The following is a 57,671-nucleotide window of genomic DNA, read 5'->3' as shown; positions in this document are numbered from 1 at the left end:
TTACCTGACTGCCATTGGCCATGTTTATCAATCCAAACAGGAAAAACTTCAAACATTTCCGGGTCCATCGCCTGAATAACGGACGCCGCAGAGTGGAGAGAAACTTCATGTTCCCCTGATTTCCCTCCATACAGAACTGCAACCCGAATTTTTTTATCCATTCTCTCACGTCTCCCCCGATTCTCTCTATGAATGAATATGGATAATCATATTAGTGTATCTGTATCAGTGCCTTGTGTATCATCTTCTTGCAACTGATTCATTTGCGGCTGGGTTAGTCGGCCAATCTCTGACCATAGTTCATCTTTCCCTTGCCCTGTTTGGGAAGAGAAGAGAACCATTCGATCCGTCGGAACAATTCCTAATCCTTCTTTTACTTGCTTCAAATGTTTTGGCCATTGACCGCGCTTTACTTTATCTGCCTTTGTCGCTGCGATCAAAACCTCAAGTCCATGCTCTTTGAACCATTGATATATCGCTATATCATCTTTACTAGGTGGATGCCTCAAGTCGATTACCTGAATAATTCCCTTGAGAGTTTCACGCTTTGTAAAGTATGTCTCTGCCATACGACCCCATTCTGCACGAATGGCTTTGGATACTTTAGCAAATCCGTATCCCGGCATATCGGCAAACATCAACACATTATTAATGCGATAAAAGTTAATCGTCTGGGTTTTTCCGGGCTTTGAACTTGTGCGCGCCAGGTTTTTTCGATGGATCATCCGATTGATCAACGAAGATTTGCCGACATTGGAACGCCCAGCCAGAGCGATTTCTGGCAGGGCGTCCGCAGGGTATTGGCGGGGTTGTACAGCACTAATGACGATTTCAGACTGAGTGACTTTCATTAGGTATCTCTCTCCGCTTCAGGGACTAGGGCTAACTCCAACACCTGATCCATATGTCGTACCGGGGTAACCTTTAACTCCTTACGTACACTTTCAGGAATCTCCTCGAGGTCTTTCTCATTCTCATAAGGGATGAGGATGTGTGTGAGACCTGCGCGATGAGCAGCCAAAGATTTCTCCTTCAACCCACCAATTGGCAATACCCGTCCACGTAATGTAACCTCACCAGTCATCCCTACTTCCCGGGAAACCGCTCTACCAGTCAGAGCCGAGACAAGGGAGGTCGCCATCGCGATCCCCGCTGAGGGGCCATCTTTTGGTATGGCCCCTTCTGGCACATGGATATGGATATCTTGTTTCTCATGGAACTCAGGATCAATATCAAGCTCCTTGGCTCGGGAACGAATGTAGCTGAAAGCCGCTTGCGCGGATTCTTTCATCACATCCCCTAGCTTCCCAGTTAAGGTCAACTTCCCTTTGCCAGGTAAGATGGTAACCTCTATGGTCAAGGTATCTCCACCTGCTGCTGTCCAAGCAAGCCCAGTGACAGCCCCTACTTGGTCCGTTTCCTCAGCACGACCATAACGGAACTTTTCTGCCCCTAGGAATTGCGGGAGATTTTTCGTTGTCACAATCACTTTTTTCTTTTCACTGGAAACTAGTTGCTTTACGGCTTTACGACAGAGTGTACCAATCGTGCGCTCTAGGTTACGCACTCCGGCTTCTCTTGTATAGCGACGAATCAATTTTACGATGGCATCACCGTGAATTTGGAGCTTCTCTTTAGTTAACCCGTGCTCTTTCAATTGACGAGGAATCAGGTACTCACGGGTGATACTCTCCTTCTCAATCTCCGTGTAGCCAGCAATATTTAGCATCTCCATCCGGTCCAGCAAAGGTCTTGGGATACTATGAACAGCGTTAGCCGTAGTGATAAACATCACTTTGGATAAATCATAGGGTGTTTCAATATAGTGGTCACTAAAGTTGGAGTTTTGTTCTGGATCAAGTACTTCAAGGAGGGCCGCTGATGGGTCTCCGCGGAAATCCATTGCCATCTTATCAATCTCATCTAACAAAAAGACAGGGTTAGCAGTGGATGCCGTTTTCATCCCTTGGATAATTCGTCCGGGCATTGCTCCTACATAGGTGCGGCGATGACCACGAATCTCTGCTTCATCCCGTACACCACCCAAGGAGACTCGGACAAATTTGCGTCCAAGCGCTCGCGCAATAGATCGAGCCATGGAGGTTTTCCCCACGCCAGGTGGTCCTACAAGACAGAGTATAGGGCCTTTGAGTTTCTTGACCATCTGTTGGACAGCCAGATACTCGAGCACCCGCTCCTTTGCTTTTTCCAAGCCATAGTGATCTTGATTAAGGATTTTTTCCGCTTTACTAATATCCAAATCATCCTCGGTCTCTTTATGCCAAGGAAGATCGAGTAACCACTCTACATATGTGCGGATGACTCCACCCTCTGCAGAGGAGGTAGGGGTCTTCTCCATTCTATGGATCTCTTTCTCGATCTTTTCTCTAACTACATCTGGTGCGGATAATTTTTCCAGACGATTGCGCAGCTCTTCTACTTCGCCCATGCGCCCTTCTTTTTCCCCTAGTTCACGTTGAATCGCTTTCATCTGCTCCCTGAGGTAGTACTCTTTTTGCGTCTTTTCCATCTGCTTTTTCACACGTTGCGAGATGGTCTTTTCAAGCTCAAGCACTTCCCGTTCATCATTTAAGATAGTAAGAAGCGTTTCCAATCGTTCATGAATATCGATGGTCTCCAGGATTTTTTGCTTATCCTCCACCTTCAATGGAAGATGAGAGGCGATCACATCCGCTAAGCGGCCTGGTTCCCCAATATCGGACACAGAGGATAACGTCTCTGGGGAAACCTTCTTCGATAGTCGCAGGTATTGCTCAAAGTGATCCAGTACTGAGCGCATCAATGCCTCCACATTGATATCTTGCACCTCATCCTGAATAAGTTCATTTACGCGCACTGTATAAAAAGGTTCATCCTCTATAAATTCGATTAGCTTTGCCCGGTGAAGACCCTCTACCAACACCCGAATCGTGCCATTAGGCAACTTTAACATCTGCCGAACACGAGCAACGGTACCCATATGATAAATATCTTCTGGATCAGGCTCTTCGATCTGAACTTCATGCTGCGAAGCAAGAAGGATAAGGTCATTGTCCACCATTGCCTGTTCCAATGCTTTGACGGAACGTTCGCGGCCAACATCCAGGTGCAAAACCATGTTAGGGTAAACCAACAATCCGCGAAGGGGTAGCAACGGGATTACGCGCTCCTCCTCTTTAACAGCCATGTATGCACCTCCGATAACAACTCGTGCCATGCTTTTTTAGGATGATTCACTTGATATACATTTGATGACTGCGTACGATTTTATCCTATTCAATGCCTTTTGTCCATGACAGTCCCACCCACACTAAAGGTACGAGGGGGTGGGAACAAATCGATTAGGCAATGGGTGCAGATGTAGCTGTTATTACTGTCGTAGGAGGTAACGCGGTTTCTGTTTCCACCTTTTCTTCTGTAGGACAAGCCAACCGAAGAACTTCCTCGATATGGGCCACTGGAACAACCGTGATACCCTCCATTTCATGAAATATCGCCTGCATATTATCCTTGGGAATAAGGACTTGATTAGCCCCTGCTTGTTTTGCAGCCGCCACCTTCGCTACAACACCACCTACCGGCATCACCCGGCCATGAATGGACAATTCCCCAGTCATAGCTAGTTTGTTGTCCACTTTGATCCCTTTGATTGCTGAGTATACAGCAGTTGCCATTGTCACCCCCGCAGAAGGCCCATCCATGGGGACACCACCCGGAAAATTGACATGAACATGCCATGCATAAGGGTTAATATCGGTTTTCTGCAATACAGTCAGGACGTTTTCTAAAGAACTACGCGCCATACTTTTCCGCCGAAGCGTACGACTTCTCCCGCCCAATTCTTCTTCATCCACCATTCCCGTGATACGGATCGAGCCATCTACACCCGGTTCAGCAGGGAGCGCTGTCACCTCTAGTTCGAGTAGCATCCCTAAGTTCGGGCCATACACGGCGAGTCCATTGACTAGACCAGCTTGCGGTTTTTCTGGAACTTTTTTATCTGGGCGAGGAGTAAGCTGGCTACTATGAACCACCCACTCCACATCCTCTGAGCGAATCCTTTGTCGATCCTCTGTCAATGCGAGTCCTCCTGCAGTTTGGACAATATTCACCGCTTCCCGGCCATTAGAAGCGTACTTTTGGATTACACGAATCGCCTCTTCTTCATATTGAAAATCCATCCGCTCAATTGCTTGCCGAGCAATTTGACTAATCTCTTCGGAAAGTAGTGGACGAAAGAAAATCTCCATACACCGAGAACGAATAGCAGCAGGAATCTCCTCCGGTGTACGGGTAGTAGCCCCCACCATCCGAAAGTCAGCAGGCATCCCATTTTGAAAGATATCGTGGATATGAGTCGGGGTATTATTATCCTCGGCACTATAATAAGCCGATTCAAAAATAACCTTGCGATCCTCGAGCACTTTCAAAAGCTTATTCATTTGGATCGGATGAAGCTCACCGATCTCATCGATAAAAAGAAGACCTCCATGAGCCTTAGAAACTGCTCCTGGTTTGGGCTGGGGAATACCTGCCATCCCCATCGCCCCTGCTCCTTGATAAATGGGATCATGAACAGAACCGATCAACGGGTCCGCAATTCCACGTTCGTCAAACCTAGCTGTTGTTGCATCAATTTCTACAAAACGGGACTGTCGTTTAAAGGGTGAACTAACATTCTTCTTCGCCTCTTCTAGGACAACCCTCGCCGCCGCTGTTTTTCCCACCCCAGGCGGCCCATAAATTAATACATGTTGCGGATTAGGGCCACATAGAGCGGCTTTCAATGCCCGAAGCCCTTCTGTCTGACCCACGATCTCTTCAAAGGAAGATGGACGTGTCTTTTCAGATAGTGGCTCCGTCAAAGAGATACTTCTCATCTTACGAAGTTTATCCATTTCCTTCTTTGACTCGCGATCCACTGCTGTACGGCTTGTCTGTTGATTCCGTAACAAGTTCCAAAAATAAAGGCCGATCACAACCGAGAAAAATACCTGTAATAACATGATTAACACATTCCAATTCATAAAAAGAACTCCTCCCCTTCATCAGATCCAAAAACTCACTGGCCTCTTCTCGGCCTTAGTATGACCTTCGTCTGAAAGGGATAATCAGTAGTCACAAAAAACCCGCCAGATCCCTTACTGACGGGTTTTTTATCCATTATCTTAATTCAACGCTCGGACTCCCTCATTCGTTCCTTCCACAGCAGGGGAGACTTGTTCTGCCCCATCCACTGTCTCTTGCACAACACAGCGATCAAAATGAGCCGTTGTCATCCGAACCTTAACAGCTAATTCATCCCCTACCTCAGGGTAATTTTCCCCACTTGGAAAAAAGAGCACACTTGTCTGCATATGGGGGGGTTCAGCAAACCACGTCCGTCGGCCCTGAAATGTAAAAGGGCTTAAGTGACGATTGGCCAAGGATAAGAGCCAAAAAGCAGTTAACTTGAACCGATCCCGCCAGCTTTGTGCAATCGTAGGTGCTTCCAACCCAACCCCATTTGCGGTCCCACCCGCTAAAAATACAAGCGTACCATTCCTGCGCGCTTTTTCTTGTTTATATCCGTACCCCTCACCTTTTTGTACAGGTTTAACATCGAGTACTGTACTTTTCGTTGAGATAAAGGATTTATCTGCTAACCATAAATCTGTACCCAGTCGCATAACAAAGCGATAATCGGGATACTGACTGGTTAATTTTTGATACAGGGGTGAGTCAACGTGGCTAATATAAAATTGCTTGGGTACCGAATCCCACCCTTGAATCGCTTTCATCCACTCTGCTATCCAGCGCTCTTTTTGTTCATCAGTCATCCCTAGTTGAGGAAAATGGACAGATAACCCAACGATTTTGATTTGGATCTTCGCCGACTCATTCCATTTGTTTAGAGTTCGGCGAAGTTCATCTAGTTGGGCCATGGTAAAGCCATATCGCTTCATCGGTGATTGGCATTTAATCACGATGGAAAGCGGAGTAGGTACATGATGACCGTCGGTCGAAGTAGCTATTTCTTGTTGAAGAGCTTCAAAGGAGCTTGCCAGATAATCTAAATGAGCAAAGCTACCGACGGTATATATCCTACCCTCTACTCGATCCGCATCCGTCAGCGGAGTGAGAACAGGAGTTAACACCATCATCTCTGATACAGCATCCAATTTCTCCAATGCACGAGCCTCTTCTACTGTTCCTGTGCAGATAGTGGTCTTATTTATCCGTAGAGCTGTTTGGGTCAACATGTCATTACCAAAGCCATACCCATTCCCTTTAATCACAGGAAGGTATCCTGGATATCGTTCTTCCATTTCGTCAAAATGACGCAACCAACTTCGCTCGTCCAAATAAAGAGTGAGACTCATCTGTTACCACCTCATCGCTTCTTCATATACATTTCAAAAGCCCAATGCAGAAGCGGTTGAAGCGGATAATCCCATTCACCGATCAACTGACAGGCTTCACCGCCAAATCCAAGCTTAAAACGCAGTAGTCCATATAGATGGTCCTCTTCATCCAGGGTATCACTAATTCCTCGGAAATCGTAAGTATGCGCTCCCATTGCATGGGCATCTTGAATCATCTTCCATTGAATCGCATGGTTTGGCATCTTCTCACGCATCTCATTATCGCTTGCTCCATAAAGATACCAAACATGACCATTCGTTTGTATAGCGATCGTAGAAGCTAACAGACGATCTTCATATTTGGCTAAGTATAGACGAACACGGTTCGGATCTTCCTTTTTCATGGTACGATACATCGTCTCAAAATAACTATAAGAACGAATGCCAAACTTGTCCCGAGTAGCGGTTACTTTAAGAAGATCATAAAACTCTCGCAAATCTTCCTCGCCACCCTCAGTGACAACAACTCCTTGCTTTTCAGATTTGCGGACATTACGACGCCAGTTGGTATGCAAATCCGCAAAAATTTCATCAAGGGAACGGTTTTCTAGGGGAAGCCGAAAAACATATTCAGGTTGAATCGCCGAGAATCCACCTTCACTCTCGCCCTTCTTCCAACCCATCGCGGTCAATTCCTGCTGAACAAATTCTGTCTTACCATCTACATAATCAGGACCCAAATCTTTCAAACGCTTCCCCTTCAGGCCAAAATTTCGTATTTCACTCAGGTAGTTTTTAATCTTCGGGGTATTCCACTTAGCACGTACCAAAGGCGGCTCCATTTTAATGGAAAACACATTTTTACGACGCAGAAACTCAAAAAGTGGTTCAAACCAATCACTTAACCGCTTTGAGCCCCAATCGATCACAGGGCCACGCGGAATGTACGCTAAATATTTGTTTAAACCAGGGAGTTTACGATATAGAACCAGGCCACAGCCCACCATACTCTGATCCTGATCAAACCATCCTAAAAGATCATGTTGCCATTCTGTTTTTACCTGACCCCAGGAAGGGTATTGCATAAAATTTCCTAGCTGCTGACCTTCAATAAACGAATAATAATCCTTCGGGCTAACCACTTCCACGTGCATCATGAAAACACAACTCCAGTTCTGCAGTGTTTGATTCTTGGTTGGATATCACATTCATTTGAACCTTTTACCCCCTGTATTCTACCACAAATCACTGGTCATGCGAGTAATAACTCCCTACAGTTCTATAACACATCCATTTTCCTTATACAAAAAATGAAACGAACCACATCCGATAAGGATGCGGTTCGTTTATCTGTAGACTATTATCTGATCAAGCACTCTCTTCTTTTTTATCAACAGATCGGCCATCGTGTGTGGTGAGACGAGGAGCTACTTTCTCCTTCACTGTTTCTTTCGTAACAATGCATTCAGTCACATCTTCTCGGGAGGGTAGATCGAACATTACATCCAGCATGATGGATTCGATAATCGCCCTCAATCCACGAGCACCGGTATTCCGTTTGATCGCTTCATCTGCGATAGCTTCGAGGGAATCCGTTTCAAAGGTTAGCTCCACATTATCCATCTCTAAGAGCTTCTGATACTGCTTCGCCAGCGCGTTCTTTGGTTCTGTGAGGATCCGTACCAACGCTTCCCGATCCAGCGGCTCCAATGTAGAGATCACCGGGAGCCGACCGACGAATTCTGGGATCAACCCAAAACGCAAGAGATCCTCAGGCAATACCATTTTCAGATACTCTCCAGGGTTCAAATCGGTTCTGCTACTGTCTGAACCAAATCCGATTACTTTTTTACCTAGACGGCGTTTGATAATCGGCTCTAGCCCATCAAAAGCACCTCCGCAGATAAAGAGAACATTACTCGTATCGATTTGAATGAATTCCTGATGGGGGTGCTTGCGCCCACCTTGAGGTGGAACGGAGGCAACGGTTCCCTCAAGGATTTTCAAGAGCGCTTGCTGCACCCCTTCACCGGATACATCCCGTGTAATCGATGGATTTTCCGACTTACGGGCTACTTTATCAATCTCATCGATATAGATAATGCCACGTTCTGCCTTCTCTACATCATAGTCTGCTGCTTGAATCAATTTGAGGAGAATGTTCTCCACATCTTCTCCTACATAACCCGCCTCAGTAAGGCTCGTCGCGTCAGCAATGGCAAAGGGCACGTTCAAAATCTTCGCCATCGTTTGCGCTAGAAGGGTTTTCCCACTCCCTGTCGGTCCAACCATGACGATATTCGATTTTTGCAATTCAACATCGTCCATCTTCTGGGAAGAATTAATCCGTTTGTAGTGGTTATATACCGCTACAGCCAATGATTTCTTCGCCTGTTCCTGTCCAATGACGTAGGAATCAAGAGTCTCGTTGATTTCTTGAGGCTTAGGAAGGTTCTGAAGATCGATATCCTCTTCTCCACCTAGTTCTTCCTCAACGATTTCATTACAGAGATCGATACACTCATCACAAATATATACCCCAGGTCCAGCTACCAGTTTCCTCACCTGATCCTGGGACTTCCCGCAAAACGAGCATTTCAACTGTCCTTTTTCCTCGTTGAACTTAAACATGCGATTCACCCCTCTCAAAGGTTTATCAGGTGATCACTTCGTCCACCAAACCATACTCTTTGGCTTCCTGAGCACCCATGAAATGATCGCGATCAGAATCGCGCTCGATCTTCTTTTGTGTTTGTCCTGTACGTTTTGCCAGGATCTGATAAATCTTCTTACGGGTACGAAGTATCCATTCTGCGTGAATTTGTATGTCCGCAGCCTGGCCTCGTACACCACCCAATGGTTGGTGAATCATCACCTCACTGTTGGGTAAAGCATAACGCTTCCCTTTTGCTCCGGCCGCCAGTAGGAATGCACCCATACTCGCAGCCATCCCAACACAAATCGTGGAAACGTCTGGTTTTATGTATTGCATGGTATCAAAAATCGCCATCCCAGATGTAATTGAACCACCTGGTGAGTTTATGTACAAAGATATATCTTTGTTTTGATCTTCTGCTGCTAAAAACAATAGCTGTGCTGTAACGACGTTCGCAACTTGATCATCAATCGCACTTCCAATAAAGATGATGCGGTCCTTGAGCAAACGAGAGAATAAATCATAGGATCTCTCTCCACGATGCGTCTGCTCGACGACCATTGGGACTAGATTCAAAGTTTCGCCTCCCTTCCGAGTGATTGTTTAAAAACAAGGCACGTTTTTTCACGTGCCCTGTTTTCCGTCCTATTCTCATTATGCCGCATTTTTACTATTGGATACAAGTAGATCCACTGTTTTTCGGATCTTCAAATCGCCTTCAATTTGAGCACGTCCGCCTTGAAGATCAACCAATCGCTTGATTTCATCCAATTCGCGGTTCATTTGCTCTGCCAATTTTTTCAGTTCTTCTTCAATATCTTCTGTGCTAACTTCCACTTTTTCAGTGTTAGCGATTGCTTCCAATACTAAGTCATTACGAGTTTTCTTCCCAGCGTCTTCCTTGAACTGCGCACGGATATCTTCTTTTGTTTGACCAGTGAACTGGCTGTACTGCTCCAAGTTGACTCCCTGCATAGAAAGTTGCTGTTCGAAGTGGCTTACCATATGATCAATCTCACGCTCGATCATTACATCCGGGATTTCCACCTCAGCGTTTTCCGCTGCTTTTTCAACCAGCTGATTCCGCTTATAACTCTCTTCTTCATTTTTCTTTTGTTCTTCCAACTTATTCTCAACATCGCTTTTCAGTTCCGCGAGTGTATCGAATTCACTTACATCCTGTGCAAATTCATCATCTAGTTCAGGAAGCTCTGTCCGCTTTATTTCATGAATTTTCACTTTGAACACAGCTTCTTTTCCCTTGAGGTTTTCTTCCTGGTACTCTTCAGGGAAAGTAACGGTAATATCTTTTTCTTCTCCTGGAGCCATACCAATGAGTTGCTCTTCAAAACCAGGGATAAATTGTCCAGAACCGATTTCCAAAGTGAATTGCTCGCCTTTTCCACCTTCAAATGCTTCACCATCTACGAAACCTTCAAAGTCAAGAATTGCACGGTCACCTTCTTCAATGGCACCCTCTTCAATCGCGATCAACTGACCTTGACGCTCTTGCATTTGCTTTAAATCAGCCTCTACATCTTCCTGGCTGACGGAAAAGTCTTTCTCCTCGATTTCAAGGCCTTTGTATTCACCGAGCTTCACTTCTGGCTTCACTGTAACGGTTGCTTTAAAGGTGAAGGGTTTCCCTTTTTCCAATTGATCGATATCAATCTCAGGTTGGTCTACTGGCTCAATCGCTGCTTCCTCGATTGCTTGTGGATAAACTTCAGGCAACAGGATATCCAGTGCATCTTGATAAAGGCTTTCTACTCCAAAGCGCTTTTCAAAAATCGGACGTGGAATTTTACCTTTACGGAACCCTGGCAAGTTTACATCTTTAGCAACTTTTTTAAAGGCGCGATCCAAAGCACCAGCTAGTTGTTTTTCATCTACTTCAACCGTAAGTACCCCACGGTTCGTTTCAGTTTTTTCCCAGCTTACCTTCATCAACGATTCCCTCCTACAAACACTATTCAAAGTATAAATGAACGTTAACCTATAATTTCCGGCCCTTTTACAACCACTTCATTATAACACAGAAGCTAGTGGTTGCAAGCGTGCGAAAAACAGCAAAAAACCCCGTTGGGGTTTTTGGTCGACTACAGGAAAAGGATGGCACCCTTTACGACAGTTGTTAGTTATCCTTGGCGTCCCAGGAGGGATTCGAACCCCCGGCCAACGGCTTAGAAGGCCGTTGCTCTATCCAGCTGAGCTACTGGGACTTATCATGAGCTTGCACAATGCAGAATAATTATAACACGGATTCGCCACCCGTCAAGCAATACCTTCCTCCGCGATCCGTTACGGATCGACCCAATGGATCATAAAAGGAAACTTCCACCCAACCATCCCCCAAAGGCTCTAGTACAGCATATGTAGGGATTCGATATCCTCGTGGAGATGTAATACTCCCGGGGTTGAGCAATAAAACTTCACCATCCTGCTCACAGACAGGAAAATGTGAATGCCCAAAGCACGCCACTTGGGCACCCACTTCCTCTGCTCGATAGCGAATAGGTAAAAGGGAGGAGTTCACCTGATGCCGGTGACCATGGGTCACATAGAAACGAATCTCTTCTGCATTCCATAAGGCATCCACCGGTACCTCTTCCCAATCACAATTCCCTTGGACAACAGTGAGGGGAACAGTGGGCAGTTCAGAACGATCGGTAGTAAAGTCGCCACAATGAATAACATGATCCGCATCGACACGGGCACATATTTCATGCAACAAGTCTCCTTCACCATGTGAATCACTAATGATTAGAATCCGCATCACATTCCCCTCCTTCCTCAAATCGACGTTGGAAACGAATAAGCTTTCAATAATAATGGGATCAACTTTTTGGCGGCAGTTGCTCGGTGACTAATCTGGTTCTTCTCTTCTGGAAGGAGTTCTGCAACCGTCCGATCGAGTTCGGGAAGATAAACCATTGGATCATAGCCAAATCCATAGTTACCACGCGGCTCAAGAGTAATTTCTCCTGTTACCTCTCCACGTACGGTCTGAGTCGGTTCACCAGGTATCGCTAGTGCAAGGGCGCAGACAAAGGCACACTCTCTTTCTTTTGCCCCCACCTTTTCCATCTCCCTAAGCAGTTTGCGATTATTCTCCCTATCTGTCGCATTTTCTCCAGCATACCGTGCAGAGTAGACACCGGGTGCCCCTTCTAGAGCCTCTACCGCTAGCCCTGAATCATCAGCAGCAACTGGGCGATTATGCAACCGAGCGATGGTCTCCGCCTTCTTGATGGCATTCCCTTCAAAGGTATCCTGATCCTCGACAATCTCTGGTAAGTCTGACAACCCATTTAATCCGATCACCCGAATGCCCAGAGCTTGCCGAAAAATCGCGTCTAACTCTTCTACTTTATGGGCGTTTCCCGTTGCGAATACTAGCTCGTTCCACACCCATTTCTTTTTGGTACCCTGCATCTTTATTTCCCCCGATTCCATAAGCCGCATCCTTTAATACACCTTTTTGCAATTGCACTAGTTGATCGGTGCCTTCTTTAGCTAGTACAAGCAATTGATTCAGCTCATCTGGGCTAAAGGGGGATTCCTCACCAGTACCTTGTATTTCAACATATTTACCGGCACCTGTCATCACCACGTTCATATCCACATGGGCTTGGGAATCCTCTGCATAACAAAGGTCAAGACTTGGAACTCCATTGACTATTCCCACACTTGTAGCGGCGAGAAAATCCGTCACAGGTATCCGTGGTAAGGAGCCCGCCTTAACCAAACGATGCAGAGCAAAAATCATCGCTACATATGCACCCGTGATGGAGGTTGTTCGTGTTCCACCATCGGCTTGGATAACATCGCAATCCATCCATAGTGTACGCTCGCCCAATTTATCCAGTTGAATCACCGAGCGTAGGGCGCGTCCGATCAGACGCTGGATTTCCATCGTACGCCCGCCCAATTTCCCTTTGCTCGATTCGCGGATGGTCCGTGATTGTGTGGCACGGGGTAACATCGAATATTCCGCTGTGATCCATCCTTTCCCTGAACCACGTAAAAACGGGGGAACCCGCTCTTCGACGGAAGCCGTACAGAGCACCTTCGTATCCCCGACCGATATGTAGACGGAACCTTCCGCGTGCTTTATATAATCGGGAATCATCTCGACTTTTCTCAGTTCATTTTGCATCCGTCCGTCTACTCTCAATCCAATTCCCTCCAACCAATTCAGGTTTCATCATTATACCACAGCACCTCTAAACGAACACAGAAAAGCGATTAAGAAAAAAGAGGCGGTTCCTATCCCGCCTCTTCTATCTTGCCAGTTAACACCAATCTCATTCCAATCATCGATCAGAATCCACCTGGATTTACTTTTTCAGGTCGATTAACAGGCTTCTCATAGCTATCATCACCAGATAATGCATCCGATTTTCCATCCACGGTGATTTTCACTTTCTTTACAGCACTATTCTCTGTGAGAGAGAGAATAATCGTCTTTAGGGCATCTTTAGATGCTTCATGTTTGTCACTATACTGAAGGAGTTGCTTGCCAAAGTCAGCAATGGCTGTATCTCCTTGCACCTTGACCCCGTTCACCTTCGTTGTTTCTCCAAGGGCTGTCACCAGGTCTGATCCTGTCTGTGGCCCTTTGACGAGCTCTTTCAAGGTGGCCTCTGCGACATTACTCCTCCGATTGATCATTCTCGTCACAGGTACGTAGTAAATCTCATTATTTGGTGTCTGCCCTAAAAAGTAAAGGGTTACTGGCATGCTATGAGCCGCATCGATTCCCTGAGCGAGTTCTACATTGATCCCACTTGCTCGAGACAGGTTTTGTGCTACACTTTTTCCTTTCGGCATCTCTTTTAATGCCTTCCCATCCACTTTAATGTTCACCTTTTTTACAGAGTCAAATCCAGTTAATGTCCAGGTGAGGGCCGCTAAGATATCCTCCTCCATCCCTTTATCATAAGAGAGGAACTCTTTAGAGAAGTTGACTGTAGCTATACCATCTCGAATGCTTAACCCTTTTACCTGTGTATTTTTGGGCAGGATGCCGCTAAACCCTTTCGGTAGCGTTGCTTCCCCAGGACCGTCTTTCACCATATACTTTACTGCTTCCTTGGCAATTCCTTCTACTTTGGGGACATTGAGAGCATAGGGAGCGATATAGCCTGAATCCGTCATGAAGTAAAGTTCCAATTCATTTTTTTTCGCAGCTTGAGTAGTCGATTTCTTTTGATTTGTCATCCCTGATGGATCTGGCTTGCTTTTTTCAGGAAGATCCGATTTTTTAGGGGGTGGGTCTATTGGAGCAGACCCTTCTTGATCTGGGCCAAACATACAACCTGTGATTAGCAAAGGAAATACGATAAGGGTTATCGCCCCTGTTAGCCACTTCTTCCGCATACGATCCCCTCCCGGGACAAGGTTTCTGATACATATATACGAGCCCCGGGCGAAAATATCCCCACTTGTTTCTTCTAGATTAAAGAAAGATAGAAAAAATCCATCGTGAGAGGGAATTAGCTTTAGGTTGCAAACCCAAAAAGGGAGAATGAAGGGTCACCCTTCATTCTCCCTTTTTTCAACCTACCGTCCTACTCTGATTAATAATTGATTGCAGGGATACCTGTTCCACCTCAAGGGGACGACCCAACCATGTTTCAGCGATTCGTCGAAAGGAAGCAGGTTGACCACTAATAAAAAAGTGATGATCTCCAGTAGGAAAACGACGGCCGTCAGCTAATAACCCTTTATGATGAAGCACCGTAGATAACTCCCTTGCCGTCTCTTCTGCAGAGCTAATCAAGGTAGTCTCCTCCCCCACCACCTCTCCAATCGCCTCTGTAATAAGTGGATAATGGGTGCATCCTAAAATAAGTGAATCGAGTCGATGGGCTTTTAATGGAGCAAGGGCATTGTGTACAATACGTCGGGCCTCCTCACTGTGTCCATTCCCACTCTCTACAAGGGGAACCAATGTCGGACATGCGTGGCTGAAAACAAATAGTTCAGAGTCTATTCGCTTCAATGCCTGCTCATACGCTGCACTATGAATGGTTCCTTGAGTTCCAATCACACCGATCCGTCCCCGACGAGATACTTTTATCGCTGCTCGAGCACCGGGCTCGATCACACCCAATACAGGAATGGAGAATTGTTCACGTGCCTCTTGTAGCGCAGCGGCGGTAGCCGTATTACAAGCGATTACAAGCGCCTTTAATGGAAGACGAGATAAAAAATGGACGATTTCGAGAGTAAATTGCCTGACTTCTTGAGGAGTTCGAGGACCATAAGGGCACCGAAGAGTATCTCCAAAATAAAGGACCCTTTCCTTAGGCAATTGACGGAAGACTTCTCGTGCTACCGTCAACCCACCGACTCCTGAATCTAATATGCCAATCGCACTCTGTGGTAAATGCTGATCCATCGGTCTTCTGTTGCCTCCAGTTCATGCATAGCGCATTTCGTTATCGTCGATTATTTCTACAGATCATTATATGGAGAGAAGAAGCAGGACGGTCTTCATCTGACTTGTCTAAAAAAAACGACTCCCCATAATGCTGAGGGAGTTTATTGATGCATCTCACGGTGGAGAGTGCCCAAATGTTTTGCCATCTCCTTTACTTCATCCTCGGGTAAATGGGACAGCATTTCAGACAAATAATTCTGCCGTGCTTCCATTACTTCCATAATGATGGATGTACCTTTGTCCAATAAATGGATGCGTACTACTCGTCGGTCCTTTTCATCACGAACCCGTTCAACCACACCATTTTTCTCCATCCGATCTACTAAGTCTGTCATGGTACTACAAGCGAGAAACATCTTTTGCGATAGTTCCCCGATGGTCATATCCCCCTGTTCATTCAACCATAGCAAGGCAGTAAACTGTGGTGGGGTAATCGGGAATTCATTGAGGATTTCGCGTCCTTTTCGTTTGATAACAACGCTAATTTCCCGTACGAAACGTTCAATCTCCATTACCAATCCTTGTGGCAAACTAGATTTGGTCTCCATTGGTGTGAGCTCCTTAACCATCTAGAAAGTCCCCAGCTAAACGCATGACCCCATACTCTCAAGCCATGCGTCTAGCGAATCTAACCTTTATGTTAAACGATCAATGGATAGGATACAAGTTTCGATCCACACCTCCCTCTGAAAATGCAAAGAAACCCTACGCGATGGGTAGGGTATCTACAGGGGTGTTTCAATGTTTCAGATTTTCAGATCTCCTAGTCTCACTAATTCAACCACGGCTTGAGACCGTCCCCTCACGTTCAGTTTTTGCATCACGTTTGTGATGTGTACCCTTTCAGGAATGCTCTCAAGCATTTTTAGGATCTGCAAAGGTATAGTCGACCTCGATCGCTTTATCCGGGTGGATACGAATTTCATCAATCAACGAGTTAAACGCTTTATATAGATCTTGCTCATGATCGTTCAACTGTTTAAAAGCCTCTCGGATCGAATCAATATCTGTTTTTAACCCTTTGTTTTTCTTCAAATGAAAAACTTTATCCTCTATCATGAGAATATCCTTTTCAATTTCTCTGCGTCTCTCTTCAAACTCATCCTTATTGATCAACTGATCTAAATACAGATCGAGCAATTTGTCTTTCCTGCTCAGCCACTGTTCTTTGCTTGCTACCAGTTGATTTAATTCTGACGTCCTCTTTTTTTGTAAATTGTCTTGAAAATAGATGGATACTGATTCTCCCTTTGTGAGCAGTGTCTCTACAACGATTGTTCTAAAATCCTCATACAAAATCGGTGCATGATTCACACATCCATACTCTCCACTACGGCGAAATTTGCTACACTTTAGGTAATCCCAGTTCGTTTTAAAGCCATCTTTTCTCTTCCTTACTGAGCGATTGATAATCATATTTGACCCACAAATTTTGCACTTCATAATCCCTCGAAATTCATTCCATGGCGTAAAGGTTGTTCTTTTAACCTTGACATTGTTAGCACGCTTCCAAACTTCTTTAGAAACGATGGGAACATGATGGTCTTTATAGTACATCCATTTCTCACGCGGATTTTTAATTTGTTTTCGGCGACCATTCACTTTTATCACTGTGTACTGATTAAAAATAAAATCTCCGCAATATAAGGGGTTTCTGATCAAACGTTGCACAGAAGTAATCTGCCATTTATTAATTTCCTTTGGCTTGATTCTCTTTAAATTTAATTCTTTCATAATTCGTTTATAACCCCAGCCTTGGTTGTACCAGTCGAAGATTCGCCTGACTACCTTCGCCTCTTCTTCTTTAATTTTGAGAAAGCCATCTTCTTTGACATATCCATAGGGAGTTTTTCCAATATGCTCTCCTCGTCTAACTTTAGCCGCCAATGCTGCTGATACCCCAGAAGAAAGAGTTCGACTATACTGAGCCGAAAATAAAGACCACAGTTCAAAGGCCATGTCATTTTTACCCACCTTATGAGAGTCATAGCCTTCCTCGACAGAAATAATCCTTACATTATGAGAAATAAATACCTCTCTAATCTCTAGAGAATCCTTCAGGTCTCTAGCCAAGCGACTGATGGATTTAAACACCACCATATTGATTTCTTTTCCTTTTGCTTTTTTCAATATCAATTGAATAGAAGGTCTCTCCAAAAAAAGAGTTCCGCTAATACCTTCATCCTTAAACACCTGATTCTCATCCCAATCATAGCCATTTCTTTCGAGCCAGTTTCTACAAATATCAATCTGATTGCCAACAGAAGATATTTGCTCTTCCCTATCAGTAGATACCCTTACATAAACCGCATATTTAATACTCATGTAACGCTCCTTTCATTCATTTATAAAAGTTGCCGTCCATTTATTGGACGGCAACCTTAGAGTGTTTAGTTTCTATCTCGAGGTCATCATTGGATAGAAAGTAGGGTTCAAGTGCTTTTTTAAATGCATCTTTAATTTCCTTATTACCAAACGTTTCCCTAACAATCCTCAATTGGTACTCCTTTTGAATTGCCTTTCTCATGATGATCACCTCACTTCCAAGGCTATGATGGTGGGACAGCAGGACAACACAAAAAAGAACACCCGGACATTTCCGAGTGCTCTTCATTATGGAAAAAAATTCATCGACCAACGCCTTGGTTACATCCATCTCCGCAATAATGATATCCCATAATTTCAAGTCCACTTTTTCTGAAGGCTTGCTAACTCCTCGTATTCTTTAGTAATGTTCTGTGCTATACGTGAATAAATCCGCTTCAATTCATTGTAATGGGCCACTTCCTCTTTATTTGGTTGATGATGGTGGTTATTGCCAATCATTGTGGACACAGCTGAGAGACTATTTATTTCCTCGAAACTATACAAACCAAGTACCATAGCTCCTAGACACGAACTCTCGTAATTCTCTGGTATGAATACATCCTTGTCAAAAATATCCGCCATCATTTGACGCCAAAATGGGGAACGTGAAAAGCCACCAGTTGCATAAATAACACTTGTTTCTCCGGTTATGTCTTCCAATACTTCTACTATTGAATATAAATTTAATAAAATTCCCTCAAATGTTGCACGTATAATATGTTCGCGTCTATGTTGAATACTTAATCCTACATATGAACCTCTTGCATCGGCATTCCACAAAGGAGCGCGTTCGCCTGTAAGATAAGGGAAGAAAAGAAGGCCTCTCGAACCAGAAGTTGCCTTAGCAGCCGTTTCAGCGAATAAATCAAATGCATCGGAACTATTTTGTTTTCCTTGCTCCTCTTCTTGTCCAAATTGATCAAGCGCCCATTGGAGGGCTATGCCACCATTATTAGACGCACCACCTATAACCCAGTGATCCTCTGTTAAAGCGTAGCAGAATATCCTTCCTTTTGGATCAACTATAGGACGATCTACCACGGTACGAATCGCTCCACTTGTGCCTATCGTAGCAGCAATTACTCCTGGCTCTATCGCACCAACACCAAGATTCGATAGCATACCATCACTTGCACCGATCACAAAAGGCGTGGAAGGTAAGAGTCCTAACTGACTTGCAATTTCTTCATTTAACCCCTCTACTTGATAAGTAGTAGATACTGGCTTTGAAAGTTGTTCTGTAGAGACCCCGGCAACACGGAGAGCCTCCTCGTCCCAAGTTAAATTCTTTAGATGGAACATACCTGTTCCTGATGCAATAGAATAATCGACTATATATTCCCCGAAAAAGCGGTAAAATATATATTCTTTAATAGATATAAACATGGTGCTCTTAGCAAAGATATCAGGGTGTTCATACCTCATCCATATAAGTTTCGAGAGAGGGGTCATAGGATGAATGGGTGTGCCTGTACGTAGATATATTTCATGCCCATTCCAATCCTTTTTAATTTTTTCTATCCATTTTTCACTTCTACTATCTGCCCATGTGATGGATTTTGTAATTGCCTGACCTTCACCATCTACAGCAATAACACTATGCATTGCTGAACTAAATGAAACAGTAAGAATGTCTCTTGATGCTACTTTACTTTTTTTTACAACGCTTTGGATAACCTCAACAACAGCGTTATAAATTTTTTCTGGATCTTGTTCTACCGCACCAACAACTGGTGTTTCTAGTGGATATTTAACCTTGTGGCTCTCCATTAACTGACCATTTTTTTTATACAACACTGCTTTTGTACTTGTCGTTCCAATATCAACACCGATAATACAAGCTTCCCCCATTTAATTCCCTCCCCGTAACTACCTATTGGATATATTGTACCCACTTCCACTGTTTATCGATTATTCTCTCTCTATGAACCCATGTAGAAAGGGTTTTATTTTTAAACAAAGATATCGAATAGCAAAGCTCCTCCGAAAGCGATAAACGAAAGTAATGTTTCTAATATCGTCCAGGTCTTAAAAGTTTCTTTTACTGTTAATCCTAGATATTCTTTTACTAACCAGAAACCTGCATCATTTACATGTGAAAACATAAGTGAACCTGCACCGGTTGCAATCACTAATAATTCCACGTTTACACCAGACATATTCTCAATAATTGGCGATACAATGCCTGCTGCTGTTGTTAATGCTACGGTTGCCGATCCTGTTGCAATTCGTATCAATCCGGCTACCATAAATGCTAGGACCATTGGAGAAAGAGATAGGTTCTCAGACATTTGAGCAATTGATGCACCTACACCACTATCAATGAGAATTTGTTTGAAGCCGCCACCAGCACCAATAATTAAAATAATGGATCCAACTGGCAGTAAGCTTTCTTCTGTTATCTTTTTAATGATATTTTTATTCATGCCTTGCCGAACTCCAAGTAGATAAAATGCTGCAAAACAGGAAATGAGAAGGGCAATCACAGGATTACCGATAAATACAAGGAATTTTGTTAAACCACTAGGCAAGGACATATGTGGTACGACCACTGATAATATTATTAAGATAACAGGTAATAAGATAATAAAAAATGAAATTCCTGTTCCCGGTAGTTTTTCTGACACTGTATTAACACGAATTAATTCCGGCTCCCCTTTAGGAACTACCCGTTTATGGACCCATTTTGCAAATACTGGCCCTGCAATAATAGCTGCTGGTAATGCAATGATCAATGAATAGAGAAGGACTTTTCCTATATTAGCATCATAAATCCCTATCGCAGTCATCGCGCCTGGATGGGGTGGTACAATTCCATGTACAATGGATAACCCAGCAATCACTGGTAATCCAATAAGTAATATATTTTGCTGTGTTCTCTTATAGATTAAAATAACTAAAGGTAATAAGATGACAATACCCACTTCAAAAAATACAGGAATGCCAATAATAAACCCTGAGAACAACATAGCCCATGGTAATTTCTTAACGCCAAAAAATCTAATAAAGTAATCTGCCACTTGCTTACCAGCACCAGAATCTGACATCAATTTTCCTAAAATTGTACCTAAAGCTAGAATGCCAACTAGATGGCCTAAAACGCTTCCTACTCCAGTTTCATAGGCGTCAACGATTTTATCCATCGATAGTCCTGACATAATGGCTAAGAACATGCTTGCCACTGCCAAGCTAATAAATGCATGCCATTTCCACCATGATACTCCTAAAATGACAATCACAATTGCTAACAATGTTATTACCAATAGATAGATATCTGTCCCCATAGGTTCCACCTTCTCTCAAAAAGTAACCGCTTACAAGATGCCTCTAATTAGTTCTTATTAAGTTTTAAGTGTCATATTTGACAACATAGTCTTGTATTTCCGTATTGTAATACCCTTTACTATACTCAATTACATCTCCCATTTCGTTATAGGAGCAGCGTAATCGTTTTAATAAATGCGTTCCCTTGTTTAAGCATAGTTTCTTTTCTACAAGAGAAGGAGCAATCGTAACAGTAAATTGATCTCGGAAATTATCTAAATAAAAACCCTGTTCTTCTATCAAATCATACAAGGATTGAGTACTCAAATCTGATAAATCAATATTCATAAGTTTTATCGTTAGATAATGTTTAAAATAAATGTAAGGCACATCATCTAGATAATACAGACGCTCAATTTGAAAACATTGATCCCCGAATAATTGATATTCTTCTGTACTTTCTTGGTTAAAAATCACTTCTGCCCCTACCAATTGTTTACGGATTTTGTATCCGTATTCAACCAATACCTCTGTAAAGCGTTTACCCTTTGGTAGTTTTGAAATGGACTTGTTTCGAATTACTTTTGTTCCTTTGCCGCTCTTTGTCTTCAGATAGCCATCTTTCACAAGTTCTTTAATTGCATTTCGAACAGTAATTTTACTCACATGAAATTCAACTTCCAATTGGGATTCCGAAGGTATATTATTTCCAATAGGATATATACCGTGTAAAATCCTATCCTTCAAGATGCTCTTTATTTGTAAATATAACGGTCCTTTTTTTCTAGATAAATTCCCTATCACTAATCCATCACCTACCTTTCTATATCGTTCACTGCTTCTGTCATAGCTCGAAGTACATCCTCTTTCGAAGACATTGGAGTATCTCCAACCGTTGTATGGGCTAGCATGCCTGCTGTGGCAGCGAAAAGGACGGTTTTTTCTGGAGTAAAGCCTGCTAGCTCACCATATATAATGCCACTAGAATAAGCATCACCTGCACCTACCCGGTCATAAACAGGAAAAGTAAGCGTTTTAGAAAAAGTGAACCTCTGATTTTTAAAGATAAATGCTCGTAATGAATGTATATTAGTATCATTGATAGAGCGATGCGTCCCTGCTATCCCAGAAATATCGAATTTTTTTGCGACCGTTGGAATCAGCTCCATCAGTTGTTCTGTACGCTCTTTCTTCTCTGTTTGCATGTTCAATATGAACATCGCATCTTTTTCATTCATCATGACAATATCAGCCAAATGAAGCATTTCTTCATAATGTGATTTTGCTTTTACATATCCATTATCTCCCCAAAGTGATGGACGATAGTTACAGTCAAATACGACCGTACCTCCGCGTTCTTTTACCTCTTTAGCAAAAATTTTCATCTGGGTACGAACAGAATCGTTCATGGCTAATGTAGTTCCACAAAAATGAATAGTGTCTATTTGCTTTGCTATTTCTTTAAAGTCATAGGTATCTTCAGAAGCCGTATTAAAGCTACTTTCAGAGCGATTGGAATAGGTAACGCGACTGGATCGTACCCCAAATCCATTTTCTAAAAAATACATTCCAATGTACTCACCCCCTCGAGTTATTAATGAATGTGTAATACCTAGCTTCCAAAGAAATGATAGCGCAGCATCTCCCAGTGCATTAGATGGCAATTTAGACACAAGATACCCTGTATGACCATATCTAGCTAGTGCCGAAACAACATTTACTCCTGATCCTGAGAAGGTATAGTTTAATGTACTAGATTGAGATAATAGTTCATGTCCTGGCACTTGTAAACGCATGATTACTTCTCCAAATGCTGCAATATTCTTAGCCATGTTGATCAACTAACTTCTTCATTGATACAAACAACTCATGTACATCATCTCTATTTGTCTTTCCGGTTTCTTTATCAATGATCGATGAATAGACATGTGGGATGATTCGTGGCACATTTGCTTCTAGGGCACTAAGTAGGATTGCTTCAAAATTTTCTTTGTCGATACCACCCGTTGGTTCTAATGCAAACCCTTCTTCGCCACATGCTTGGGCAACGGCACGAAATTCATCGACTCTACTCAGTCCTTTCATTGGGAAGTATTTTAATGCGTTCCCTCCCATATCACGTACCAATGCAATTGCCGTTTTTATAGGTACGATAGCGTGTTCATCTTGGGCAGCACTAACTGGACCAGTAGAAATATTTACATATCCAACTTTTCCAGTCGGAGACACTAAACTATTAATCCAGCTATCCTTTTCACCCAGATTAGCGCGTGTCGCTCCAACAGCAGGAAATACTTGATTGATATGGCTACCTGCATAAACCTTTGCAATTTCTGCTACTACAGCTGCCTGACGGTTATCTCCAGCTCCCAAACCAATGGATACTGCTTCATCTATTTCCTTTCCGTACCCTTTCATTGCTATTACTGCTTCTTCGACAGTAGAATAGTCTTTCGATAACACACCGATTAGTACATATCCTTCTGCAGCTTCAAATACTTCTTTGGCATTTTCAATACTATTCGCTAACACATTTAACGCAACTCGTTCTTTATAAAATCGTTTTGTTATATTTGACATTTCTTATTCCCTCCCCACAATTTCACGTAATCTCGACTCAATTACATGGATATCGTCACCTTTCAAAGGTCTTGGGTCGATATCAAAATACCCTTGTTTTATCCCATAATCTCGTGTATAGATTGCAATTTCAGCTTCCCGTAACTCTTTTACAACATCTTCAGCGGTTTTATTGGCCTGATCTGGAATAATTTGAATTCGAGCACGGAAAATCGATCGGCCTGCTTCATCTTGTACAATAGTTACATGAATACCTTCCATCCCATTTAACGAAAGTAGTGTTTGTAAACTTTCTTTTTCTTGTTCACTTTTATCTTCTTTTTCTTGATACTCATCAAGGGCTTGGAGTAATCCAAAGGTTGTTTCCTTGCCTACTTTCATACTTCTTCCAATGCAATGTAATTGAACTTTTAACGATTCGATATAGTTGCTTTTACCTGCAACGATTCCAGAAGTAGGCCCTGCAATTGCTTTTGAACCACTATAAATGGCAAGATCTGAGTATTTTACGTACTTTTGAAGATCTTCTTCTGCCGCAGCATCCACAATGAATGGAATGTTGTTCTGCTGTGCAACTTCCCACGCTTCTTCAACAGAAATCATATTCTTTTGCACAGCGTGATGCGATTTCACATAAAGAATAGCAGCTGTATTTTCTGAGATAGCCTCTTCTATATGAGCTGCTTTGCCCTCATTTGCATAGCCCACTTCAACAAGCTTTCCACCACCTAAATAAACCATCGTTTCAACGGGTGCCCCGTATTGTACGTTATGACCTTTCATCATAATAACTTCATTTTTTGAAATAGGTTCTTGATGAAGGCGCTCGCTTTTACGACGATTTCCTTGTGTAACAAGGGCAGCAATAGAAAGAGCAATGCCGCTTGAAGCTGAGTTAACAACCACAGCTGCTTCTGATCCTAGACTATTAGCAATATAATCTCCTGCCTTATCAACTAAATCAGCCATTTCAACATAGTTTTGTCCACCTTGTTTCATAGCATCCATCACTGTATCCGTTGGTGCTGATACTCCTAAGATGCTCATTCGACCACTAGCATTAATTACTCGTTTTAAGCCATATTTAGCATTCAATGTACGTTCCATTCACAACTACTCCCTTTGCTGCTATTCTTCTTTTCCCTATGCGTTTGTCCCCTTCAGAGTCAATCAATGTAACTGGCTCATGATGAACATCAAATAATGTTAAATTAGCGATATCTCCAACCTGTATTCGACCGAGTTCCGGCTTTTTAAGCCAGTTTGCTGCTTTGGTTGTAACTGCCTCGATCACTTCCTCAAGCGAGTATCCTAGATAGAGAAATTTGGACAGTACATTTGACATGCTATAAACCGGACCGTTCAATCGGTTACTACGATATATGTCTGTGCTTATTGTATTTAAATCATCAATTTGAGATTTTTTTGCTAACTCAGCCACTTTAAATGAAAAGCTTGCAGTCCCATGACCAACATCTAAATGCACTCCTCGTTCGATAGCCTCGATTACTACTTGAAGTAAGTTCTCTTCATTATCAAAGAGATTATTTTCCTTTCCATTGAGATAATGGGTGATCACATCACCCTTCTCTAAAAGCGGAATAATTTCTTCAATACTTGGCGGGGCAGAACCTATGTGAACCATTAATGGTAGCGATGTTTCATCAGATAGTGTTCGTGCAATACGCAATGGTTCAATACCTTTATCGCGAACAACACTTTTACTCATACGTACCTTTAATCCAACAATAAGATCTTTAAACTGATTAACAGCTTGTTTTACTTTCTTTTTATCTATCCATTCAATTTTAGATAATTCATCGACTCTTTTTAACCCAATTCTTGAAACATTTAAAAACGCATATAGATTGGTCTTGGCCTGCTCTTTACTCTTAACTAAATCGGCGATTCGATCTGCTCCACAACTTCCAGCATCCACAATGGTTGTTACACCGGTTTTTACTCCTATTTCGTCTATTTCATCTCCATAAGGGCTAAATTCCGGAAAAGCATGAACGTGTAAATCAATCCAACCACTGGATACGTATATACCTGAACAGTCCAATAGTAATCCTTCATCTTTACTACCAGCCTGCGTTACCTCAATAATTTTACCGTCTTCAACTACGATATCTATTTGATCTTCATTCACACGCTTTACATTACTTAATATAAATCGTTCTTTCATCAAATCACCCCCCTTCCTTCTTATATGTTGACTTTTATATTGCATTATCTTCATTAATGATATACATTCATTTAATTCAATCTTGAACATGAATAAGAAGTGCAAAAGGATGATGAGATGAAAGCGCTCTCAAAATAATGTCTAGGAACCTCTCCTTTATTCTCTTGTTATAACATTATAATGTTATATTTTAATTGTCAATGTCCATTTATTGGTTTTCTATCTTATTAAAAAGGAAATATTTTTCACACGAATGAAGAAGGTCTAATCCATTTTCTGAAAATAATCTGTTCTGTAAAGACAAGCGTAGCGGATAAGAACATCCCATTTACACACCCTACTGGAACAAGGAATGGTGAATCATAGCGTCCTGTTAAGCACGATCAGACGATAGCGCCAAGTATATACGGTCATGATCCAGTGGAGAAAACGCGACGGAAAGGGAGTGGAAAGGGGATTATACGTAGGGTGGGGTTTTTATATTTTTAGTCCATAAATTTATTTATGGATGCATACATAAAACACAATTTGTTTTATGTATGGCCCAGACTTAAAATAGCTACTGTAACCCAAATCCCCCTAAACAGGAGGCAATAATATATGACTAAAAAAATCTTAATGGTTGTAACCAGCCATGCGGATATGAAAGACACAAAGACGAATTTGGAAGACAAAAAGACAGGAGTCTGGCTGTCGGAGTTCGCAGAGTCTTATCTGGCCTTCAAAAGTAAAGGCTATGAAGTCACCGTAGCAAGCACAGCAGGGGGAGTTAGTCCGGTTGACCCAGGCAGCGTAGATGAACAAACCCCGCAAGACTTTTTGAACGCTGCCAAGCTTCTGGAAAACACCAAACACGTTGATGATGTGACAGTAGACGGATTCGATGCCATTTTCCTGCCGGGCGGTCATGGTACGATGTTTGACCTACCAAAAAGCGAAGGGCTTCAACAATTGCTTCGAGATTTTTATGAAGCAGGAAAAATCGTCTCCGCTGTTTGCCATGGTCCTGCCGGTCTCGTCGGTGCGACATTGTCAAACGGCCAGCCTCTGGTCGCAGGCAAACGCGTGAATACTTTCACGGATAGGGAAGAACTAGAGGCAGGTGTAGAGCCCTATATGCCCTTCCATCTAGAGAGCAAACTCCGTGATCTGGGTGCCATCTTTGTCGCAGCACCCAATTGGAGCTCACATGTAGAGATCGACGGAAACCTGATTACCGGACAAAATCCTCAATCCACCGTCGTTGTAGCAGAAGCGGTATTAAGTCAATTAGAAGATTAAAACAACCTATCACTTTATCTTAAAAAGGAGGCCATATCATTATGTCAACAGAAAGCATTGCTCAACATTCTGGGCAGAACCAAAGAAGCTCCACTCTCGCCTTATATTCTCTGACACTCGGGGCATTTGCTATCGGGATGACAGAATTCGTCATTATGGGGCTACTCCGTGAGGTGGCATCGGATCTAAACGTCTCCACCCCGATGGCTGGATTCCTCATTACCGGCTATGCACTGGGCGTCGCTATCAGTGCTCCCATCATCACGCTGGCTACCAACAAAATGCCACGCAAGGCGCTTTTGCTGTTTCTGATGATTCTTTTTATCGCAGGAAATGCGCTTGCTGCTGTCGCACCAAATTATTCCGTTTTGATGCTGGCTCGCATCGTAGCCGCTCTCACCCACGGATCGTTCTTCGGAGTTGGCTCGGTCATTGCCGCAGGTCTGGTTCCTAAGGAGAAACGCGCGGGTGCCATCGCCATCATGTTCATCGGGCTGACACTAGCCAATATTTTGGGGGTACCCTTTGGAACCTTTTTAGGACAGGCGTACGGCTGGCGCTCTACTTTCGGGACGATCGCTGTAATTGGAATCATTGCTCTGCTTGGGCTAATCTTCCTCGTCCCAAAAGTCGCCAACCAAACAAACAAACTCCGTCAGGAGCTCGCCGTGGTAAAACGGCCGACCGTTCTTGTTGCGCTTATGATGACTGTATTCGGATATGGCGGCGTATTCACCGCTTTTACGTACATTTCTCCAATCCTGGTGGAAATCACCGGCTTCGCTTCTAATGCGGTACCTTGGATTCTCGTCTTGTTCGGCGTGGGGATTACTATCGGGAATGTTTACGGAGGAAAATTGGCAGACCGCAAATTGCTTCCTTCCTTACTAGGAATCCTTATCTTTTTAACGGTTATTCTCGCCGTGTTCAGCTTTACGGATCAATATAAGATCCTCACTCTGATAACTGTATTCTTATTTGGAATCGCAGCTTTTGGTACCGTCCCTGGTCTGCAGGTCCATGTGCTGAACACAGCAAAGGAAGCCCCTACGCTGGCCTCAACACTTAACATCGCAGCCTTCAACCTGGGAAATGCGATTGGTGCCTATGTCGGAGGCCTCACCATCGATTTGAAAATTGGAGGTGGGCTCCCTACCGTAACTTGGACTGCTGCGCTCGTGACCATCATCGGTGTTTTATTTACGATATGGGCAATGCAGCAACAAAGAAAACGTCTTAATTAAGAAAGGATAGCGAACATGGTGGACTTTGAGTGGTACAGAAGCTTTATCAGCATCTTCAAGCAAAGCTCCGTATCCGAGGCTGCCAGAACGAGGATGATGACCCAGCCAGCTATGAGTCAGCACTTGGCTTCTCTGGAAGCGGAGGTAGGTGAACTTTTGTTTACACGAGCTCCCCGAAAAATGATTCCTACCGAGAGGGGCAAAGCGCTTTATACACAGGTAGTTCCTCTCATCGAAGCATTGGAAGAAACCACACAAAACCTCAAGTCGAACGCGGCTACATCTTTGCCTGCAATTCGGATCGGAGCAGCAAAAGAGTTTTTTAGGGAAAAACTGGCTCCGCATATCGGCAGCTACCAGATGCGAATTTTCGCTTATATGGGTGTCGCTTCCAAGTTACTCGATTTGCTAGTAGAGGAAAAGGTAGACATCATCGTCATGTCGCAAAAGATTTCCACGCCTGGCATAGAATATATCCCCTATATGCAGGAGGAATTTGCATTAGTGACACCTCCCGATTACAGCGAGCCGACATTTGACGAGCTGGATGTCTTGGAAGCTTGGTTATGCTGCCAGCCCTGGATTAGCTACGACTTTGATTTGCCGATCATCCGCCGTTTTTGGCGCGAGCATTTCCAGAAGCGCCCTCAAACGCATCCTACACACGTCGTGCCCGATTTGCACAGCGTGTTGACTGCCATCGAGCAAGGCGCAGGCATCAGCCTGCTACCCACTTTCATGCTGGATGACCACTTGTCTAGAAACAAGGTAAAGGTTATCTATCCATCCTATACAGTTCATAACGACCTGTATCTGGCGTACCAGACGAAAAACCGAAATCTAGCCCACCTGAAGTCACTGATCGAAATGCTGAAAAAGGCGGTTTGATACACAAAAGAAAAGACTGTTATCCTTTGATGGATAACAGTCTTTTCTTTTGTCTCTTTGACAGGACAGTACCTGAGTTTGATACGCCATTCCCTTTACTTGCATAGGATACTCAGAACGTTCGATAAAGCTTGCTTTAGCTCAACGAAAGAAGGCATACTGACTTGCGTGAGACTGGATAGGCCATTGTTTCGTGTTTACAGATGGTTAAATATTACTATTAAGGCATAAAAAGGTGTAGACGTATCCGTTTCTTTCCTATACTATTATTCTCAGATTTTAGATTTCGACAAAGAAAGAACGTGACAATATTCTATGAAAGTAAGAACAATTCTTTTCCTCACCCTTATCCTCATCATAGCCTATGAACTAACTGATTGGGAGTTCCTATACGTCCATAGTCAACCAAACACCACTATTTCAAAGAAACCTTCACACCGACCCGTAATCTATTTCGTTCCCCATGCTGATGACGAAGTCCTTACGTATAGCCCAGACATGCAAAACGAAATGCAACAAGGACGACCTATTTACCTCATCCTTTTCTCTAAAGGGGAAGAGTCCATCGCTCGAGAGGTACTGAATGGGACCTATGATCGTCAATCCTTTCAAAAGGATCAAATCGGACAACCGGTTTTCTGCAAATGGCATTGGCGAGTCCATTCTCCTACGAAAGAGCATTTTGCTGACGGTACCCTATCACACGAAGAGTTTGGCAATGCTCGGGTCAAGGATTTTTACCGGGTGGCAAAAGCCCTAGGTATTCACCGTAGCCACGTGCAAACCTACGCGATTCCTAATGGCCACTTTGCTCCTTCTCAAGTAAAAGCATTAATAAAGAAATATATATCTAAATTTCCCGATGCTGATTTTCGTACAATGTCTTCTTATGATATTCACCCCGATCATGCCGCCATGGGTAAAGCTTTAGAGCATTTGATCCGCACGAAAAAGATACCTGCTAACCAAGTTCGCTTCTTTCTCTCTATCTATACGGATCGGCTCTCTGGAAAAACAATTCCCAAGATGCGGTACTATTCTCAAGTAAAGAAAAACAGCATCGCATATAATCGCATTCAAAAAAGCATCGATTTCTACGCTAAATATGATCCTAAACATGGCTTTTACGCCACAGGCTATCATTCTGTCCCTGCTCAATTTAATGCTCTAAAGAATGCACTCTATTCTACCTGGTACCAGCCACATTAACTCTTTTCACTTCATCCACTTCAAATCAATATCAATAACTAAGAATATAAAAAGGAACCAATTTGTATACAAGTTGGTTCCTTTTTATATTCGTCTATTTTAAAAATGATACTTCTTATTGAAATATTCACTTAGTTCCGATAGGGAGAAATTCCGATAAGACGATCTACTGTCGTAAACTGGTACCCTTGTTGTCTCAATTTATCGATCAGTCCTGGTAAAGCAGCAACGGTACGGGAACGATCTCCCCCTCCTGAATGAAGCAAAATAATACTTCCAGCTTTCCCCCCATTGAGGACGGTTTGTTGGATCATAGAAGGAGACGGCCGCGTCCAATCTCGAGAATCCACATTCCAGTTGATGATACGATAACCCTTTTGGGCCAGCTTCTTTTCAATTCCCTTCGTCGCTCCATAGGGGGGGCGCAAAAGCGACATCTTCTTGCCTGTATACTTATATACTTCTCGATAGTTTCGGTCGAGCTCTCCATTAATACGCTCATTGGAAAGTTTAGGCAAGAAAGGATGATCCCACGTGTGACTGGCGATCACATGATTCTCCTTGACTATTTTTTTCGCCACTTTTGGATGTTTCCGCACTTCTTTACCAATCACAAAAAAAGTAGCGTACACCCTCTTTTTGCGAAGAATATCCAAAATTTCCGGCGTGTATGTTCCATCTGGACCATCATCAAAGGTAAGAGCTATCTGTTTAATATTTTTTGGCCCTTGATAGATAACAGCGGGGGTTATTGGTTCTTTTTTACTGGATTTCTTACTGCGATCAGGGTCGTTTGGTTGGAGCTTATCCTTATCCATTGAACCTTTTTCTGACTGTTTCTTTTTATCCTTATCTTGTTGATCTCGATCCTGAATATCTGCAGACTTAGAAGTATCTCTCTTCTTCTCCTTCTTCTTTTTCTCTACTTTCTTTGTTGGTTTAGTAGCCGTTTTTTCAGCCTCCGAAGCTGAAGTGGCATTCCATATCCAAATACAGCTAATACTAACGGTTAAAAGCAAAAAAAATACCCAGAGATTTCGTTTCAATCCGTTCACTCTCCTCTGGGTATATAATAATCTCGCAATATTAATAATGCAATACAAAACAACAACTTTCCATATTAAGGGGATGTGAATATATGTAAATTATAAATAAAAAAGTAAAAAACCTATTATTATATATAAAATAAGTTCCTAGAAGTAAAGATAAAAAGGGGCATGTCCAGAAGAAAAGGAAACCAAATGGTAGGCAACGTCTAAAGAAATGATGGTCAAGTTAGATACAAGGAGAGCATTCCTGAGAGGGTACACATCACGTTCGAAATATGATTCCGGACGGTCTTTTCACTGATGAAGAGCTGTTGGGCGATCTCTTTTGTCGTTTTGTCCTGCACTAATAGCTCGAATACTTCCCTTTCCCTGTTTGTTAACAAGGGCTTCCCTTTCTGGTTGCTCAATTGCGCCACCCCTCCTTGCTCGGACTCTTGGAACACGAGGGTAAGGGACTCAGTCAGGTTATTGTATGAACGGGCTTATTTTGTGGTGCCTTCGTAAATGAATTTAGGCAGGAGTCCATCACTGCTACTTAAAACATCTGCGACTTCCGTATCCTATGCATTACTTCCTCAGGAAGTGAAGGATTCTCTACTTAAGGGGGAATCCTAGCCTACGGTGTCTTCGTTTCTCATCCCGATCCCATCCTGTAAGAATCAAGGGAGTCGATGGAAAGTGGACTTTTAACCACCTTAATGCAGAGGGCCGTAGGGTAAGAATCCAGACGGCTTTTCTCAGCATCAACCTGTCTACTCCCCACTCATGGAGGCTTAGCTGTACGCAGGTAGTGGGAATACCTGAGAATGCCATGACTGTATCTCCATAGCGAAGACATTCCTTTAAACAGGTATCCAGTGGATACTTCTTGGATGTACGTAGCAAATGAACAGGCACAAAGCCAAGACATTCTTTAAGATGGTGTGTATCCGCCAGGTGGGATGGACTTCTGCGGGCAGTTTCTTTTTGTGGAGTAATCTCCGGATAATGTCGCTTTAAATGTACAAAGGGGATCCCATGTAGATACAATCCGCTCCCTCCTTTTCATCCGTAACTTGCTCTAAGTAGGTTTGTTTTAATCCATAAATTTTTTATTTCAAATGGAGAGAATGAGCCAAGCTGATTGAATCATAGCCTAGGAAACAACCCGATATGATTCGTACTCAGGGAGGGGAGGACATGGGAAAGAAAACATCGATTATCCCACCGGAAAAAGTCACACAGCCATCCAATAGCTTGTGCGAAACTCCTCTGGAACAGAAATGGCCAAGGCTAACTCCCTTTGAACTGGCCTATACTGAACTGGAACAAGATGACATGTTTTCTCATCTTCCCGTGCACAAAATTCCGGAATGCCTCAATGGAGCCTTAGCCTTTGGAAAAATTGCTGCAACAAGTTACTCCTACAATGGGAACCTTGCCTACTGGATGGATCGTGTCATACATACGGGAGTTCGTGTGACCTTCCTCCGGCGAAAAAAAGATCATGATGGTTGGGTGCGTGCGCAGTATCGAACCAAACCTGCCGTCATTGAAATCTATCGTGCATCATTAGAACAATTGGAAAGTTTTTTTAAAAAAGAAGGCTTTAATGTAAAAGAGGAGGATCTCATCGCACTCCATCTTTTTCATGAATGGTTCCACCACCTAGAAAACACACGTCTGGGAAGAACCGACGGCCGTTTACCCCGTGTAGTAAAAAAGAAATGGGGACCCATCGAGATCCGTGAACGACTTACTCGGTTACGTGAAATTGCGGCTCATTCATTTACCCAGGAAGTCATGGGACTGCCTTGGTATCCTTTATGGTTAGATCATCTCCTTTTGTACACGGATAAGGGTTGGAGTAAACAGCAAATCCGCGATCACTTCCAACAAGTCAGTCGTTCTTGTCAAGAACTACAACCCGCAAATACCAAGTCCGATTCAACGGAACAAGAATAATTTTATCACCTAAACCAAAAAACTGACCCCCGGCCATCAATCCATTCGGGTCAGTTTTTTTAAATTAACCAACGATTCCTGTTTTACTCCCCATTACTTTTTACTAGCCTCTTCTTCTGTCTCAGCCTTACTTTCAGGACTGTCCTCTACAAATTGAGCAACAAAGTGGCGAGCAGAGAGCTTCTCCCCAGTGGCCCGCTCCAATAATTCATTCCAGCGATAACGCGCACCTGGCCGAAATATACACTCGCGAAGAAAGTAGCCAGCGTCCTCATTATCAACCAATGGATGTTCCTTCGTCGGAAATTCCCTTTCCATCGCCGCAAGAATTTGGGAAGCGGTCAATTTTCCAAGGAGGTAGTTCTGATAATAAACGGGTGATGTACCTAGATGGATCTTTGCAGCCCAATCAGGTTCATTTCGTCCTTCTGGACGAGGTAGAAATTGAAATTCTTCTACAAAGTCCCACCACAGTCGATTTAAGTCCTGCTCAGGGTCTGCATATAACGCCCGTTCAAAGTGAATCATTACCAAGCACCACCGTACAAAAATCAGCATGCTTAGCTTTGTCTGTTTAGCAAGAGGTTCTGTGATCTTATCGAAGGTAGTTGCATCCACACCAACCCTTCGAGACAACCACATCGGGTTTTGGCTTAAGGATTCCATCAGAATAGCGACGGCCTCTGTACTTGAATCGTGTGCTGGCTTACGTAACAGGTAAGGTAACTCAGAATCATGGCAGGTATCAAATACAGCATGACCCAACTCATGGAGGAGTACGCTCATCCAATACGTATCAGGACGTAAATTACATAGGATACGGGTATCCCCTTCACGATCGACATCAATACAAAATGCATGCTGAGATTTTCCATCCCTTTCATAGAGATCACTTCTCTTATAAATATCCTTTACATCAAAGCCGATTCCTTGAAAAGTGCGCTCTGCTATCTCCTCTAACTTTTTATCAGCAAACATTCCATCCAGATCGACATCGAAAACAACGGGTGCCTCTTGAAAAAAAGGATCCTCATAATGCCAAGGTCTAAGTCCCTCTGGCCGTAGATAGACATATCGATCCGCAATTATTTGATCCAATTCTTTTTTGCACTCAGAAAATGGCTGATCGGTTTGTTGTTTTAGATCTGCTAATAAATCAAAGAGTTCCGTTTCATCAATTTCCTGACGTTGTAGAGACATCTGATAGTAATCACGTAGACCTTGTTTACGAGCGATTTCGTTTCTTTTTCGTACAAGCTCCAGAATCTTCTCGGCTACCACTTGTCCCACTTGTTTACTCGCCTTCCATATCTCCTTCCGTCTATAGGTATCCCGCTCTGTGCGATACAGTTCTCTCAATTCATTATCGGATACCTTTCTTTCTTGATCACCGGCTCGAAAGTTGATGAAGTCACTCTCTATCTCCGTTTCCAATCGGACAATTTCCGCAATATCCTCTTTTGATGCTTGATTACCCATAAACTGAAGAGATAATATTTCGAGCTGGCGGGCCAATAGAGGATCGCTTATCTCTCTTCCCTTCATTTCTCCTAATTCTCGGTATGTATCTGGATCCGAAAGGATCTCTTTTAAATGTGTTAAGTGCTTTGCATAGGTATGTTTGTGCTTTTTCTCTCCTGTAGTAGCAACGAGCCACCATGCTTCAGCCATCTGCTTCTCTACATCACGAATTTGAGCGGTCAGCTTTGTAATCAATTGTTCGGCCTTCATCTCCATAACCTTCATCCTCCCCTTTTTAATAAAGGCGATATTTTCAAACCTCATTAGCCATTTCCACACTCCAACATTCATTCGTGATCCTATGCTTTCATTCCTCTCCCACCTCTGCACAAGAATGAGGCTACACCCTTCGGGAATGATAAAACCAGGAGGTGTTTAATTCGATGGATTCAAACTATCTCTGTCCTGTATGTGGAACCAATCGCAGTCGCTTTAATTTGATTGAACAAGTGGTGACCCCTGTACGAAAAGACCCCAACAATGGAGCCATTCTCGAACAGGTTGCTACAAATGACCCTTTACACGTTCCTTATCGAGGCGAATCACTCCGTGTTCAATGTGGGGTGTGTGGTGTTGTAGAGGCGGAGGAACGGTTTATCAAAACCGCCCAGCGAGAACCACAAAAACTGACTAGAAATACTTCAAGTTAACCGCTTTAACCAACCATCCGTTTATCAGCACCCTCTAGTGAGTTTCAGAAATACCTTTTTCAATGATATGATCCCCTTGAGTTAACTGGCCCCTTCCTGTTAGCTCAAGGGGATTTTCTTAATCGATTATCGACAAATCCACTCTATTTTCCAATGGGTTTCCCCTGAAGAAACCACTATATTGATGTATAATAGATGGTGAATTGACTAAAACCAGTCGACTCTCTCATCGAAAAGGAGTATTGACAGATGCACGCATTAAAGAATAGTCTTCTCGAGCTTATTACAGAAACCTCAACGAACCTGCCTCCCGATGTACGAGCAGCCGTTCAACAAGGAAAGTCCAAGGAAGACGCAGGAACTCGCTCTGCGTTGGCACTCTCTACGATTACCCATAACATAACGATGGCAGAGGAGAATGTCTCCCCTATCTGCCAAGACACGGGAATGCCTACTTTTCACGTCCATGTTCCTGTAGGTGTTAACCAACTAGAGATTACTCGACAGATCAAGGCTGCGATTGTTGAAGCCACAAAAACAGGAAAGCTTCGCCCTAATTCCGTCGACTCTCTAACCGGGGCAAACAGTGGAGATAACTTAGGCGAAGGCGTACCCGTCATCCATTATGAACAGTGGGAGCGCGATGAGGTCGATATTCGCCTGATCTTAAAGGGTGGCGGTTGTGAAAACAAAAACATTCAATATAGCCTCCCTTGTGAATTGGAAGGACTTGGCCGTGCGGGTCGTGACTTGGATGGGATCCGCAAATGTATTTTACACAGTGTATACCAAGCGCAAGGTCAAGGGTGTAGCGCTGGCTTTATTGGTGTAGGTGTCGGTGGAGACCGCACAACCGGTTATGAACTAGCGAAAAAACAACTCTTCCGGAAAGTTTTCGATACCAATCCTAATGCTGATCTTGCGGATCTCGAAGACTATATTATGGAACATGCCAATGAGCTATCCATCGGAACGATGGGCTTTGGCGGTAACACTACCCTACTCGGTTGCAAAGTAGGAGCCATGCACCGAATTCCTGCTAGCTTCTATGTCTCAGTAGCTTACAATTGCTGGGCTTTCCGCCGCCAGGGCGTAACCCTAAACCCTGAGACGGGTGAGATTACTGGCTGGCTATATAAAGATCAGCCCGAGATCAAGATTCAGGAACCCATTGAAAAAGAAACGACGACTTCCACCCAAGGGACCCGAGAAATCGTCCTTACTCCTCCGATTTCTGAGGAAGCCATTCGCAACTTAAAAGTAGGGGATGTTGTTACCATTAATGGGAGAATCCACACCGGACGTGATGCCCTTCATAAATATCTGATGGATCACGAATCTCCTGTAAACCTTGATGGAGGCGTTATCTACCATTGTGGGCCGGTCATGCTCAAAGATGAAGATGACAAGTGGGAGGTAAAAGCAGCTGGACCTACAACAAGTATCCGAGAAGAGCCCTATCAAGCGGATATCATTAAAAAGTTTGGCATCCGTGCAGTGATCGGTAAAGGTGGAATGGGCGCGAAAACCCTTGCTGGCCTGAAGGAACATGGTGCCGTTTATCTTAATGCTATTGGTGGAGCCGCTCAGTATTATGCGGACTGTATCACCGGTGTGGATGGTGTAGATTTTATGGAATTTGGTGTTCCTGAGGCGATGTGGCACCTCAACGTCAAGAAATTTACTGCTATCGTCACCATGGACTCCCATGGAAACAGTCTCCATCGTGATGTCGAGAGTACCTCTCTGGAACGTTTGGCTAAATTTAAAGATCCTGTTTTCTCCTAATAAGTAGCTACTTCATTAAGGAACGGCAGATCCACTATGATAAGCCGTTCCTCTTTATGTTTAAAAAGCAATCCGACCACTTGGACAATAAATCCATTCACACGCACCCTAATAAACGATAGAATAGAGAATGTTCATTGAGCACCCATCAGAGAGTGAAATAGAGGTGACGCTGTACCCATGCAGGAACTAAAAGAAAGAATCTCCACCTGGTTGCGTCAATTAGGGATAAGCCAGCGAAACGCTTTCATCCTTCTTGGCGTCATTTTTCTAGTTGGAGGGTTAGGCATTTACTATGCTGTCAGAGACACTGGACCCCCTCCACAAGTTGTGATGGCCCGTTATGCAAAGGATTGGGAGAAGGGTGATTACAAATCGATGTATCACCTACTCAGCACCGATGCAAAACAAAAAATAAGCCAAGAAACTTTTATTCGGCGTCACAAGGCAATTGCGACTGGAATCAGCCAGAAAAAAATTGCTTTTACCTCGGCTAAAACCAATGAAGAAGAACCAGAAACCATTCCTTTTACCACAACGATTCAATCAAGTATCGTTCCCAAAGTCACCTTCAAGAATAAGGCTATCATGGTGGAGGATGATGAGGGATGGCGGGTCGATTGGAAACCATCCTTGATCTTCCCTAGTCTAAAAGAAGGAGATCGGGTACGTGTTACACAGACTCCTCCAGGAAAACGGGGAGAAATCACCGCACGGAATGGTGAGCCTTTAGCTGTTAACGATGAAAAAACAGCAATAGGAATCATCCCTAACCAGGTCCATGATCTACGTAAAACCAGTACAAAGTTAGCCAAAGCCCTTTCCATCCCCTTTGACCAAGTCTATAACAAAGTGAAAGACGAAAAGAATCCTTCTGCTTTTATCACTATCCAATCATTTAAGGGCAAAGACCAGGAGAAAGCAACAAAGCTAGCCAAGTCCATCCCTGAGATTACGGCTCGAGATGCCTCGACAAGACGTTATCCGCAAGGGAGTTTGACCGCTCACCTCACCGGTTATATCCGCCCCATCACTAAGGATGAGTTAGCTAAAAAGAAGAAAGACGGTTATCAAGAAGGGGACTGGCTCGGACATTCCGGGCTAGAGGAGTATCAAGGCAACACGCTAAGAGGAAAGCCTGGATATCGGATTGCAACGACTTCGTCCAATGGAAAAGAAAAGTCCCTTATCGCATCTCGTTCCGGAACGGATGGACAAGATATCCAAACCACCATCGATCTGAAAACACAAAAACAAATGCTTCGCGTCATCCAGCAGAAATCATCGGATAAGGGCGGTGGGGTAGCGATTGACCCTAAAAATGGGGACCTTCTTGCTTTAGTCAGCTCTCCTTCCTATGACCCTAATCTCTTTGTCGATGGGATGTCAAAATCAGCTTGGGCAACCATCAATAGCTCTAATCAACCTATCGCCAATCGTGCTAAAATTCCTTACGCTCCGGGTTCTACGATGAAGGCAATCACCTCCTCCATCGGACTCGACTCAAAAAAAATCACGCCAAAAACCACCTACAATACGGAATCTGGTAAGTGGCAAAAGAGCCCGTCCTGGGGAGGTTACTATGTTCGCCGAGTAGATAATCCCGGTGGCCCCATCAATTTAGCAAAGGGCTTAGCCTGGTCAGACAATATCTACTTTGCTAGAGTAGGCATAAAAGTTGGCAGAGAAACGATGATCGACTATCTTCAAAAATACGGCTTTGGAAAAAACATGGATATCCCACTCGATGTTACTCCCTCCCAGATTTCCAACAATGGGAAATTAAGCGGAGAGATTCAACTAGCGGATACCTCCTACGGTCAAGGTCAGCTCTTGATCAGCCCGCTACACCTTGCTACTATGTATAGCACCTTTGCAAATGATGGGGACCTTTTAAAACCACGCATCACGATGAAAAAAGGAAAAACGAACGACATCGAATACTGGCAAAAGGATGTCGTCTCACCAGAGGTAGCAAAACAAGTACGAGAGCTGCTTAAAGGAGTCGTTACTCTACCAAAGGGTTCCGGTCGTACTCTTCGTACACCGGGTGTTGAACTAGGAGCTAAAACAGGAACAGCGGAATTAAAAGCAAGCATGAATGATAAAGATCAACGTCAGTTAGGTTGGCTTGCTTGGATGGCTAACCGTGAGAAAGATAAAAAACCAGACATCGTCTGTGTAGCCTATGTGGACGAAGTACAAAATCGCGGCGGCAGTCACTACCTCTTCCCTGGTGTGAAGAAGATGCTAAAAGGGCGCTATCCGTAAAAAAATTGTCCACCTTTCCAAACAATTTTTACTCGTAAAAATGAAACATCTTTATGCTTTTCAACGTCTATATAAGTGAAAAAGGGGGTTTCACCATGATCAAGATTAAAAAATGGGCATCTATTGCCCTCATTGCATTGCTCGCTTTTGCTGCCGTTGCAGTTCCCGCTGGAAAGGCCTCAGCCGAAACTACTGGGAAAACGGTGGTTACACTAGGTGCTGACTTAAGTCAGGATCAACGCCAATCTATATTGCAAGAGATGGGTGTCAACTCCGATGTACAAACCATCAATGTTGGAATCAGTGACATTCGTAAATATCTAAATACCGGTTCTGGCAATGGCCCAGTCCCTAGTAACAACAATGCCTATTCCTCAGCCCGCATTACCACAATGGATAGCGGTAATGGAATTCAGGTAAAAGCGAAAAATGTAACCCGAGTAACAGAACAAATGTATGCTAACGCATTGGTTACTGCTGGTGTGAAGGATGCACAAATCTACGTTACCGCTCCTGAACCAGTTACAGGTACTGCAGCTCTAACCGGGATTATGATGGCCTTTGAAAAGGCAACCAATCAACAGATCAGCCAAGATCAACGCCAAGTAGCTAACGATGAAATCAAACAAACTTCTGACCTTGGACAAAAAGTAGGGCAAGATAAAGCGGCTGACTTTATGACCAAGGTAAAAGAACAAATCGCACAGCAACAACCAAAAAGTCAAGAAGATGTGCAAAATATCGTTACCAATGTGGGGCGTGATTTAAATATCAACTTGAACAACCAGGACATCAACAATATCACCAATGTCATGTTCCAGTTTTCCCAGCTAGACAACATCGACTGGAACTCTTTACAAGGGCAACTGGAAGATATAAAAGGTGACCTACAGAAGAATTTCCAAAACATCATTAATTCCCAAGAAGCTCAAGGATTTTTGGATAAAATCTTGAACTACATCAAAGACTTCTTCAACAACTTATTCGGTTAATAATTAGCTTGTAAAGGAAAGAATAAAAAGCCCAGTGCTTAATAGCACTGGGCTTTTTATTCCATACCCCCCTAAAATAGTATGGAATCTCTACTCCTAGAGGGTTCCACTATTCACTTTAATGGGGATGCACATCAGTTAAAAGTAAGGGGGCTTACCCATACTGATCTTAGATGGACAACCATTTACGGAAGAGGTGTTTTGTGCTCTCCCGATTCATCCGACCAATTGCCGTGGTAAGTGGGATGCCTTTGGGACAAGCCTGCACACAGTTTTGTGAGTTCCCACATTCCTGTAGGCCACCATCTTCAATTAATGCCTCTGTCCGCTCTTGCTTGTTCATTGATCCAGAGGGATGGTTATTGAAAAGATCCACCTGTGCGACTGCAAAAGGTCCGATAAAATTCGAATTGGCGTTAACGTTGGGGCATGCTTGCAGACAGACACCGCAGGTCATGCACTTGGACAGTTCATACCGCCACTGACGATCAACCTCCGGCATACGCGGCCCAGGTCCTAGATCATGGGTCCCATCAATAGGAACCCATGCCTTCACTCGCTTCAGTGCGTCGAACATTTGACTACGATCTACTGCCAAGTCCCGCATAACCGGAAAGGTTGTCATCGGTTCTACATGAATAGGTTGAGAGAGGTTATCTACAAGTGCTGTACATGCTTGCCGTGGTGTTCCATTGATCACCATAGAGCAAGCACCACATACTTCCTCGAGGCAGTTTGCTTCCCAAGAGACGGGGTCAACCGTTTTCCCTTTACAGTTGACAGGATTCCGTTGAATCTCCATCAGGGAGGAGTTGACCGTCATATTGGGGCGCCATTCCAACTCAAACTCTTCTATAAAGGGATTGGAGTCTGGAGAATCTTGACGGGTGATAATAAACTTCACCGTTTTTTGCTTCGTCGCAGTCGCTGTTTCACTCATGCTTGTTTTGCCCCTTTCTCTTCAGCCTGCTTTGCCACATCATAGCGGCGTGCACGAGGCTCGATCAGGGAAGTATCCACGTCTTCGTATTCAAAGACTGGACCATTAGGAGTATACTTCGCTTTCGTTGTTTTCAGGAACTCCTCATCATTACGATCTGGGAAGTCCGGCTTATAGTGAGCTCCACGGCTTTCGTTCCGGTTATAAGCTCCAATCGTAATTACGCGTGCAAGCTCAAGCATATTCCACAACTGACGAATGAAGGTAGCAGATTGGTTGTTCCACTTGCCTGTATCCGTTACATTAATTCGTTTGTAACGCTCCATCAACTCTTGTACCTTATTATCAGTCTCTTTCAAACGATCATTGTAACGAACCACTGTCACATTGTCCGTCATCCACTCACCAAGTTCATTATGGAGTTTATAGGGATTTTCATCCCCATCCATTTTCAAGATATCATCATATTTTTGTTGTTCGTTTAACCGCTGGGAATTAAAGATGTTGGAAGAAAGATCATCAGCTGATTTATCCAATCCACGGATGTATTCCAAGGCGTTAGGACCTGCTACCATACCACCGTAGATACAGGAGAGAAGAGAGTTTGCACCCAGACGATTCGCACCATGATATTGATACTCACATTCACCCGCTGCAAAAAGACCAGGGATATTAGTCATCTGGTTGTAGTCTACCCACATACCGCCCATCGAGTAATGAACAGCCGGGAAAATCTTCATGGGAACTTTACGAGGATCTTCACCCATAAACTTCTCGTAAATCTCAATAATACCGCCCAATTTGACATCTAGCTCTTTCGGGTCTTTATGAGAAAGATCTAGATAAACCATATTCTCACCATTCACACCGAGCTTCATGTCTACACATACCTTGAAAATCGCCCGTGTAGCGATGTCGCGCGGTACGAGATTTCCATAGGCAGGGTACATTTCTTCGAGGAAATACCAAGGCTTCCCGTCCTTATATGTCCAAACACGTCCACCCTCGCCACGAGCAGATTCGGACATCAAGCGAAGTTTATCATCCCCTGGAATGGCTGTGGGGTGCACTTGGATAAACTCTCCGTTGGCATAGTAAACGCCTTGTTGATACACTGCACTAGCAGCTGTACCCGTGTTAATCAACGAGTTGGTCGATTTACCAAAGACGATCCCTGGCCCACCAGTTGCCATGATCACAGCATCTGCTTGGAACGAGTGAATTTCCATGTTTCGGCGGTCTTGGGCAATAATCCCACGGCAACGTCCTTCGTCATCTTGAATGATGGAGAGGAATTCCCACATCTCATATTTGGTAACGCGACCAGCAACTTCCCAACGACGAACTTGCTCATCCAATGCGTAAAGAAGCTGCTGACCTGTTGTAGCACCTGCAAAAGCTGTCCGGTGGTGTTTAGTCCCTCCGAAACGACGGAAATCAAGCAAACCTTCTGGAGTCCGGTTAAAAGGCACGCCCATCCGGTCCATTAAATAAATAACTCCAGGTGCTGCTTCGGTCATTGCTTTGACCGGTGGTTGGTTGGCAAGGAAGTCCCCGCCATATACGGTATCATCAAAATGTTCCCAAGGAGAATCGCCTTCTCCTTTCGTATTAACAGCCCCATTGATCCCGCCCTGGGCGCAGACCGAATGGGAACGCTTCACAGGTACGACGGAAAAGAGTTCGACGTCGGCTCCCGCTTCAGCCACTTTAATCGCGGCCATCAAGCCTGCGAGGCCGCCGCCGACGACGATGACTTTCTCTTTCATGATGGCAGTGCCCCTTTCTTAACGAGCCAACACGCTAGTGAATTCTGGACTGGTAAAGGCAAGCATCGCTCGGATGCCAATATACGATAGGATGACAAAAACACCCATCCATACCCATGTAGAAACACGCTGGGCACGAGGGCCTACTGTAATCCCCCAGCTTACAAGGAAAGACCACATTCCATTGGAGAAATGGAAAATCGCCGCCACAATCCCGATTAAATAGAGGGTAACATTGACGGGATTACTTAGAACTTCTGCTGTCTGACGACTTAATTCAGACGCTGTCATTCCGTCCAAAGCAACTTGTACTCGGGTCTGCCACACGTGTATCGCGACAAATATCAGCGTAATTACTCCAGTTACCCGTTGGAGCATAAACATGACATTACGAAAAGTACCAAAGTTACCCACGTTATTTTGCGCTGTAAATGCGATATACAATCCGTATACGCCATGGTACATCAATGGCAAAAAAATGAAGAAGATTTCTAACACAGGTAGGAACGGAATGCCCCATAACCAATTCACTTTCTCTTCAAAGGCAGCTGCCCCTTGGGTGGCATGATAATTGGTCCACAGGTGCTCAAGCAAAAAAAAGCCGACTGGGATGACACCCAACAGGGAGTGTAGCCGCCGGTTAAAGAAACTACGGTGCGTACTCATTTTTTTCCCCCTATTGCCCCTTATAAGGTTGTGCACTTACTTTACTCCAAATTCCTCACCGTAAAACTTCTCCCCACAAAAGTGTAACCGGCAAAGGGCCGGTAATCTTTGGAAATATCGCTATGAGAGAAAGTTTCATGATGTTTCATAGTTTATTGTACTCCCAAGTTTTAAGACGCGTCAAGACAAGGGGCAATGGTCTACTTCCCGAGAAACTTCCACCGGATTTGCCTGCACGGCCTCAGCGGCCAGCAATTATAGCATCCTAGCCAATGGCAAGTCTCTTGTGTTATCTCACACGCCTGTAGCCATCTAATTCAACTTAAAAATTTTTGGATCGCCGGACCTATTTCATCAAACTCCAAAAGGAAAGCATCGTGCCCGTATTCTGATGATACCTCCAACAATTGATTTTCATCCCGATGTTGTACTAGCTTATAAATTTCTCGTTGTTGGTGAATCGGAAACAAAATATCCTCCTGGATTCCGATTACCAAAATGGGACAACGTAATTGCGCCAATGCTGCTTTCACCCCGCCTCGACCCCGGCCGATATCATGGGTATCCATCGCTTTAAGGAGAGTTAAATAACTATTGGCGTCAAATCGCTCCGCTAATTTTTTCCCCTGGTAACGAAGGTAACTTTCAATCTGAAACACCGAGTCGGACGGATTCTCCTCTATTCCCTCTTGTAATGCACGACTAAAACGCTTTTCAAATAAAGAGTTCGTCCGATACGTAACCATCCCCATCATGCGCGCAATGGCCAATCCTTTTACAGGAGGACAGTTCGCATCATACTCACCCTCTTTAAAAGCGGGATCCGATACAATGGCCTGTCGACCAATATCATTATAAGCAATCGCCGTTGGGGTCAATGAACTAGCCGTCGCAATCGGAATGATACGCCCCACGCATTCTGGATAGAGAAGTCCCCACTCCAATACCAACATGCCTCCCATAGATCCCCCAATAATCCCGTGAAGGGAGTCAATACCAAGTATCTCTAAGCACCGTTTTTGCACATGGACCATATCACGCACGCTCACATAGGGAAATGACGACCGATAAGCTTCCCCCGTCTCAGGATTGATGGATGTAGGCCCTGTTGTCCCACTACACCCTCCCAGAACATTCATGGTAATGACAAACCACTCTTCTGTATTGACATAGCCTCCAGAATGAATTAACCCTCTCCACCATCCTTGATTCCCCATGTCTCCTACTGCACGGGCATCCCCCGTCAGCGCATGACACACCAGGACAGCATTATTCGTTCTCGTTGATAAAGTACCTACGGTTTCTACAACCACATCCACTTCTGGCAGAATGGCACCCGATTCTAATGTAATGGAGCCAATAGACACCACCTGAACCGATTCCTCTACTTCTCTTTTCTCCGTTTTCGCATCCAACGATTTTGCAGTAAGTGGCATAGGGCTTAGTTCCCTCCTTTCCTTCTCGTGGCTATATAAATAAAGGCCCTCTTCGCAGTTACGAAGAGGGCGGGGATATGCACAAAAATAGAAGCAAATCCGATGACCTCTTCTCATCTTCCAGGGCGGAAATACCCTGCAGGAATTAGCACCCTCCCTCCCCTACTGGGAAACAGGGTTGCCGCGGCATCATGGGGCCAGTCCCTCCGCCGCTCTAGATAAGAAGATCTCCTTATACGGTTACATTTGATTCATCATATGATGAACCCAATCGGTTGTCAACCATTTACTGAGAAACGATATTTACTTTCGCTCCTCTACTCTCGATAGAAGGTGCCTGAGAATCTTCCAACCAACAGGCCACTTGATGAGTACCTGATGTTACTTCGGTAACCTTTGGCATTTCATCGTGGCAGATATGCATCGCATAGGGGCAACGATCAGCAAAAGGGCATCCTTTTGGTGGATCAAATAGATCTGGCGGAGAACCAGGGATAGGAGATAGATCATCTTCCCGTTTTATATCCAGGCGAGGCATCGAACCCAATAGCCCCCAGGTATAGGGGTGGCGTGATCGATAAAAGATATCTTCTACTTTCCCTGTTTCCACTACTTTTCCTCCATACATCACGGCTACACGATGCGCTGTTTCAGCTACGACTCCCAAATCATGGGTAATCAATATGATCGCCGTTTCTGTCTTCACTTGTAACTCTTTCATCAATTCCAATATTTGAGCTTGAATCGTTACATCCAGTGCTGTAGTCGGTTCATCAGCGATCAAGATCTTTGGATTACAGGCTAGGGCGATGGCGATCATCCCTCGTTGTCTCATCCCCCCGCTAAATTGATGGGGAAATTGATTGACCCGTTTTTCCGGAGTGGGGATTCCCACCAAGCGTAGCATTTCCACTGCTCGTTGATAGGCCTCATCTTTTGAAAGCTTCTGATGCCACATCAACCCCTCCATAATCTGCTTACCTACTGTCATCGTCGGGTTGAGGGAGGTCATTGGATCTTGAAAAATCATCCCAATTTCTGAGCCACGAATGCGAAACATTTCCTTATCAGATATCTGGATGAGATCCTTTCCTTCAAAGAGAATCTCACCTTTTTTTATTTTTCCAGGGGGGGAAGGAATCAGGCGCATTACCGATTGAGCCGTGACACTCTTTCCGCTCCCGGATTCCCCCACAATGGCTAAGGTCTCTCCTTTTTCTAACTGGAGATCCACTCCACGTACTGCTTGGACTTCACCAGCATAGGTTTTAAAGGCTACATGTAGATCTTTAATTTCTAGTATCGGTTTACCCATTACAGATTCCCTCCTCACTTCCTCATTTTTGGATCCAGTGCATCCCGTAATCCATCCCCTAGAAAGTTAAAAACGAGCAACGTCATGCTTAAGAAAAAAGCAGGGAAGAAGAGTCTCCACCAATCATCCATCAGAATAACGATGAGAGAATCGTTAATCATCGTACCCCAGCTAGCAAAGGGGGCCTGGATACCCAGTCCGAGAAAGCTTAGAAAAGCTTCCGCAAAGATCGCAGTAGGTACCGTAAAAGTAATCATCACAATAATCGGACCCATCACATTCGGAATCAGGTGCTTTAGCATGAGGCGCTTTGTGCTCGCTCCTAGGGTTTGAGCTGCCATCACAAATTCCTGTTCCTTTAGTTGCAAGATCTGTCCTCGAACCAGACGAGCCATATTCAACCAACCTGTAATCGATAACGCAATTAAGATCGGGAGTAACCCTGGGTCATCCATCACAACTAAGATCAAAATGACAATGAGTAAATAGGGTAGACCCCATAATACATCGACAATTCGCATCATGACCTCATCAATGCGCCCACCTTTATACCCTGCAATCCCACCCCATAAAACACCGATCAATAAATCCATTAGTGCTGCTGCAAACCCCACAACGAGAGAAATTCGCGCTCCATACCAAACGCGTACAAAGACATCCCGCCCCAAATCATCCGTACCAAATAGATGCTCTCCTGAGGGAGATAGGTTTTTACCTGTGCCTAGATTTTGCTCATAGTAGCTGTAATCTTGAAGATACGGACCGATAATCGCCATGATGATAAGAAGCGCCACCCCGATTAAGCCAATGATGGCCAGGTGATTCTTCCGCAATCGCCGCCAAACATCTTGCCAGTAAGTAACACTGGGACGTCGAAGCACTTCCATCGCTGCTTGTCGTTTAGGAGCTGACTCAAATCGTTCTGCTGGCATCGTCATTTTATCTCCCCTCCCTTCCGCCCACCTTGATACGAGGATCAATCCATCCGTAGGTGAGATCCACAAGAAGATTCATCATAATCAAAAAGCTAGCATAGAAAATAGTTGTGCCCATAATCACTGGATAGTCTCGGTTGGTAATGCTCTCAACGAAGTACTTTCCCATTCCAGGAATTGAGAATATTTTCTCAATAACAAATGAACCTGTAAGTACAGCTGCAATCGCTGGCCCCATAATCGTAACCACTGGAATAATCGCATTACGTAACGTATGACGGCTGATTACTCTCCATGGGGGCAGCCCCTTTGCACGAGCGGTTCGAATATAATCTTGTGTGACTACATCGAGCATACTTGAACGCATCAATCGCGCGATAAGTGCTACTTGACCTAAAGCTAGCGCAGCCGCTGGCAAAATAATTTGTGGAGGATCTCCCCAACCAGCTAATGGAAGTATCTTCCATTCCAATCCGAAGTACTTTTGTAAAAAGGGGGCTAGTACAAAACTAGGTACTGAAATCCCGATCACCGCTAAAATCATCATGACATAATCGGGTAGGCGGTTTTGCCAAAGTGCTGCAGTTATTCCCATAAGCACGCCTGCACATAATGCCAAAAGCACGGAATACGCACCTAGCTCTGCTGAAACCGGAAAGCTGTCAGAAAGCATCTCGTTCACCGTACGAGAGGTATTGTTAATTGAAAATCCTAGATCAAACTTAGCTAGATTCGTGATATATGTGACGTACTGTTCAGGGATAGACTTGTCCAGCCCATACTCAGCCTTTAGGTTAGCAATCGTCTGAGGTGGATACTTTTTCTCCGAGGTAAAGGGATCCCCTGGAATACACTTCATCAGTACAAATGTCAGTGTAGCGATCACCCATAATGAGAGCAACATCAGCACAACTCGTCTTCCTATAAATCGAAGCAACGATCCCACCTCCTATGTTCTTACCAAGGAATGGCAAAGTCACTCCATATGGAGTGACTTTGCTTACCTTAGCTGAGAATGCTTAATGTTCAGTCAGATAAGCTTCGGTATAATACACCGTTCCGTCAATACTGCGTTTTACATTTTTTACATAATCCTTTTGCATATGAAGTCGTGTGTACCAATAAAGAGGAGCTACTGGCATCTCCTTCATCAGAATATCCTCTGCTTTGTGCATCGATTTCATCCGCTTATCCTGATTGTCTGTCGATTTTGCTTCTTTAATCAACTTATCGAATTCTTTGTTGTTAAACTTCGCATCATTCTGACCTGATCCAGTCATATATAGGTCCATGAAGGTCATTGGATCAATATAATCCGGCAACCAACCTGTCCGTGCCATATCATAATCCCCTGAGGACTTCTTTTCCAAGAAAACCTTCCATTCCATATTGGCCAACTTCACATCGACACCTAGATTATCTTTCCACATTTGTTGCAGAGCTTCCGCAATTTTTTTGTGGCCATCATCGGTGTTGTAGCTAAAGGTTACCTTCGGCAATTTATCAATTTTTTCCTCTTTCAGTCCTTTTTCCAACAACTTTTTCGCTTCTGAAGCGTTTGCTTTAGCATCTAAATATTTATCGTGATTTTTTACCCAATCATCCTTCGTACTGAAGTCAGGCATTCCCCAAGGAACCCAACCATTTGCAGGTTCCTGTCCCGCTTGTGTCACGTTTTCCACGATCGATTGACGATCAATCGCTAAAGCAAAAGCCCGGCGAATATTCGCATTGGTGAATGGTTTCTTCTTTGTGTTAAAGTCGATACCATACGATGCGGGGTTGGGTCCTCCTTTAGCTTCTTTCTTCTCAATAAGCGATTTTGTTAAATCCGTTGGAATGAGATTGCTATCCCCTTCATCCAATTCCCCGGATTGGAACTGTTGATATCCTGTCTTTGTGTCGGTTACAAAGGGAAAATTGATTTGCGTTAACTTGGTTTTTTTCTTATTGTAGTATTTTTCATTCTTCTCTAAGACGATCTTAGCATTATGCTTCCACTCTTTCATTTTAAAAGCACCATTTGAGACAAAGGTTTTCGCGTCCCCTGCCCACTTCTTATCTGCCTCTGCCACCTTTTTATTAACAGGGAACAAAGCATAGAAGGCCGCTAAACTAGGGAAATAGGGCGTGGGTCTCTCCAAAGTAACTTTTAATGTTTTATCATCAACAGCCTTAACCCCTACGTCATCTACCTTCGCCTTACCTTGATTATATTTCTCACCGTTTTTAAGATAAAACAGTTGGTATGCATATATCGCTGCGTTTTTCGGATCCAACATCCGCTTCCATGCATATTCAAAGTCCACAGCGGTTACAGGATCTCCATTGGACCACTTTGCATCTCGAAGATGGAAGGTAAACTGACTACTATCTTTGTTCGCCTCCCACTTCGTAGCAATCCCTGGAAGCGCTTTCCCTTCTGTATCTGTTTTAGTAAGTCCCTCCATCAATTGTGAGAGAATAAGCCCTGAGGCACTATCCCGAGCTTTTAATGGATCCAAGCCAGGTGGCTCACTGGGAATACTACCGACATTCAAGACCTGTTCCTTGGCCAGCGCTTTTCCATCACCAGCCGTACCTGCATCGCTATTATTCCCTGTGCAAGCAGTCAACAGGACCATCGAAAGAGCCATACAGATACCTAACCATTTAACAAAACTCTTGGACATGGATACAACCCCCTTGGTAAAAATGGGCATTCACGAGAGCATAATTCACATGGGCCTTCGTTTTCCTCCTCGAATTAGAATCAATAATAACCAATGACCAGGTGTGAACGGGCCTCTGCCCATTTATTTATATTCCTTTATAGTGAGAAAAGTCCTGCAAAATAAGCTGAAGTTTTTATCTATTAAAAATAAAGTGTATTTTTCAGTTTATTGTCTAATCAAGAGCAAGGTGCAGGATATATTTACCATTAATCTTTTTTATCTGACCAATTTCTTTAGTATTATTCTGAAAAAGTTTACACTCTAGGATCATGAATACTCTTTTTGCACACAAAAAAAACCGAAGGGGATGCCTTCGGTCTCTTTAACCCTCTTATTATACCTCTACCAAAATCTCCTCTTTGGCATCTAAACCAAAAGCTGTATGCAACATACGTACTGCCATTTGCACTTGGTCGCGTGGAATCACACAGGATATCTTAATTTCTGAGGTGGAAACCATCTTGATTCGTATTCCTGCCTCAGATAATGAATAAAACATTCGTGCAGCTACGCCAGAGTTGGTCACCATTCCAGCTCCCACCGTAGAAACCTTTGCAAGTCCGGTTTCGGATAATACTTTTAGATAATCAAGCTCATCCCGTAAGTCAACAATCACCTGTCGTGCATAATCCCCTTCCTCATCCTGCACACTAAAGGCTACATCAATCCGGTCATCCTCATGTTCACTCGTGACAATCATATCTACATTGATATAGGCTTCTGATAGTCGAGTAAAGAGAGTGCTTAATGTTTCTGCTTGATTAGGGAGGCCGATCACCTTCATTCTAGCGACATGGAGATCGTGAGCGACTCCCCGTACATTCATCTCTTCTTCCATTTGATCCGCCTCCTTCACGGTCGTTCCCTCCTCATCGCTAAAACTAGAGCGTACCACTAGCTGAACTCGATGAGTCATCGCGCACTCTACTGAACGTGGATGCAACACCCCTGCTCCCAGATTGGCTAACTCTAGCATCTCTTCGTAGGAGATCTCCTTTAATTTGTCTGCTTGGGGTGCGATCCTTGGATCTGCTGTATAGACACCTGTCACATCGGTAAAAATCTCACAGCGATCCGCATTTAATGCAGCGGCGAGGGCAACGGCTGTTGTATCCGATCCACCGCGACCAAGCGTCGTAATTTCTCCATCAGGAGATAACCCTTGGAAACCGGCTACGATAACAATTTCTCCTGCATGTAGACACTTTTTCACTTTATTCGTATCGATACGATCGATCCGTGCTTTCCCATGAATCGAATCAGTATGAATCCCCGCTTGCCATCCTGTCATGGGGTGTGTTTTTAATCCTTTTTGCAATAAAGCCATGCTGAGCAGGGAAACGGTCACCTGCTCTCCTGTTGTTAAAAGGACGTCCATCTCACGTTGTGGTGGTTGATCACTCATCTGTTTTGCCAAGGAGACCAGTTCATCCGTCGTTTTTCCCATGGCGGAAACCGTGACAACGACCTGATGCCCCTCAGCATGTGTTTTCGCCACCCGCTCGGCTACATTCTGAATGCGCTCTACGCTACCAACAGACGTCCCACCAAATTTCTGTACGACAAGTCCCATGATCCTTTTAGAGTCTCCTCTCTTTTTGCCCCTACAATGATTAGTAAAAAGACAGGCAACAGCGGGAAGTCCAGCTGTTGCCTTTAATGATGGCCCAGCCTCACTTAGCTTCCGGTGATCAGTGCTCCACGGATAAATCCGTGACAGTCCCGCCCTTGTTCAGCTGCGGGCCCAGCCGATCTCCTACGGCAGGATCATCGACTTCGGCAATGGCCCCTTTCTCCACCGGTCAACGGTTACCGTTTCCTCGCGGTGGATACTGATGGTCCATTGCGCCTCTCATACACACGTGGTTCGTGAGGTATGTGATTTTTTATTACACATAATTTGTTTATGATCGTAACACATTGTGATGGGAGATACAACGCAAATTAAGCGGCAATATTAGGAGATTGAACGAAAAAAATCCAGATACTCTTCATTGATTAGAGCATCTGGATAGGAATACTTCACTCTTACTGATAATGCTTCAACAAACTTTGCAACTTAGCGGCAAGCACCATGTTACCTTTTAATTTTAGTTTATCAGTCATCATCGCAGGGTTTAATTTTCCCTCGGCCAATTTGATGAAATTTTCATCGGACAATTGCAAAGTACAATCCGTTTCAAAGGGTGTTCCCTCAGCATATTTAGCAGTCCCATCTTCTAGGCCTACTTGGTGACTAGTAACACCCTCGTCATCCTTTAGGTCAAATTGATAAACCGCTTTCACATTTTGGATTCCCTCTGGTTGTTCATTCATCCGTTGGGTCATTGTTTGTAGTAGCACATGCGTAGACATCGTTTGTATCCCGCCCCTCTTCTTTTTGTCAATTCCCGATGTATGCTAGAGGGATCTCTCGGGAACATTAATAGACTAAAACATAGAAAGGAAGTGAATTCCCCTGTTTAGTCAAATGGGCATGCCGGGTCTGATCTTGATCATCCTCGTCGCTTTGCTTCTTTTTGGTCCTAAAAAATTGCCCGAGTTGGGACGGGCGGCAGGGCGTACTCTCCGGGAGTTTAAAGATTCTGTTTCGAGTCCACCAGACGAACCACAGAACGCTATCCAGATGACTGCAGATGCACCTAAAAATGAGAATTCCTCTCTCAATGAATAACGAAAATCACCCCTTCTATGCTTTCCCACCCAAGTATCCTTAGGGAGAAATGCTAGAAGGGGTGATATTATTTTTGGTGGATCACCTTCATATAATCCTCTGGCTTATTCATATTGAACAAAGAATGAGCAAACTGCCAGGGTGCCCACCCCTGTACTTCCTCGATATAGAGAGTATCAATCTGTTGCAAAAATCCGGTAACGGATCGATCCTTCCCCTCTGCCAGCATACTCTCTAGCAAAGGCAGTATTCGTCGATGATAAACAGCAAATAACGGATGCTCTTTCCCTGCAACACGAGGAATAACGGCATCTTTTTTTTCCTTAATCATTGTCTTCATTAGTGTTTCACCTAGAACTGGCGATACAAAAGGCATATCACAAGCTACTACCAGTGCCATTTCTTCTCTCCCATGTGCCAACCCAGCATGAATACCTGCTAAAGGACCACAATCCTGCCAGTGATCCATCACCATCGGTATCGTAAGAGGGAGTAGTACCCCCTCTGGATTACATACTGCGATGGGCCTACCTACTCCATTTAGAAGGCGGAGAATCCGATAAACCATCGGTTCCCCATCAAGCTCTAACAAGGCTTTATCCCGGCCCATACGCCGGGATCGCCCCCCCATAAGCATGATGATATCCTGTGGAAGGACCTGTGGTTCGGTCATTCCTCCTTACCTGCTTCCTCTGCATTCACCTCAGATTCATTACTACTCTCCCCAAGGTGCACGAGAATTTCCCGAGCGAGTTTATCTCCGATCCCTGCTTGACGGTACTCTTCGACTGTGGCCTGCTTCATTTTCTCTACCGAACCAAAATGCTTGTATAACATCGTCTTTCGTTTTTGACCCACTCCCGGAATATCATCTAGTGCAGAATGGAGCATCCCTTTACCCCTTGTTTGACGGTGGAACGTAATAGCAAACCGGTGAACTTCCTCCTGAATCCGTTGTAATAAATAAAACTCTTGACTTCCTCTCCTGAGCAAGACGTCCATCGGTGGATCACCAAAAAGTAGTTTAGCGGTTTTATGTTTGTCATCCTTGACAAGTCCCGCTACAGGAATAAATAATCCGAGTTCATTTTCAAGTACATCGATCGCTACAGACATTTGACCACGTCCTCCATCTACTAGGATTAGCTCGGGAAGAGGTAGATCTTCCTTTAACACCCTTGTATAACGCCTGCGAATCACTTCACGCATTGTCCCTGTATCATTAGCCCCTTGTACGGTCCGAATTTTAAACTTGCGATACTCCTTCTTATCAGGTGCGCCATCGCTAAAGACCACTAACGCCGATACAGGATCAGCTCCCTGTATATTGGAATTATCAAAGGCTTCGATACGCTGAGGATAACCAATTCCTATCGCTTCGCCAAGTTCACGTGCCGCCTCGACTGTACGTCCTTTGTCCCGGTCTATTAATTGAAACCGTTCCTCTAAAGCAATCTTTGCGTTTTGACTTGCCATATCGACAAGCTTCTTTTTTGAGCCCCGCTTAGGAACTCGCACCTCTACGCCCTTGAGAAACCCACCAAGAAGCTCTATATCAACCCCTGGTGCTAAATCTACCTCCCGGGGTAATGCCGGTTTCTCAAAATAAAACTGTGTCACATAGGACAAAAAGTCCTCCTCCGGCTCATTGTAATGAGCAAAAATCGCTACATCCCGCTCGATCAACTTTCCTTGACGTAGAAAAAACACTTGAACACACATCATTCCTTTGTCTGCTGCGTACCCAATTACGTCACGATCAGTTTCATCCTTTAATGTCATCGATTGTTTTACCATCACGGTCTCAATATGGCGAATCAGATCCCGTAATTCCTTTGCCCGTTCAAAATCCAACTCTATCGATGCGACCTCCATTTTTTTGCGGAGATCGTTTTGTACTTCCTTATATCCTCCGTTTAAAAAACGGATAATCTGTCGCGTCATCTCCTCATACTGCGTAGCATCTACATCGTATTCACAAGGCGCAAGACACTGCCCCAGGTGATAATATAGACAGACTCTTTTCGGGAGTGTTTTACATTTTCGTAGGGGATACAATCGATCCAGCAATTTTTTTGTTTCTTGTGCCGCTAATGCATTAGGATAGGGGCCAAAGTAACGTGAGCCATCTTTTTTCATTTTACGGGTCACTTCTAAACGTGGATGCTCTTCCTTTGTCAGATGAATATACGGATAGGACTTATCATCCTTCATTAAAACATTGTAATAAGGGCGGTGACGCTTAATCAGGTTCGCCTCAAGGATTAAGGCATCAATTGCACTATCGGTAACGATGTATTCAAAATCTGATATCTCTAAAACCAATCGTTGTGTCTTCCCATCATGACTTCCTGTAAAATAAGAACGCACACGACTTTTTAACCTTTTAGCTTTTCCAACATATATAATCGTCCCTTTTTCATTTCTCATTAAATAACAACCCGGTTGATCCGGGAGAAGGGAAAGCTTTTCCTTAATATCCTTTTTCATTTTTGTCACTTCCTTCCCTTCATTTTATCATAGCAGAAAAGGGAATCTCCTAGAAATAGGGCAAAAAGAATGAGCAAGACATTGTCCTTATCGCAATGAAAGGATACCATAGAGTAAAAGTAACCCACGTAGATTGGAGGTATTTTTATTGCAGGAGTCGCTACGCTTATTTAATCGCTTTGGTATGAAGTGTTGGCTTAGTTCTTTGGCAGGCGGTTTGATAGCTATGATCCTTTTACTTATTCCGCACTTGTTTATCGGTGCAATGATCAAGGCAAACTGGGCCACAACCAAAGAAGTTTTCAAACATTGGGCAACATCCCTAACCGTTTTACCCTTTGATCAACTTATACAACCACTCTCGCTATTCAACAAGGGGGGAGCTCTTCTTATCGGCTACACGTTATTAGCTGGTGGGCTAACCTTCCTTGTTGGAACATTCTACTTAGCTGGTTTGACTGCTACGGCTCGTGACGCAGTGGTCAACAAACACGTGATGGTGAGTCGCTTCTTCTCAGAAGGGCTACGCAAAACGTTTCCTCTTTTTGGATTGCTCATCTGTCATATTTTTATGACAGGAATCTTTTTTACCATAGTGGGTGCATTCGTATTCTTAACAGGGAGAGGTATGGGGGTTTTAATCACGGTGGGGGTCATCGGAGGGCTGCTATATCTTCTCCTCTTGATCATAAAAACTTACTCCCTCATCATCCTTTTTTCTGAAGACATCGGAGTCATCCGCTCCCTCAGTTACAGCTTTAAAAGCCTCTTTCGCCTCTTCATCCCCACCCTCACTACTTATCTCATTACGTTATTCACCACTATACTAGGGATGGTAGTTATCGGGGCTCTCATCCTATTTCCCTGGTTCATCCTTCAATTTTTTAAGGATGGCACAGTTGCACTGATTGTCGGTGTCATATTGGGAGGAGTTGCATCCATACTCCTCGCCTCACTACCAATCATTCTTGCACTGATTGTTCTTTTTGACCGATACATAAAGATGATCCAACCAGATCTGTTTCCCGAGGATAGCCTACAGGCTACATTACTTCGTCCTACTTCCTTTTGAGGCAGGCCTAAGAAGAAACACCTACACTTCGTTTCTAACATACATAACGCTTAGGAACCCAGCGATGATGCTGGGTTCCTACTTTTTCAAAGCGATGATAAAACAAATCAACATTAAATACGTTTTTATGTGACTATTTTCTACTTTCATCGTATATGATTATAGATTGCGAGCGGGAAAACCCAGCCCTTCAGGGTTGGGATGAAAGCGAGCGTCAGACGAGAGAGGGGAGATCTTCCCTCTCGCAAGGAGGTGAACCCATGCACAAAGCGTTTAAATTTCGCTTGTATCCAACAAAGGAACAAACCATTCTCATCCATAAATCCATTGGATGTAGTCGTTTCACATTTAATCACTTTCTAGCCAGATGGAACGAATTCTATGACAGCACAGGAAAAGGTCTGACCTATGGAACCTGTTCTGCCCAACTGACTGCCTTAAAAAAAGAGATCGATTGGCTACGGGAAGTCGATTCTACTTCGCTTCAAAATACCTTGAAACACCTAGCAGATTCCTTCTCTCGCTTCTTCAAAAAGCAAAATGACCGTCCACGCTTTAAAAGTAAACGAAACCGTGTCCAATCCTACACTAGTCAGTGCAACCATCCGAAAAAGGGAAAGGCCACCATCGAGGTGATAGCCAATCGGATCCGGCTCCCGAAACTCGGATGGGTGAAGGTTGCCAAATCCCGTGAAGTAGAGGGACGGATTCTTTCTGCAACCATCCGGCGTAATCCCACGGGGAAGTACTTTGTATCGGTGTTGTGTGAAATCAACGCGTGTCCGGTTGTGTCTGTATCCAAAGAGAAAGTAATCGGTGTTGATTTGGGGCTGAAAGACTTTGCGATTCTAACGGACGGAACCCAAGTAAAACCGTCTCGGTATTTCCGCCAGTACGAAAAGAAGCTAGCCAAAGCACAGCGCATCATGAGCCAACGAACCAAAGGCGGTTCCAATTGGCACAAAGCACGGATCAA

General features: G+C 43.9%; 51 protein-coding genes, 1 tRNA gene, 1 pseudogene and 2 riboswitches (1 of these 55 running past the window's edge). Of the genes and pseudogenes, 12 read left to right on the top strand and 41 right to left on the bottom strand.

All coding sequences use genetic code 11. The features are described 5' to 3' along the window. From BLV90_RS02370 to BLV90_RS02245, 25 genes and pseudogenes are all read right to left on the bottom strand, one after another. A protein-coding gene (locus BLV90_RS02370; RefSeq protein ID WP_091735606.1) for a D-alanine--D-alanine ligase crosses the window boundary here: on the bottom strand, window positions 1-161 show its start. It extends 958 nt beyond the left edge of the window; only the first 161 of its 1,119 coding nucleotides appear in the window; its start codon is at window positions 159-161; the stop codon falls past the left edge of the window. Between the two features lie 45 nt (window positions 162-206). Continuing rightward, window positions 207-851 (bottom strand): ribosome biogenesis GTP-binding protein YihA/YsxC, encoded by a 645-nt coding sequence (gene yihA / locus BLV90_RS02365; protein ID WP_091735603.1) that lies wholly within the window; start codon window positions 849-851, stop codon window positions 207-209. Continuing rightward, window positions 851-3,187, bottom strand: coding sequence for an endopeptidase La (gene lon / locus BLV90_RS02360; RefSeq protein WP_091735599.1), 2,337 nt, complete (start codon window positions 3,185-3,187; stop codon window positions 851-853). The genes yihA and lon overlap by 1 nt, the downstream gene beginning before the upstream one ends. 154 nt (window positions 3,188-3,341) lie before the next feature. After that, window positions 3,342-5,027 carry an ATP-dependent protease LonB gene (gene lonB / locus BLV90_RS02355; protein WP_091735596.1) on the bottom strand — a complete coding sequence of 562 codons (1,686 nt, stop codon included), beginning with the start codon at window positions 5,025-5,027 and terminating at the stop codon, window positions 3,342-3,344. A 141-nt stretch (window positions 5,028-5,168) separates the two neighbouring features. After that, window positions 5,169-6,362, bottom strand: coding sequence for an alanine racemase (locus tag BLV90_RS02350; RefSeq protein ID WP_091735593.1), 1,194 nt, complete (start codon window positions 6,360-6,362; stop codon window positions 5,169-5,171). 11 nt (window positions 6,363-6,373) lie between these two features. Continuing rightward, entirely contained in the window at window positions 6,374-7,501 is a 1,128-nt protein-coding gene (locus BLV90_RS02345) for a lipid II:glycine glycyltransferase FemX (RefSeq protein ID WP_245726220.1), read from the bottom strand. A 211-nt stretch (window positions 7,502-7,712) separates the two neighbouring features. Next, window positions 7,713-8,975, bottom strand: coding sequence for an ATP-dependent protease ATP-binding subunit ClpX (gene clpX / locus BLV90_RS02340; RefSeq protein WP_091735590.1), 1,263 nt, complete (start codon window positions 8,973-8,975; stop codon window positions 7,713-7,715). Between the two features lie 25 nt (window positions 8,976-9,000). After that, window positions 9,001-9,576 carry an ATP-dependent Clp endopeptidase proteolytic subunit ClpP gene (gene clpP / locus BLV90_RS02335; RefSeq protein ID WP_281241992.1) on the bottom strand — a complete coding sequence of 192 codons (576 nt, stop codon included), beginning with the start codon at window positions 9,574-9,576 and terminating at the stop codon, window positions 9,001-9,003. A 78-nt stretch (window positions 9,577-9,654) separates the two neighbouring features. Continuing rightward, window positions 9,655-10,947: a trigger factor gene (tig, locus tag BLV90_RS02330; protein WP_091735587.1), complete on the bottom strand. Its 1,293-nt coding sequence runs from the start codon at window positions 10,945-10,947 to the stop codon at window positions 9,655-9,657. Between the two features lie 198 nt (window positions 10,948-11,145). Next, a tRNA-Arg gene (locus BLV90_RS02325) sits at window positions 11,146-11,222 on the bottom strand. 29 nt (window positions 11,223-11,251) lie between these two features. Further along, on the bottom strand, window positions 11,252-11,776 hold the full coding sequence (locus BLV90_RS02320; RefSeq protein WP_091735583.1) for a metallophosphoesterase family protein: 525 nt from the start codon (window positions 11,774-11,776) through the stop codon (window positions 11,252-11,254). Between the two features lie 17 nt (window positions 11,777-11,793). Then, entirely contained in the window at window positions 11,794-12,435 is a 642-nt protein-coding gene (locus tag BLV90_RS02315) for an XTP/dITP diphosphatase (RefSeq protein ID WP_091735580.1), read from the bottom strand. Next, the gene (rph, locus tag BLV90_RS02310) at window positions 12,371-13,177 is read right to left on the bottom strand and encodes a ribonuclease PH (protein WP_091735577.1); all 807 of its coding nucleotides are present in this window, start codon (window positions 13,175-13,177) and stop codon (window positions 12,371-12,373) included. The genes BLV90_RS02315 and rph overlap by 65 nt, the downstream gene beginning before the upstream one ends. A gap of 146 nt (window positions 13,178-13,323) precedes the next feature. Beyond that, complete coding sequence (locus BLV90_RS02305; RefSeq protein WP_091735574.1) at window positions 13,324-14,382, bottom strand: GerMN domain-containing protein; 1,059 nt, start codon at window positions 14,380-14,382, stop codon at window positions 13,324-13,326. Window positions 14,383-14,560: 178 nt separating this feature from the next. After that, entirely contained in the window at window positions 14,561-15,406 is an 846-nt protein-coding gene (racE, locus tag BLV90_RS02300) for a glutamate racemase (RefSeq protein WP_091735571.1), read from the bottom strand. 143 nt (window positions 15,407-15,549) lie between these two features. After that, window positions 15,550-15,996, bottom strand: coding sequence for a MarR family winged helix-turn-helix transcriptional regulator (locus BLV90_RS02295; RefSeq protein ID WP_091736222.1), 447 nt, complete (start codon window positions 15,994-15,996; stop codon window positions 15,550-15,552). A 198-nt stretch (window positions 15,997-16,194) separates the two neighbouring features. Next, window positions 16,195-16,290 (bottom strand): annotated as a pseudogene (locus BLV90_RS16465) (LuxR C-terminal-related transcriptional regulator); the annotation flags it as partial. A 13-nt stretch (window positions 16,291-16,303) separates the two neighbouring features. After that, entirely contained in the window at window positions 16,304-17,773 is a 1,470-nt protein-coding gene (locus BLV90_RS02285) for a recombinase family protein (protein WP_091735568.1), read from the bottom strand. Between the two features lie 357 nt (window positions 17,774-18,130). After that, window positions 18,131-19,666 carry a gluconokinase gene (gene gntK, locus BLV90_RS02275; RefSeq protein WP_091735562.1) on the bottom strand — a complete coding sequence of 512 codons (1,536 nt, stop codon included), beginning with the start codon at window positions 19,664-19,666 and terminating at the stop codon, window positions 18,131-18,133. Between the two features lie 101 nt (window positions 19,667-19,767). After that, window positions 19,768-21,099 (bottom strand): GntT/GntP/DsdX family permease, encoded by a 1,332-nt coding sequence (locus BLV90_RS02270; protein WP_091735559.1) that lies wholly within the window; start codon window positions 21,097-21,099, stop codon window positions 19,768-19,770. Between the two features lie 64 nt (window positions 21,100-21,163). Next, complete coding sequence (locus BLV90_RS02265; RefSeq protein ID WP_177167856.1) at window positions 21,164-21,883, bottom strand: GntR family transcriptional regulator; 720 nt, start codon at window positions 21,881-21,883, stop codon at window positions 21,164-21,166. 11 nt (window positions 21,884-21,894) lie between these two features. Continuing rightward, complete coding sequence (locus BLV90_RS02260; protein ID WP_091735556.1) at window positions 21,895-22,911, bottom strand: sugar kinase; 1,017 nt, start codon at window positions 22,909-22,911, stop codon at window positions 21,895-21,897. Next, window positions 22,904-23,659, bottom strand: a complete 756-nt coding sequence (dagF, locus tag BLV90_RS02255; RefSeq protein WP_091735553.1) for a 2-dehydro-3-deoxy-phosphogluconate aldolase — start codon at window positions 23,657-23,659, stop codon at window positions 22,904-22,906. The genes BLV90_RS02260 and dagF overlap by 8 nt, the downstream gene beginning before the upstream one ends. 3 nt (window positions 23,660-23,662) lie before the next feature. Beyond that, the gene (locus tag BLV90_RS02250; RefSeq protein ID WP_091735549.1) at window positions 23,663-24,766 is read right to left on the bottom strand and encodes a DgaE family pyridoxal phosphate-dependent ammonia lyase; all 1,104 of its coding nucleotides are present in this window, start codon (window positions 24,764-24,766) and stop codon (window positions 23,663-23,665) included. Beyond that, a complete protein-coding gene (locus tag BLV90_RS02245; protein ID WP_091735546.1) occupies window positions 24,744-25,847 on the bottom strand; it encodes an amidohydrolase/deacetylase family metallohydrolase in 1,104 nt (367 codons plus the stop codon). The genes BLV90_RS02250 and BLV90_RS02245 overlap by 23 nt, the downstream gene beginning before the upstream one ends. Before the next feature lie 600 nt (window positions 25,848-26,447). Here BLV90_RS02245 and BLV90_RS02240 point away from each other — a divergent pair. From BLV90_RS02240 to BLV90_RS02225, 4 genes are all read left to right on the top strand, one after another. After that, window positions 26,448-27,128, top strand: a complete 681-nt coding sequence (locus tag BLV90_RS02240; RefSeq protein WP_091735543.1) for a type 1 glutamine amidotransferase domain-containing protein — start codon at window positions 26,448-26,450, stop codon at window positions 27,126-27,128. A 41-nt stretch (window positions 27,129-27,169) separates the two neighbouring features. Further along, the gene (locus BLV90_RS02235; protein ID WP_091735540.1) at window positions 27,170-28,372 is read left to right on the top strand and encodes an MFS transporter; all 1,203 of its coding nucleotides are present in this window, start codon (window positions 27,170-27,172) and stop codon (window positions 28,370-28,372) included. Between the two features lie 15 nt (window positions 28,373-28,387). Then, window positions 28,388-29,260 (top strand): LysR family transcriptional regulator, encoded by an 873-nt coding sequence (locus BLV90_RS02230; protein ID WP_091735537.1) that lies wholly within the window; start codon window positions 28,388-28,390, stop codon window positions 29,258-29,260. Between the two features lie 315 nt (window positions 29,261-29,575). Next, the gene (locus BLV90_RS02225) at window positions 29,576-30,469 is read left to right on the top strand and encodes a PIG-L family deacetylase (protein WP_091735533.1); all 894 of its coding nucleotides are present in this window, start codon (window positions 29,576-29,578) and stop codon (window positions 30,467-30,469) included. 131 nt (window positions 30,470-30,600) lie between these two features. Here the strand turns inward: BLV90_RS02225 and BLV90_RS02220 are convergent, their stop codons facing one another. The 3 genes from BLV90_RS02220 to BLV90_RS02210 form a co-directional block, all read right to left on the bottom strand. Then, window positions 30,601-31,515 (bottom strand): polysaccharide deacetylase family protein, encoded by a 915-nt coding sequence (locus BLV90_RS02220; RefSeq protein WP_091735530.1) that lies wholly within the window; start codon window positions 31,513-31,515, stop codon window positions 30,601-30,603. 224 nt (window positions 31,516-31,739) lie between these two features. Then, entirely contained in the window at window positions 31,740-31,925 is a 186-nt protein-coding gene (locus BLV90_RS02215; protein ID WP_091735526.1) for a helix-turn-helix domain-containing protein, read from the bottom strand. A gap of 187 nt (window positions 31,926-32,112) precedes the next feature. Further along, window positions 32,113-32,547: a hypothetical protein gene (locus BLV90_RS02210; RefSeq protein WP_091735522.1), complete on the bottom strand. Its 435-nt coding sequence runs from the start codon at window positions 32,545-32,547 to the stop codon at window positions 32,113-32,115. A 150-nt stretch (window positions 32,548-32,697) separates the two neighbouring features. On the opposite strand from BLV90_RS02210, the gene BLV90_RS02205 reads away from it, so the two are divergent. After that, window positions 32,698-33,462, top strand: coding sequence for a hypothetical protein (locus tag BLV90_RS02205; protein ID WP_091735519.1), 765 nt, complete (start codon window positions 32,698-32,700; stop codon window positions 33,460-33,462). 93 nt (window positions 33,463-33,555) lie between these two features. Here BLV90_RS02205 and BLV90_RS02200 read toward each other — a convergent pair whose 3' ends face one another. Further along, on the bottom strand, window positions 33,556-35,199 hold the full coding sequence (locus tag BLV90_RS02200; RefSeq protein WP_177167855.1) for a M2 family metallopeptidase: 1,644 nt from the start codon (window positions 35,197-35,199) through the stop codon (window positions 33,556-33,558). A 167-nt stretch (window positions 35,200-35,366) separates the two neighbouring features. Here BLV90_RS02200 and BLV90_RS02195 point away from each other — a divergent pair, with 167 nt between their 5' ends. The 4 genes from BLV90_RS02195 (at window position 35,367) to BLV90_RS02180 (ending at window position 40,684) form a co-directional block, all read left to right on the top strand. Further along, window positions 35,367-35,633 carry a DNA alkylation repair protein gene (locus BLV90_RS02195; protein ID WP_091735513.1) on the top strand — a complete coding sequence of 89 codons (267 nt, stop codon included), beginning with the start codon at window positions 35,367-35,369 and terminating at the stop codon, window positions 35,631-35,633. Between the two features lie 249 nt (window positions 35,634-35,882). After that, a complete protein-coding gene (locus tag BLV90_RS02190; RefSeq protein ID WP_091735510.1) occupies window positions 35,883-37,421 on the top strand; it encodes a fumarate hydratase in 1,539 nt (512 codons plus the stop codon). Window positions 37,422-37,601: 180 nt separating this feature from the next. Beyond that, window positions 37,602-39,692: a penicillin-binding transpeptidase domain-containing protein gene (locus tag BLV90_RS02185; protein ID WP_091735507.1), complete on the top strand. Its 2,091-nt coding sequence runs from the start codon at window positions 37,602-37,604 to the stop codon at window positions 39,690-39,692. A gap of 95 nt (window positions 39,693-39,787) precedes the next feature. Then, window positions 39,788-40,684, top strand: a complete 897-nt coding sequence (locus BLV90_RS02180; RefSeq protein WP_245726219.1) for a DUF1002 domain-containing protein — start codon at window positions 39,788-39,790, stop codon at window positions 40,682-40,684. A 169-nt stretch (window positions 40,685-40,853) separates the two neighbouring features. Here the strand turns inward: BLV90_RS02180 and sdhB are convergent, their stop codons facing one another. The 10 genes from sdhB to BLV90_RS02130 all read right to left on the bottom strand — a co-directional run bounded on the left by sdhB (window position 40,854) and on the right by BLV90_RS02130 (window position 52,814). Then, a complete protein-coding gene (gene sdhB / locus BLV90_RS02175) occupies window positions 40,854-41,624 on the bottom strand; it encodes a succinate dehydrogenase iron-sulfur subunit (protein ID WP_091735504.1) in 771 nt (256 codons plus the stop codon). Continuing rightward, window positions 41,621-43,396, bottom strand: a complete 1,776-nt coding sequence (gene sdhA / locus BLV90_RS02170) for a succinate dehydrogenase flavoprotein subunit (protein WP_091735501.1) — start codon at window positions 43,394-43,396, stop codon at window positions 41,621-41,623. The genes sdhB and sdhA overlap by 4 nt, the downstream gene beginning before the upstream one ends. A gap of 15 nt (window positions 43,397-43,411) precedes the next feature. Beyond that, on the bottom strand, window positions 43,412-44,059 hold the full coding sequence (locus BLV90_RS02165) for a succinate dehydrogenase cytochrome b558 subunit (RefSeq protein WP_091735499.1): 648 nt from the start codon (window positions 44,057-44,059) through the stop codon (window positions 43,412-43,414). A 317-nt stretch (window positions 44,060-44,376) separates the two neighbouring features. Further along, window positions 44,377-45,495 (bottom strand): homoserine O-acetyltransferase MetX, encoded by a 1,119-nt coding sequence (gene metX, locus BLV90_RS02160; protein ID WP_091735497.1) that lies wholly within the window; start codon window positions 45,493-45,495, stop codon window positions 44,377-44,379. Window positions 45,496-45,605: 110 nt separating this feature from the next. Next, a riboswitch (SAM riboswitch) is annotated at window positions 45,606-45,720 on the bottom strand. A 61-nt stretch (window positions 45,721-45,781) separates the two neighbouring features. After that, window positions 45,782-46,810 carry an ABC transporter ATP-binding protein gene (locus BLV90_RS02155; RefSeq protein WP_091735494.1) on the bottom strand — a complete coding sequence of 343 codons (1,029 nt, stop codon included), beginning with the start codon at window positions 46,808-46,810 and terminating at the stop codon, window positions 45,782-45,784. 14 nt (window positions 46,811-46,824) lie between these two features. Further along, the gene (locus BLV90_RS02150; protein ID WP_091735492.1) at window positions 46,825-47,748 is read right to left on the bottom strand and encodes an ABC transporter permease; all 924 of its coding nucleotides are present in this window, start codon (window positions 47,746-47,748) and stop codon (window positions 46,825-46,827) included. Window position 47,749: 1 nt separating this feature from the next. Continuing rightward, complete coding sequence (locus BLV90_RS02145) at window positions 47,750-48,682, bottom strand: ABC transporter permease (RefSeq protein ID WP_091735489.1); 933 nt, start codon at window positions 48,680-48,682, stop codon at window positions 47,750-47,752. 82 nt (window positions 48,683-48,764) lie between these two features. Next, window positions 48,765-50,417: a peptide ABC transporter substrate-binding protein gene (locus tag BLV90_RS02140; RefSeq protein ID WP_177167854.1), complete on the bottom strand. Its 1,653-nt coding sequence runs from the start codon at window positions 50,415-50,417 to the stop codon at window positions 48,765-48,767. 376 nt (window positions 50,418-50,793) lie between these two features. Next, a complete protein-coding gene (locus tag BLV90_RS02135) occupies window positions 50,794-52,032 on the bottom strand; it encodes an aspartate kinase (protein WP_091735483.1) in 1,239 nt (412 codons plus the stop codon). 111 nt (window positions 52,033-52,143) lie between these two features. Further along, a riboswitch (Lysine riboswitch) is annotated at window positions 52,144-52,321 on the bottom strand. A gap of 166 nt (window positions 52,322-52,487) precedes the next feature. Further along, window positions 52,488-52,814, bottom strand: a complete 327-nt coding sequence (locus BLV90_RS02130) for an SCP2 sterol-binding domain-containing protein (protein WP_091735480.1) — start codon at window positions 52,812-52,814, stop codon at window positions 52,488-52,490. A gap of 121 nt (window positions 52,815-52,935) precedes the next feature. Between BLV90_RS02130 and tatA the strand changes: the two genes are divergently transcribed. Further along, window positions 52,936-53,133 carry a twin-arginine translocase TatA/TatE family subunit gene (tatA, locus tag BLV90_RS02125; RefSeq protein ID WP_425433848.1) on the top strand — a complete coding sequence of 66 codons (198 nt, stop codon included), beginning with the start codon at window positions 52,936-52,938 and terminating at the stop codon, window positions 53,131-53,133. 67 nt (window positions 53,134-53,200) lie between these two features. On the opposite strand, the gene mobA is transcribed toward tatA, so the two are convergent. Together mobA and uvrC are read right to left on the bottom strand one after the other, a co-directional pair. Next, window positions 53,201-53,806 (bottom strand): molybdenum cofactor guanylyltransferase, encoded by a 606-nt coding sequence (gene mobA, locus BLV90_RS02120; protein WP_091735474.1) that lies wholly within the window; start codon window positions 53,804-53,806, stop codon window positions 53,201-53,203. Continuing rightward, window positions 53,803-55,623 (bottom strand): excinuclease ABC subunit UvrC, encoded by a 1,821-nt coding sequence (gene uvrC, locus BLV90_RS02115; protein WP_091735471.1) that lies wholly within the window; start codon window positions 55,621-55,623, stop codon window positions 53,803-53,805. Before uvrC ends, mobA begins: the two co-directional genes overlap by 4 nt. A 148-nt stretch (window positions 55,624-55,771) precedes the next feature. On the opposite strand from uvrC, the gene BLV90_RS02110 reads away from it, so the two are divergent. Together BLV90_RS02110 and BLV90_RS02105 are read left to right on the top strand one after the other, a co-directional pair. Then, window positions 55,772-56,695, top strand: a complete 924-nt coding sequence (locus BLV90_RS02110; protein ID WP_091735468.1) for a hypothetical protein — start codon at window positions 55,772-55,774, stop codon at window positions 56,693-56,695. Between the two features lie 260 nt (window positions 56,696-56,955). Beyond that, on the top strand, window positions 56,956-57,671 hold a 716-nt coding region (locus BLV90_RS02105; RefSeq protein ID WP_143034979.1), incomplete at its 3' end, for an RNA-guided endonuclease TnpB family protein.

The organism is Marininema mesophilum (assembly GCF_900106775.1).
GTDB classification, from domain to species: Bacteria; Bacillota; Bacilli; order Thermoactinomycetales; family DSM-45169; genus Marininema; species Marininema mesophilum.
Note: the sequence above shows the minus strand (reverse complement) of the source record. Positions and strands in the feature narration are given on the sequence as shown.

Coding starts and splice junctions, on each gene's coding strand:
- yihA (WP_091735603.1), bottom strand. CDS start 851: ATGAAAGTCACTCAGTCTGAAATCGTCATTAGTGCTGTACAACCCCGC.
- lon (WP_091735599.1), bottom strand. CDS start 3,187: ATGGCTGTTAAAGAGGAGGAGCGCGTAATCCCGTTGCTACCCCTTCGC.
- lonB (WP_091735596.1), bottom strand. CDS start 5,027: ATGAATTGGAATGTGTTAATCATGTTATTACAGGTATTTTTCTCGGTT.
- BLV90_RS02350 (WP_091735593.1), bottom strand. CDS start 6,362: ATGAGTCTCACTCTTTATTTGGACGAGCGAAGTTGGTTGCGTCATTTT.
- BLV90_RS02345 (WP_245726220.1), bottom strand. CDS start 7,501: ATGATGCACGTGGAAGTGGTTAGCCCGAAGGATTATTATTCGTTTATT.
- clpX (WP_091735590.1), bottom strand. CDS start 8,975: ATGTTTAAGTTCAACGAGGAAAAAGGACAGTTGAAATGCTCGTTTTGC.
- tig (WP_091735587.1), bottom strand. CDS start 10,947: ATGAAGGTAAGCTGGGAAAAAACTGAAACGAACCGTGGGGTACTTACG.
- BLV90_RS02320 (WP_091735583.1), bottom strand. CDS start 11,776: ATGCGGATTCTAATCATTAGTGATTCACATGGTGAAGGAGACTTGTTG.
- BLV90_RS02315 (WP_091735580.1), bottom strand. CDS start 12,435: ATGCAGGGTACCAAAAAGAAATGGGTGTGGAACGAGCTAGTATTCGCA.
- BLV90_RS02305 (WP_091735574.1), bottom strand. CDS start 14,382: ATGCGGAAGAAGTGGCTAACAGGGGCGATAACCCTTATCGTATTTCCT.
- racE (WP_091735571.1), bottom strand. CDS start 15,406: ATGGATCAGCATTTACCACAGAGTGCGATTGGCATATTAGATTCAGGA.
- BLV90_RS02295 (WP_091736222.1), bottom strand. CDS start 15,996: ATGGAGACCAAATCTAGTTTGCCACAAGGATTGGTAATGGAGATTGAA.
- BLV90_RS02285 (WP_091735568.1), bottom strand. CDS start 17,773: ATGAGTATTAAATATGCGGTTTATGTAAGGGTATCTACTGATAGGGAA.
- gntK (WP_091735562.1), bottom strand. CDS start 19,666: ATGGGGGAAGCTTGTATTATCGGTGTTGATATTGGAACGACAAGTACA.
- BLV90_RS02270 (WP_091735559.1), bottom strand. CDS start 21,099: ATGGGGACAGATATCTATCTATTGGTAATAACATTGTTAGCAATTGTG.
- BLV90_RS02260 (WP_091735556.1), bottom strand. CDS start 22,911: ATGGCTAAGAATATTGCAGCATTTGGAGAAGTAATCATGCGTTTACAA.
- dagF (WP_091735553.1), bottom strand. CDS start 23,659: ATGTCAAATATAACAAAACGATTTTATAAAGAACGAGTTGCGTTAAAT.
- BLV90_RS02250 (WP_091735549.1), bottom strand. CDS start 24,766: ATGGAACGTACATTGAATGCTAAATATGGCTTAAAACGAGTAATTAAT.
- BLV90_RS02245 (WP_091735546.1), bottom strand. CDS start 25,847: ATGAAAGAACGATTTATATTAAGTAATGTAAAGCGTGTGAATGAAGAT.
- BLV90_RS02240 (WP_091735543.1), top strand. CDS start 26,448: ATGACTAAAAAAATCTTAATGGTTGTAACCAGCCATGCGGATATGAAA.
- BLV90_RS02235 (WP_091735540.1), top strand. CDS start 27,170: ATGTCAACAGAAAGCATTGCTCAACATTCTGGGCAGAACCAAAGAAGC.
- BLV90_RS02230 (WP_091735537.1), top strand. CDS start 28,388: ATGGTGGACTTTGAGTGGTACAGAAGCTTTATCAGCATCTTCAAGCAA.
- BLV90_RS02225 (WP_091735533.1), top strand. CDS start 29,576: ATGAAAGTAAGAACAATTCTTTTCCTCACCCTTATCCTCATCATAGCC.
- BLV90_RS02205 (WP_091735519.1), top strand. CDS start 32,698: ATGGGAAAGAAAACATCGATTATCCCACCGGAAAAAGTCACACAGCCA.
- BLV90_RS02200 (WP_177167855.1), bottom strand. CDS start 35,199: ATGGAGATGAAGGCCGAACAATTGATTACAAAGCTGACCGCTCAAATT.
- BLV90_RS02195 (WP_091735513.1), top strand. CDS start 35,367: ATGGATTCAAACTATCTCTGTCCTGTATGTGGAACCAATCGCAGTCGC.
- BLV90_RS02190 (WP_091735510.1), top strand. CDS start 35,883: ATGCACGCATTAAAGAATAGTCTTCTCGAGCTTATTACAGAAACCTCA.
- BLV90_RS02185 (WP_091735507.1), top strand. CDS start 37,602: ATGCAGGAACTAAAAGAAAGAATCTCCACCTGGTTGCGTCAATTAGGG.
- BLV90_RS02180 (WP_245726219.1), top strand. CDS start 39,788: ATGATCAAGATTAAAAAATGGGCATCTATTGCCCTCATTGCATTGCTC.
- sdhB (WP_091735504.1), bottom strand. CDS start 41,624: ATGAGTGAAACAGCGACTGCGACGAAGCAAAAAACGGTGAAGTTTATT.
- BLV90_RS02165 (WP_091735499.1), bottom strand. CDS start 44,059: ATGAGTACGCACCGTAGTTTCTTTAACCGGCGGCTACACTCCCTGTTG.
- metX (WP_091735497.1), bottom strand. CDS start 45,495: ATGCCACTTACTGCAAAATCGTTGGATGCGAAAACGGAGAAAAGAGAA.
- BLV90_RS02155 (WP_091735494.1), bottom strand. CDS start 46,810: ATGGGTAAACCGATACTAGAAATTAAAGATCTACATGTAGCCTTTAAA.
- BLV90_RS02150 (WP_091735492.1), bottom strand. CDS start 47,748: ATGACGATGCCAGCAGAACGATTTGAGTCAGCTCCTAAACGACAAGCA.
- BLV90_RS02140 (WP_177167854.1), bottom strand. CDS start 50,417: ATGTCCAAGAGTTTTGTTAAATGGTTAGGTATCTGTATGGCTCTTTCG.
- BLV90_RS02135 (WP_091735483.1), bottom strand. CDS start 52,032: ATGGGACTTGTCGTACAGAAATTTGGTGGGACGTCTGTTGGTAGCGTA.
- BLV90_RS02130 (WP_091735480.1), bottom strand. CDS start 52,814: ATGTCTACGCATGTGCTACTACAAACAATGACCCAACGGATGAATGAA.
- tatA (WP_425433848.1), top strand. CDS start 52,936: ATGCCGGGTCTGATCTTGATCATCCTCGTCGCTTTGCTTCTTTTTGGT.
- mobA (WP_091735474.1), bottom strand. CDS start 53,806: ATGACCGAACCACAGGTCCTTCCACAGGATATCATCATGCTTATGGGG.
- uvrC (WP_091735471.1), bottom strand. CDS start 55,623: ATGAAAAAGGATATTAAGGAAAAGCTTTCCCTTCTCCCGGATCAACCG.